At 60.3% G+C, this 57,459-nt stretch carries 52 protein-coding genes (1 of these 52 running past the window's edge); 16 read left to right on the top strand and 36 right to left on the bottom strand.

The window, feature by feature from the left end; translation table 11 throughout:
- Positions 1-2,331: the 3' portion of a ligase-associated DNA damage response DEXH box helicase gene (locus LUU92_RS06765; protein ID WP_257103334.1), read on the top strand. The gene continues 150 nt to the left of window position 1, outside the view; the window shows 2,331 of its 2,481 coding nt (coding positions 151-2,481); the start codon falls outside the window, past its left edge; its stop codon occupies positions 2,329-2,331.
- Positions 2,331-2,981, top strand: coding sequence for a ligase-associated DNA damage response endonuclease PdeM (gene pdeM, locus LUU92_RS06760; protein ID WP_071488818.1), 651 nt, complete (start codon positions 2,331-2,333; stop codon positions 2,979-2,981). The genes LUU92_RS06765 and pdeM overlap by 1 nt, the downstream gene beginning before the upstream one ends.
- Positions 2,982-2,984: 3 nt before the next feature.
- On the opposite strand, the gene LUU92_RS06755 is transcribed toward pdeM, so the two are convergent.
- Together LUU92_RS06755 and dcd are read right to left on the bottom strand one after the other, a co-directional pair.
- On the bottom strand, positions 2,985-3,182 hold the full coding sequence (locus tag LUU92_RS06755; RefSeq protein WP_058425267.1) for a hypothetical protein: 198 nt from the start codon (positions 3,180-3,182) through the stop codon (positions 2,985-2,987).
- Between the two features lie 108 nt (positions 3,183-3,290).
- Complete coding sequence (dcd, locus tag LUU92_RS06750; protein ID WP_071488817.1) at positions 3,291-3,857, bottom strand: dCTP deaminase; 567 nt, start codon at positions 3,855-3,857, stop codon at positions 3,291-3,293.
- 389 nt (positions 3,858-4,246) lie between these two features.
- On the opposite strand from dcd, the gene LUU92_RS06745 reads away from it, so the two are divergent.
- Together LUU92_RS06745 and LUU92_RS06740 are read left to right on the top strand one after the other, a co-directional pair.
- Positions 4,247-4,456 (top strand): cold-shock protein, encoded by a 210-nt coding sequence (locus LUU92_RS06745; RefSeq protein ID WP_002554837.1) that lies wholly within the window; start codon positions 4,247-4,249, stop codon positions 4,454-4,456.
- 186 nt (positions 4,457-4,642) lie between these two features.
- Positions 4,643-5,778, top strand: a protein-coding gene (locus LUU92_RS06740) for an IS3 family transposase (protein ID WP_428842196.1) whose coding sequence is annotated in 2 segments (ribosomal slippage) — positions 4,643-4,889 and positions 4,889-5,778 — 1,137 coding nt in all. Because the reading frame shifts where the segments join, the coding sequence is not laid out codon by codon here.
- Between the two features lie 136 nt (positions 5,779-5,914).
- On the opposite strand, the gene rpoS is transcribed toward LUU92_RS06740, so the two are convergent.
- The 8 genes from rpoS to LUU92_RS06700 all read right to left on the bottom strand — a co-directional run bounded on the left by rpoS (position 5,915) and on the right by LUU92_RS06700 (position 13,035).
- A complete protein-coding gene (rpoS, locus tag LUU92_RS06735) occupies positions 5,915-6,919 on the bottom strand; it encodes an RNA polymerase sigma factor RpoS (protein ID WP_025855149.1) in 1,005 nt (334 codons plus the stop codon).
- Positions 6,920-7,025: 106 nt separating this feature from the next.
- Positions 7,026-7,862 (bottom strand): peptidoglycan DD-metalloendopeptidase family protein, encoded by an 837-nt coding sequence (locus tag LUU92_RS06730; protein WP_071488816.1) that lies wholly within the window; start codon positions 7,860-7,862, stop codon positions 7,026-7,028.
- A 209-nt stretch (positions 7,863-8,071) separates the two neighbouring features.
- Complete coding sequence (locus tag LUU92_RS06725) at positions 8,072-8,707, bottom strand: protein-L-isoaspartate(D-aspartate) O-methyltransferase (protein ID WP_170856035.1); 636 nt, start codon at positions 8,705-8,707, stop codon at positions 8,072-8,074.
- Positions 8,708-8,748: 41 nt separating this feature from the next.
- Positions 8,749-9,498, bottom strand: coding sequence for a 5'/3'-nucleotidase SurE (surE, locus tag LUU92_RS06720; protein ID WP_257103333.1), 750 nt, complete (start codon positions 9,496-9,498; stop codon positions 8,749-8,751).
- On the bottom strand, positions 9,486-10,544 hold the full coding sequence (gene truD, locus LUU92_RS06715) for a tRNA pseudouridine(13) synthase TruD (protein ID WP_092241183.1): 1,059 nt from the start codon (positions 10,542-10,544) through the stop codon (positions 9,486-9,488). Before truD ends, surE begins: the two co-directional genes overlap by 13 nt.
- A complete protein-coding gene (gene ispF, locus LUU92_RS06710) occupies positions 10,541-11,014 on the bottom strand; it encodes a 2-C-methyl-D-erythritol 2,4-cyclodiphosphate synthase (RefSeq protein ID WP_012722614.1) in 474 nt (157 codons plus the stop codon). Before ispF ends, truD begins: the two co-directional genes overlap by 4 nt.
- Positions 11,015-11,068: 54 nt before the next feature.
- Positions 11,069-11,914 (bottom strand): S-formylglutathione hydrolase, encoded by an 846-nt coding sequence (gene fghA / locus LUU92_RS06705; protein ID WP_257103332.1) that lies wholly within the window; start codon positions 11,912-11,914, stop codon positions 11,069-11,071.
- A gap of 8 nt (positions 11,915-11,922) precedes the next feature.
- Positions 11,923-13,035, bottom strand: coding sequence for an S-(hydroxymethyl)glutathione dehydrogenase/class III alcohol dehydrogenase (locus LUU92_RS06700; RefSeq protein ID WP_071488811.1), 1,113 nt, complete (start codon positions 13,033-13,035; stop codon positions 11,923-11,925).
- 110 nt (positions 13,036-13,145) lie between these two features.
- On the opposite strand from LUU92_RS06700, the gene LUU92_RS06695 reads away from it, so the two are divergent.
- Positions 13,146-14,042, top strand: a complete 897-nt coding sequence (locus tag LUU92_RS06695; RefSeq protein WP_071488810.1) for a LysR substrate-binding domain-containing protein — start codon at positions 13,146-13,148, stop codon at positions 14,040-14,042.
- 112 nt (positions 14,043-14,154) lie between these two features.
- On the opposite strand, the gene ispD is transcribed toward LUU92_RS06695, so the two are convergent.
- The 23 genes from ispD to rpsB all read right to left on the bottom strand — a co-directional run bounded on the left by ispD (position 14,155) and on the right by rpsB (position 40,318).
- Complete coding sequence (gene ispD, locus LUU92_RS06690; RefSeq protein ID WP_257103331.1) at positions 14,155-14,862, bottom strand: 2-C-methyl-D-erythritol 4-phosphate cytidylyltransferase; 708 nt, start codon at positions 14,860-14,862, stop codon at positions 14,155-14,157.
- Entirely contained in the window at positions 14,859-15,137 is a 279-nt protein-coding gene (gene ftsB / locus LUU92_RS06685; protein WP_003172294.1) for a cell division protein FtsB, read from the bottom strand. Before ftsB ends, ispD begins: the two co-directional genes overlap by 4 nt.
- Before the next feature lie 184 nt (positions 15,138-15,321).
- A complete protein-coding gene (gene eno, locus LUU92_RS06680) occupies positions 15,322-16,611 on the bottom strand; it encodes a phosphopyruvate hydratase (RefSeq protein ID WP_257103330.1) in 1,290 nt (429 codons plus the stop codon).
- 157 nt (positions 16,612-16,768) lie between these two features.
- Positions 16,769-17,614 (bottom strand): 3-deoxy-8-phosphooctulonate synthase, encoded by an 846-nt coding sequence (gene kdsA, locus LUU92_RS06675; RefSeq protein ID WP_027604465.1) that lies wholly within the window; start codon positions 17,612-17,614, stop codon positions 16,769-16,771.
- 5 nt (positions 17,615-17,619) lie between these two features.
- Entirely contained in the window at positions 17,620-19,251 is a 1,632-nt protein-coding gene (gene pyrG / locus LUU92_RS06670) for a CTP synthase (protein ID WP_071488807.1), read from the bottom strand.
- 273 nt (positions 19,252-19,524) lie between these two features.
- On the bottom strand, positions 19,525-20,844 hold the full coding sequence (gene tilS, locus LUU92_RS06665) for a tRNA lysidine(34) synthetase TilS (protein WP_257103329.1): 1,320 nt from the start codon (positions 20,842-20,844) through the stop codon (positions 19,525-19,527).
- Between the two features lie 161 nt (positions 20,845-21,005).
- Positions 21,006-21,953 carry an acetyl-CoA carboxylase carboxyltransferase subunit alpha gene (locus LUU92_RS06660; RefSeq protein WP_058425278.1) on the bottom strand — a complete coding sequence of 316 codons (948 nt, stop codon included), beginning with the start codon at positions 21,951-21,953 and terminating at the stop codon, positions 21,006-21,008.
- Between the two features lie 129 nt (positions 21,954-22,082).
- A complete protein-coding gene (gene dnaE, locus LUU92_RS06655) occupies positions 22,083-25,604 on the bottom strand; it encodes a DNA polymerase III subunit alpha (protein ID WP_257103328.1) in 3,522 nt (1,173 codons plus the stop codon).
- 72 nt (positions 25,605-25,676) lie between these two features.
- Positions 25,677-26,309, bottom strand: a complete 633-nt coding sequence (gene rnhB, locus LUU92_RS06650) for a ribonuclease HII (RefSeq protein ID WP_071488804.1) — start codon at positions 26,307-26,309, stop codon at positions 25,677-25,679.
- Positions 26,306-27,445 (bottom strand): lipid-A-disaccharide synthase, encoded by a 1,140-nt coding sequence (gene lpxB / locus LUU92_RS06645; RefSeq protein WP_071488803.1) that lies wholly within the window; start codon positions 27,443-27,445, stop codon positions 26,306-26,308. Before lpxB ends, rnhB begins: the two co-directional genes overlap by 4 nt.
- Before the next feature lie 2 nt (positions 27,446-27,447).
- Positions 27,448-28,224 (bottom strand): acyl-ACP--UDP-N-acetylglucosamine O-acyltransferase, encoded by a 777-nt coding sequence (gene lpxA, locus LUU92_RS06640; RefSeq protein ID WP_071488802.1) that lies wholly within the window; start codon positions 28,222-28,224, stop codon positions 27,448-27,450.
- A complete protein-coding gene (fabZ, locus tag LUU92_RS06635; protein ID WP_003172281.1) occupies positions 28,221-28,661 on the bottom strand; it encodes a 3-hydroxyacyl-ACP dehydratase FabZ in 441 nt (146 codons plus the stop codon). Before fabZ ends, lpxA begins: the two co-directional genes overlap by 4 nt.
- A 111-nt stretch (positions 28,662-28,772) precedes the next feature.
- Positions 28,773-29,828 (bottom strand): UDP-3-O-(3-hydroxymyristoyl)glucosamine N-acyltransferase, encoded by a 1,056-nt coding sequence (gene lpxD, locus LUU92_RS06630; RefSeq protein ID WP_071488801.1) that lies wholly within the window; start codon positions 29,826-29,828, stop codon positions 28,773-28,775.
- A 3-nt stretch (positions 29,829-29,831) separates the two neighbouring features.
- On the bottom strand, positions 29,832-30,335 hold the full coding sequence (locus LUU92_RS06625; RefSeq protein WP_003172279.1) for an OmpH/Skp family outer membrane protein: 504 nt from the start codon (positions 30,333-30,335) through the stop codon (positions 29,832-29,834).
- 45 nt (positions 30,336-30,380) lie between these two features.
- Positions 30,381-32,768: an outer membrane protein assembly factor BamA gene (gene bamA, locus LUU92_RS06620; protein ID WP_058425283.1), complete on the bottom strand. Its 2,388-nt coding sequence runs from the start codon at positions 32,766-32,768 to the stop codon at positions 30,381-30,383.
- Between the two features lie 74 nt (positions 32,769-32,842).
- Positions 32,843-34,195, bottom strand: a complete 1,353-nt coding sequence (rseP, locus tag LUU92_RS06615) for a sigma E protease regulator RseP (protein WP_092241168.1) — start codon at positions 34,193-34,195, stop codon at positions 32,843-32,845.
- 53 nt (positions 34,196-34,248) lie between these two features.
- On the bottom strand, positions 34,249-35,439 hold the full coding sequence (gene ispC / locus LUU92_RS06610; protein WP_257103327.1) for a 1-deoxy-D-xylulose-5-phosphate reductoisomerase: 1,191 nt from the start codon (positions 35,437-35,439) through the stop codon (positions 34,249-34,251).
- On the bottom strand, positions 35,436-36,242 hold the full coding sequence (locus tag LUU92_RS06605; protein WP_222541106.1) for a phosphatidate cytidylyltransferase: 807 nt from the start codon (positions 36,240-36,242) through the stop codon (positions 35,436-35,438). The genes ispC and LUU92_RS06605 overlap by 4 nt, the downstream gene beginning before the upstream one ends.
- Positions 36,243-36,998, bottom strand: coding sequence for a polyprenyl diphosphate synthase (uppS, locus tag LUU92_RS06600; RefSeq protein WP_016974405.1), 756 nt, complete (start codon positions 36,996-36,998; stop codon positions 36,243-36,245).
- Between the two features lie 17 nt (positions 36,999-37,015).
- A complete protein-coding gene (frr, locus tag LUU92_RS06595) occupies positions 37,016-37,573 on the bottom strand; it encodes a ribosome recycling factor (protein WP_012722596.1) in 558 nt (185 codons plus the stop codon).
- Entirely contained in the window at positions 37,570-38,313 is a 744-nt protein-coding gene (gene pyrH, locus LUU92_RS06590; RefSeq protein WP_003189161.1) for a UMP kinase, read from the bottom strand. The genes frr and pyrH overlap by 4 nt, the downstream gene beginning before the upstream one ends.
- A 212-nt stretch (positions 38,314-38,525) precedes the next feature.
- Positions 38,526-39,389: a translation elongation factor Ts gene (gene tsf / locus LUU92_RS06585; protein WP_058425287.1), complete on the bottom strand. Its 864-nt coding sequence runs from the start codon at positions 39,387-39,389 to the stop codon at positions 38,526-38,528.
- Positions 39,390-39,580: 191 nt separating this feature from the next.
- Positions 39,581-40,318 (bottom strand): 30S ribosomal protein S2, encoded by a 738-nt coding sequence (gene rpsB / locus LUU92_RS06580; protein ID WP_003189158.1) that lies wholly within the window; start codon positions 40,316-40,318, stop codon positions 39,581-39,583.
- Positions 40,319-40,705: 387 nt separating this feature from the next.
- Between rpsB and map the strand changes: the two genes are divergently transcribed.
- From map to dapC, 3 genes are all read left to right on the top strand, one after another.
- A complete protein-coding gene (gene map, locus LUU92_RS06575) occupies positions 40,706-41,500 on the top strand; it encodes a type I methionyl aminopeptidase (RefSeq protein ID WP_058425288.1) in 795 nt (264 codons plus the stop codon).
- Between the two features lie 65 nt (positions 41,501-41,565).
- Complete coding sequence (locus LUU92_RS06570) at positions 41,566-44,268, top strand: [protein-PII] uridylyltransferase (RefSeq protein WP_071488797.1); 2,703 nt, start codon at positions 41,566-41,568, stop codon at positions 44,266-44,268.
- Positions 44,269-44,431: 163 nt separating this feature from the next.
- Positions 44,432-45,631, top strand: a complete 1,200-nt coding sequence (gene dapC / locus LUU92_RS06565; RefSeq protein ID WP_071488796.1) for a succinyldiaminopimelate transaminase — start codon at positions 44,432-44,434, stop codon at positions 45,629-45,631.
- A gap of 12 nt (positions 45,632-45,643) precedes the next feature.
- Here dapC and LUU92_RS06560 read toward each other — a convergent pair whose 3' ends face one another.
- A complete protein-coding gene (locus tag LUU92_RS06560) occupies positions 45,644-47,287 on the bottom strand; it encodes a Na+/H+ antiporter (RefSeq protein WP_257103326.1) in 1,644 nt (547 codons plus the stop codon).
- A 266-nt stretch (positions 47,288-47,553) separates the two neighbouring features.
- Here LUU92_RS06560 and LUU92_RS06555 point away from each other — a divergent pair, with 266 nt between their 5' ends.
- The 4 genes from LUU92_RS06555 to LUU92_RS06540 all read left to right on the top strand — a co-directional run bounded on the left by LUU92_RS06555 (position 47,554) and on the right by LUU92_RS06540 (position 50,610).
- Positions 47,554-47,862, top strand: a complete 309-nt coding sequence (locus tag LUU92_RS06555; RefSeq protein ID WP_231999482.1) for an arsenate reductase — start codon at positions 47,554-47,556, stop codon at positions 47,860-47,862.
- A 33-nt stretch (positions 47,863-47,895) separates the two neighbouring features.
- Positions 47,896-48,930: a 2,3,4,5-tetrahydropyridine-2,6-dicarboxylate N-succinyltransferase gene (gene dapD, locus LUU92_RS06550; RefSeq protein WP_058425293.1), complete on the top strand. Its 1,035-nt coding sequence runs from the start codon at positions 47,896-47,898 to the stop codon at positions 48,928-48,930.
- A gap of 64 nt (positions 48,931-48,994) precedes the next feature.
- Positions 48,995-50,200, top strand: coding sequence for an aminotransferase class V-fold PLP-dependent enzyme (locus LUU92_RS06545; protein WP_257103325.1), 1,206 nt, complete (start codon positions 48,995-48,997; stop codon positions 50,198-50,200).
- Positions 50,197-50,610: a SufE family protein gene (locus tag LUU92_RS06540; RefSeq protein ID WP_071488793.1), complete on the top strand. Its 414-nt coding sequence runs from the start codon at positions 50,197-50,199 to the stop codon at positions 50,608-50,610. Before LUU92_RS06545 ends, LUU92_RS06540 begins: the two co-directional genes overlap by 4 nt.
- Positions 50,611-50,726: 116 nt before the next feature.
- On the opposite strand, the gene tcdA is transcribed toward LUU92_RS06540, so the two are convergent.
- Entirely contained in the window at positions 50,727-51,542 is an 816-nt protein-coding gene (gene tcdA / locus LUU92_RS06535) for a tRNA cyclic N6-threonylcarbamoyladenosine(37) synthase TcdA (protein ID WP_083351546.1), read from the bottom strand.
- 212 nt (positions 51,543-51,754) lie between these two features.
- On the opposite strand from tcdA, the gene LUU92_RS06530 reads away from it, so the two are divergent.
- From LUU92_RS06530 to LUU92_RS06515, 4 genes are all read left to right on the top strand, one after another.
- The gene (locus tag LUU92_RS06530; protein WP_071488792.1) at positions 51,755-54,346 is read left to right on the top strand and encodes a glycosyltransferase; all 2,592 of its coding nucleotides are present in this window, start codon (positions 51,755-51,757) and stop codon (positions 54,344-54,346) included.
- Between the two features lie 252 nt (positions 54,347-54,598).
- The gene (gene dapE / locus LUU92_RS06525) at positions 54,599-55,750 is read left to right on the top strand and encodes a succinyl-diaminopimelate desuccinylase (protein ID WP_071488791.1); all 1,152 of its coding nucleotides are present in this window, start codon (positions 54,599-54,601) and stop codon (positions 55,748-55,750) included.
- Positions 55,750-56,559, top strand: a complete 810-nt coding sequence (locus tag LUU92_RS06520; RefSeq protein ID WP_071488790.1) for a putative RNA methyltransferase — start codon at positions 55,750-55,752, stop codon at positions 56,557-56,559. The genes dapE and LUU92_RS06520 overlap by 1 nt, the downstream gene beginning before the upstream one ends.
- Before the next feature lie 54 nt (positions 56,560-56,613).
- Positions 56,614-56,991 carry a hypothetical protein gene (locus LUU92_RS06515; RefSeq protein ID WP_058425300.1) on the top strand — a complete coding sequence of 126 codons (378 nt, stop codon included), beginning with the start codon at positions 56,614-56,616 and terminating at the stop codon, positions 56,989-56,991.
- Between the two features lie 178 nt (positions 56,992-57,169).
- Here the strand turns inward: LUU92_RS06515 and LUU92_RS06510 are convergent, their stop codons facing one another.
- Positions 57,170-57,379 carry a cold-shock protein gene (locus LUU92_RS06510; RefSeq protein ID WP_003219353.1) on the bottom strand — a complete coding sequence of 70 codons (210 nt, stop codon included), beginning with the start codon at positions 57,377-57,379 and terminating at the stop codon, positions 57,170-57,172.
- Between the last annotated feature and the right edge of the window lie 80 nt (positions 57,380-57,459).

Genomic DNA, 57,459 nt, shown 5'->3' with positions numbered 1-57,459 from the left:
TGGTTTGCGGCGCTCAATCGCTTTGCCATCACTCGCCCGCCTGTTGTGGGTAAACGTAAACCACCCGCTGAACCGCTGACGGTGCTGTGGATCACGCCCATGCGTGCCCTGGCGGCCGACACCGCCCGCGCCCTCGAAGCACCGCTTGCAGCCTTGCAGATTCCCTGGAGCATCGGCCTGCGCACCGGCGACACCAGCAGCAGCGAGCGCGCTCGCCAGACCCGTCGCCAGCCGACCGCGCTGGTGACCACCCCGGAAAGCCTGACCCTGATGCTGGCCCGCGCCGACAGCCAGGTGAGCCTGGCGCACCTGCGCATGGTGATCGTGGATGAATGGCATGAATTGATCGGCAACAAGCGCGGCGTGCAGTTGCAATTGGCACTGGCGCGGCTGCGGCGCTGGCATCCGGAACTGATGGTGTGGGGCATTTCGGCGACCTTGGGTAACCAATCCCATGCCTTGGAGGTGTTAGTCCCGCAAGGCGACGGGATCAATGTACAGGGGCAAACGGCCAAAGAGTTAAAGGTCGACACCTTGCTGCCGCCGGTCGCCGAGCGCTTTCCCTGGGCCGGGCATATCGGCTTGAAGATGTTGCCCCAGGTAGTGGCCGAGGTCGAAAGCAGCAGCAGTTGCCTGGTGTTTACCAATACCCGGGCCCAGTCGGAAATCTGGTACCAGGCGTTACTGGACGCCCGGCCCGACTGGGCTGGGGTGATTGCCTTGCACCATGGCTCGCTGTCTCGGGAAACCCGCGACTGGGTGGAACGGGCGTTGAAGGATGGCCAGCTCAAGGCCGTGGTGTGCACCTCCAGCCTGGACCTGGGGGTGGACTTCCTGCCGGTGGAACGGGTGCTGCAGATCGGCTCGGCCAAAGGCGTCGCACGCCTGATGCAACGCGCCGGGCGCTCGGGGCACGCGCCGGGGCGGCCCTCGCGGGTGACGCTGGTGCCGACCCACAGCCTGGAACTGGTGGAAGCGGCGGCGGCCCAGGATGCGATTGCCCAGCGGCGTATCGAAGCGCGGGAATCGCCGCACAAACCGTTGGATGTACTCGTACAACATTTGGTGAGCATGGCGCTGGGCGGTGGCTTCACGCCAGATGCGCTGCTGGCGGAAGTGCGCGGGGCCTGGGCGTACCGTGACCTCACGGACGCAGACTGGGCATGGGCCCTGGGGTTTGTGCGCCATGGCGGCCTGTCGCTGACGGCCTATCCGGATTACCGTCGCGTGGAGCCGGACGAACAGGGCGTCTGGCGTGTCCCCGATGCCCGTCTGGCGCGCCGTCACCGCATGAGCGTGGGCACCATCGTCAGTGACGCGAGCATCCATTTGAAATACTGGAGCAAGGGCGGGGGCGGCAAGAACCTGGGCAGTGTCGAAGAAGGTTTTATTGCGCGGCTCAAGCCCGGGGATGGTTTCCTGTTCGCCGGGCGTCTGCTGGAGCTGGTGCGCGTGGAAAACATGACCGCCTACGTGCGCCGCAGCACCGCCAAAAAAGCCGCCGTGCCGCGCTGGAATGGCGGGCGCATGCCACTTTCCAACGAGCTGGCCCTGGCGGTGGTGGAGCGCTTTGATGCGGCGGCGCACGGGTATTTCAAGGGGCCGGAAATGCAAGCGGTGCAACCGTTGTTACAGACGCAGTTGCGTTGGTCGGGCCTGCCCACACGCGAGCATCTGCTGGCCGAAGCGCTGAAATCGCGGGAAGGCTGGCACCTGTTTCTTTATCCGTTCGCCGGGCGCCAGGTGCACCTGGGGCTGGCGTGTCTGTTGGCGTGGCGTGTGAGCCAGGGACAGGCGGTGACGTTTTCGATTGCCGTGAATGACTACGGGCTGGAGTTGCTGAGCGCCACGCCTGTGGATTGGCCGGTGTTGTTGAATGACGCGCTGCTGAGTCCTGAGAACCTGCTGGAAGACGTGGCCGCCAGCCTGAATGCCGGGGAGCTGGCGCTGCGCCGCTTTCGCGAGATCGCACGCATCGCCGGGCTGGTGTTCGCCGGCTACCCCGGTGCGCCGAAAAGTACGCGGCAGGTGCAGGCGTCCAGCGGTCTGTTCTTCGAGGTGTTCAAACAGTACGACCCGCAGAACCTGTTGCTGGCTCAGGCTGGGGAAGAAGTCCTGCGCGATGAGTTGGATATTCGTCGGCTGGAAGTGACGTTGCGTCATCTGTCGGCGTTGAAGCTGGACCTGCACCGGATCGAACGGCCGACTCCCCTGGCCTTTCCGCTGCTGGTCGAGCGGATGCGCGAAAGCATGAGTTCGGAAAAACTCTCGGAGCGTATTGCAAGGATGGTCAAGGACCTGGAAAAAGTCGCGGATAACGGGAAGCGCTGATGGTCTGTTCGATAACGCTCGAGGGTGAGCAATTGTGGTTGCTGGCAGACAAAGCGATCTACTGGCCTGCACGCGGGTGCCTGTTGATTGCCGATGCGCACTTTGGCAAGGCCTCGGCGTACCGCAGCCTGGGGCAGCCGGTGCCGCAAGGAACCACCACTGCCAATCTGGAGCGGCTGGACCGGCTGCTCGCGTCGCATGGGTGCGCGCAGGTGATCTTTCTTGGCGACTTCCTGCATGGTCCCGGCTCTCACGCCAGCGGCACCCTGGGCGCCTTGCGGGCCTGGCGCGAGCGCCATCCCGCGCTGGCCCTGACGCTGGTGCGCGGCAATCACGATAAACGCGCCGGTGACCCACCGCTGGACCTGAGGATTGAAGTGGTTGAGGAACCACTGCTGATGGGCCCCTTTGCCTTGCAGCATGAACCTGCCGCCCACCCCAGCCACCACGTGCTGGCGGGGCATGTACACCCGGTGTACCGCTTGCGCGGCAAGGGCCGGCAAAGCCTAAGGTTGCCCTGCTTTCAGATCGGGACGCGGGTCAGCTTGTTGCCGGCGTTCGGTGCGTTTACCGGTGGCTTTGCGGTGGAACAGGCCGATGACCACCGACTCTATGTGGTCGGTGATCAGGAGGTGTGGCCGGTGCGCTAGGTATCAGGCGACAGGTGCGGGTGGTGGCTCGTCCGGCAGGGTCGGCTCACCGGGTTCGGTGGGTTGTGGGTAGTCCGGCTCGGGTTGGCCGGGGATGCCGCCCCCGTATGCGGGGTCGGCCATCAGGGACCAGGCCAGAACGCCAATCTGGTTGGGTTCAAGCCGGGCAAGTTCTGCGCTGATTCGCGGGTCGAGCTTCATAAGGTACTCCTCAAGCGTGGCCCGGCACGTTTTACACGCGCCGAGGCAGTACACCTAGATAGAGTCACTTTCTGCAGACTAATTCCCTTAGCGTGTAAGACCTTTCGATCAAGCGCGTGGGAGAGTGACTCCGCGCTGGCCCTGGTACTTGCCGGCACGGTCTTTGTAGGACACTTCACAGGCCTCGTCGGACTGCAGGAACAGCATCTGCGCCACACCTTCGTTGGCGTAGATCTTCGCCGGCAAGGTGGTGGTGTTAGAGAACTCGAGGGTTACGTGGCCTTCCCACTCCGGCTCAAGCGGCGTCACGTTGACGATGATGCCACAACGCGCGTAGGTGCTTTTACCCAGGCAAATAGTCAGCACGTCACGCGGGATACGGAAGAACTCCACGGTGCGCGCCAGGGCGAAGGAGTTGGGCGGGATGATGCACACGTCGCTCTTGATGTCGACGAAGCTCTTTTCGTCGAAGTTCTTCGGATCGACGATCGCCGAGTTGATATTGGTGAACACCTTGAACTCATCGGCGCAGCGCACATCGTAGCCGTAGCTGGAAACACCATAGGAAATCACCGGGGCATCGCCTTGGCCACGGATCTGGCGCTCGACGAACGGTTCGATCATGCCGTGCTCTTGCGCCATGCGGCGAATCCACTTGTCCGATTTGATGCTCATGGCGGGTGTCCTGAATAGCGAGGTGGAAAAATTCTGTGGGGCATCTTACCGGGGCCGGCGTTGGGGTTCAAAGGCCACGCGGCTTTTCTTGATGAACGCGCCTGCTGCTATCAGCCGCAGCCAGCGGGGCCGGGACCCGCATTGACGTGCAGGGTGACCGGAAATACCACCGCCAGTCACGAAAATGGAGAAACCTTCGGAAATACCATTGGCACGTTCCGGAAAAAGGGTTAAGGTGGCGCCACTGTGCTGCTTGTGTCACTGAGAATCTCTACACGATATGTTGAATTTCGATCCAACCATCTCCAAGAATTTTTCCTGCTCTTTGCACTCAGTCTCGGCCAGGGCTTTTCCTGAGTCGCAGTTAACTTTGTCCAAGGAGATACACCATGTCTAATCGCCAAACTGGTACCGTTAAGTGGTTCAACGATGAAAAAGGCTTCGGCTTCATCACTCCACAATCCGGTGACGACCTGTTCGTTCACTTCAAAGCTATCCAATCCGACGGCTTCAAAAGCCTGAAAGAAGGCCAACAGGTTTCTTTCATCGCTACCCGCGGTCAGAAAGGCATGCAAGCTGAAGAAGTTCAAGTTATCTAACTTGTACTGACTCAGTCAAAAAGACCCCGCCCTTAAAAGCGGGGTTTTTTTATGCCTGGGATTTGACCCTATGCCCCCTATAAGACTCTGCATAAAACCAATGTGGGAGGGGGCTTGAACTGGCCTAATGATTTTGGACACTTCAATCGGGCGCTATGATAGCGCCCAAATCTGAGGTGTTTGGATATGCGTAAATCTTATTCGAGTGAGTTCAAGCTCAAGGCTGCCAGCATGGTGCTGGATGAAGGTCAGCCGGTTACCGAGGTCTGTGCCAGCCTGGATATTGGTCCTACTGCTCTGCGCCGTTGGGTCGATCAAGTGCAAAAAGAACGCTTGGGCTCGACTCCGGTGGGAGCCAAGGCAATTACCGCTGATCAACGAGAGATCCAGAGACTCAAAGCCCTGCTCAGGGAGAAAGACCTGGACATTGAAATCTTAAAAAAGGCCAGTGCTCTCCTGCTTTTGGACGCCAAAGATCATTCACGCTGATCGATGAGCTGGACGAGCAGTACGGCGTTAAAAGGTGTTGCCGGGCGTTCGGGGTTAACCGCAGCAGCTTCTATGCCTGGCGCCAGCGCCAGGGCAGAGCAAATCCTGAGCGGGAAAAGCTCAAAGCCGCGCTGGTCAGGCACCACAAGGCGTCGAGAGAGTCGGCGGGCGCACGTACCTTGTCCAAGGAGCTGCAAGCCAAAGGACATCGTGTCGGACGTTACATGGCTCGCAATTTGATGCGCGAGGCTGGCATCGCTAGTCGTCAGCGCAGGCGCCATAAGTACAAGTCGCCGGGCGTGGAGGCCTTGGTGGCGCCGCATGTGCTCAAGCGGAAATTTGATGTGACGGCGGTTAATCAGGTGTGGTGTGGCGACGTAACGTACATCAAGGTCGGCAAGCGTTGGATGTACTTCGCCGCCGTTCTGGATCTGTACGCTCGCAGGATCGTAGGCTGGTCGTTCTCGATGATTTCGGATGCCAACCTGACCTGCGAGGCACTACGCATGGCAGTTGAGCTACGCGGCCATCCCGAGGATGTGTTGTTTCACTCTGACCAAGGTTGCCAGTACACCAGCCATAAATTCCGAAACGCGCTTGTGAAGCATGGGTTTAGGCAAAGTATGAGCCGTAAAGGCGAGTGCTGGGACAACGCCCCGATGGAGCGTTTCTTTGGTAGTTTGAAATCCGAGTGGGTTCCTGAAACGGGCTACAAACTGGAGCATGAGGCCCGGGCAGATGTGCAGCGCTATGTCTCGCGCTACAACATCAGCAGGCCTCACAGCTACAACGACTACCGGTCGCCGGTCGCGAAGGAAAGGTTGGCGGCATGAACCTTAATCGGTGTCCAAGATTACTTGACCAGTTCAGCTTGCCCCCGATTGCGGTGTGTCAGTCAATAAAGATTTGACTGAGTCACCGCTATCGGGGGCAAGCCCCCTCCCACATTCAAGCGTTAAAGCTGGGTCGTTACTGAAACAACGACTCACTCGACAAGCCATTCTTCTCCAGGATCTCGCGCAAGCGCTTGAGCCCTTCTACCTGGATCTGCCGTACCCGCTCACGGGTCAGGCCGATCTCCAGGCCTACGTCTTCCAGGGTGCTGCTCTCATGGCCACGCAGGCCGAAGCGGCGAATCACCACCTCGCGCTGTTTGTCCGTGAGCTCCGACAACCACTGGTCAATGCTTTGGGACAGATCATCGTCCTGCAACAGCTCGCAAGGATCCGTAGGACGATCATCGGTCAGGGTGTCCAGCAGGGTTTTATCCGAATCCGGACCCAGCGAGACGTCGACCGAAGACACACGCTCGTTGAGGCCCAGCATGCGCTTCACCTCCCCTACCGGTTTTTCCAGCAGGTTGGCGATTTCTTCGGGCGAAGGTTCATGATCGAGTTTTTGAGTAAGCTCACGCGCTGCCCGCAGGTAGACGTTGAGCTCCTTGACCACATGGATCGGCAACCGGATCGTGCGGGTCTGATTCATGATCGCCCGTTCGATGGTCTGGCGAATCCACCAGGTGGCATAGGTCGAAAAGCGGAAACCCCGCTCAGGGTCGAACTTCTCCACCGCCCGGATCAGGCCCAGGTTGCCTTCCTCGATCAGGTCCAACAGGGACAGCCCGCGATTGACATAGCGTCGGGCGATTTTCACCACCAGGCGCAGGTTGCTTTCAATCATGCGCTTGCGCCCAGCCGGATCGCCCTTTTGCGACAAACGCGCAAAATGGACTTCTTCTTCGGGGGTCAGCAGAGGGGAAAAGCCGATTTCATTGAGATACAGCTGGGTCGCATCGAGCGCCCGTGTGTAGTCGATGTACTTGTGTTGCTTTAACGCGGTGGAGTTCTTGGATTTGGTGCGAACTGAAGGTACAGCAGGTCCCTCATTCGACATCGATTCCGTAGCGATACCGGTCTCCATCAGGAGAACCTCATCGTCGATGTCAAACTCCGGCGCTTCTTTACTGAGAGCCATTGTTATAGTCCTTTGGTGAGTTCGACCTCAAGCTCAAGCGGCGCCTTTATCCTTGGCAACGCTGGAGCCTGTTCCTTCTACGTGAGGGAACAGGCTGTGCAACATATCAACGACGGGGTAGGAATTGCAGTGGATCTACAGGCTTCCCTTGACGGCGAATCTCAAAGTGCAGTTTCACCCGGTCTGTACCAGTTGACCCCATTTCGGCAATTGTCTGTCCGACTTTGACCTGCTGCCCCTCCCGAACCAACAGCCTGCGGTTGTGACCGTAAGCACTGACGTAGGTATCGCTGTGTTTGATGATGACCAGCTCGCCGTAGCCCCGTAAACCACTCCCGGCGTACACCACTGTCCCATCAGACGCAGCTAAAACAGGCTGTCCCAAATCTCCGGCGATATCAATGCCTTTATTCAAACTACCGTTTGAAGAGAATTTTCCAATCAGCACTCCGTTTGAGGGCCATCCCCAACCGGTCGGTGCAGGCCCGGCAGGTGGCAGCGGCGCGGGTGCCGGCTTGCTTGCAGGAGCGGGCGCAGCGGTGCCTGCAGGCCGGGTAATGATGGTGGTTTTGCTGGAGGACGACGGCGAAGATCCGGTGTTTGTCACAACTGTCGTAGGCGCAGAACCGGTGCGGCCGTCGAAACGAATCGTCTGACCGGGATGTATCGTGTAGGGCACGGGAATATTGTTACGGGCTGCGAGCGCCTTGTAGTCCCAGCCATACCGGAAGGCAATCGAGAACAATGTGTCGCCTTTGCGCACCACGTATTGCCCGGTGGTCACCGTCGGCTTTTGCGGGACGGCATTGTTACGGTCAACCACCCGTGCGCCGCTGCTTGGCGAGCTGGAGCAGCCGACCAGCACGGAACTGAAGACGAGGCCAAGCACCAGTCGATGAAAGCTTGTTTTACTCATACGCTGCGCAAGACCTGTGAGACTCACCCGCCGCTCCCTTTGTGGTGGCTGAACATGAATGCCTGTATCAGGCTTGAAATATGACGCAAGTATAACTGGGCATTGGAGTTTTACCGGCACACGACGGAAACGAAACATTCATCGCGTTTAATTCCGACTCCCGATCATGTTGACTCGATGGACCCCGCCGTAAGACACATCCCCGCCAACAGAATTCACTGCCCGCGAACAAATGATCAGGCCAGTGGCCCATTGAGCAACGGCACAAAACGCACGGCCCCCAGCACATGTCGGGAAAAGCCTTCGTCCTCACGGATAATGAGCATCAATTGTTGCACTTCGCCGGATCCCACCGGGATCACCAGGCGTCCGCCTGGGGCAAGTTGATCGAGCAACGCTTGCGGGATATCGGTGGCCACAGCGGTCACGATGATGCCGTTGTACGGCGCCAGCGCCGGCCAGCCTTCCCAGCCGTCACCCCAGCGGAATACCACGTTGCGCAGGTTCAACTCCACCAGACGCTCCTTGGCCCGGTCTTGCAGCACCTTGATGCGCTCGACCGAGAACACCCGCTCCACCAGTTGCGCCAGCACGGCGGTCTGGTAGCCGGAGCCGGTGCCGATTTCCAGCACCTTGTCCAACGGCCCCGCCGCCAGCAGCAGCTCGCTCATGCGCGCCACCATGTACGGTTGGGAGATGGTCTGGTTATGGCCGATGGGCAACGCTGTGTCTTCGTAGGCTCGGTGAGCCAGGGCTTCATCGACAAACAGATGGCGAGGCGTACGCCGGATCACTTCCAGCACTTGGGCGTTGGACAACCCTTCTTCGTACAGGCGCTGGATCAGGCGTTCGCGGGTACGCTGGGACGTCATCCCGATGCCCCGACGCAGCAAGTCGTCTTGTTCACGGCCCATCAGTGCAGCCCCTCCAGCCAGCCATCGAGACCACTGAAGGCATCACTGAAGGTGCGATCAAATTGCAATGGGGTAATCGACACATAGCCTTGCATCACCGCATGAAAGTCCGTGCCTTCACCGCCATCTTCGGCATCACCCGCTGCGGCAATCCAATAGCCTTCCTTGCCACGCGGGTCGACCACCTTCAACGGCGCCGCCGCACGGGCACGATGGCCCAGGCGCGTCAGCTTGATACCGCGAATATGATCAAGGGGCAGGTTGGGAATATTGACGTTGAGCACCGTACGCGGTGGCAGATCCAGAGAGCCATGGGCCTCCACCAGCTTGCGCGCAAAATGCGCAGCGGTTGCCAGGTTATCCAGTTGCCGCGAGGCAAACGAAAAGGCGAACCCAGTACGACCCAGGAAGCGCCCCTCAAGGGCCGCCGCCACGGTCCCGGAATACAGCACATCATCCCCCAGGTTTGCACCCAGGTTGATGCCCGACACCACCAGGTCCGGCGCCTGCTCCAGCAGACTGTTGATTGCCAGGTGGACGCAGTCGGTAGGCGTGCCGTTCACACTGATAAAGCCATTGGCCAGGACTTGCGGGTGCAGCGGACGGTCGAGCGTCAACGAACTGCTGGCGCCACTCTTGTCCTGGTCGGGGGCAACCACCACGCACTCGGCATAATCCTGCAGCGCAGCATAAAGCGCGGCAAGACCGGGTGCGGTGGCACCGTCATCGTTTGATATCAGAATACGCATGGGTTGTCCGTCTGCCCCACCGGCACCAGATCAACAAGCTCGCGCACCAACACAGTGGCGAAGCATCCGGCCGGCAGGACGAATTCCAATTGCAGAATGTCCAGCGAGGGATAATGCCACGTCAAACCGCCAATGGGCAGTCGAAGAATGCGACGTTCCTGGCTCATGCCGGCATTCACCAGCCAATCTCGCAGGTCGGCTTCACCAGCGGCAACCGCCTGTTCCAGCTCGAAGGTTGCACCACTGGCCGGCGAGTCGCCCTCGCCCCACTGCGGCCCGGTCGGGTGCAGGTCCAGGATTGCCAGGCGCGGGTCACTGCATTCCGCTTCGCCAGCCGGAAAAAAACTGCGGCTATCGGTAAACGCCAGCAGGTCGCCGACCTGGGCCCGTTGCCACGAGCCATCGGCCACACGTGCCGCCAGCACTTTGTTGAACAAAAAGCTGCGGGCGGTGGACAACAACCGCGAACGCACATTGCGCTGTTCCGGCAAGGCTTTGCGGGCGGCCCACTCGCGAGCGTCCACGACATTGCCGCCGTTGTGGCCAAAACGCTGCGCACCGAAATAGTTGGGAATGCCGTGTTGGGCAATCTGTTGCAACCGCGCATCGATGGCTGCGGTATCACCGGCCAACTGCGTCAGACGCAAAGTGAACCCATTGGCCGAATGCGCACCGCGCTGCAGCTTGCGCTTGTGGCGAGCGGTCTTGAGAACCTTGAGCGTGTCGTTCTCTGCCGCGCTCATGTCCGGGTCGGCCTTGCCCGGCAGTTGCACGCTGAACCATTGGCGAGTCAACGCCTGGCGATCCTTGAGCCCGGCATAGCTGACGGTGCGTAACGGCACGCCAGCCGCCCTGGCGATACGCCGCGCGGCTTCCTCGGTGTTGAGGCCGCGCTTTTCCACCCACAACCACAGGTGTTCGCCTTCGCCGGTCAGCGGAATGTCCAGCACTTCGTCAACCTGGAAGTCTTCGGCCGTCGCCTTCAGTACCGCGCTGCCCAAGGCCTCGCCATAGGCCCGAGGGCCCAGCAGTTGCAGGTCATTCATGCGCGCAGCAACAAGGCAACGGAGTGCACGGCAATGCCCTCTTCACGGCCGGTGAACCCGAGCTTTTCGGTGGTGGTGGCTTTCACGTTGACTTGATCCAGTTCAATTTGCAGGTCGGCGGCAATCAGCGCGCGCATCGACTCGATATGCGGGGCCATCTTCGGCGCCTGGGCCACGATGGTGTTGTCGACGTTGCCGACTTTCCAGCCCTTGGCATGGATCAGGCCAACCACATGGCGCAGCAAGACGCGGCTGTCCGCGCCCTTGAACGTCGGGTCGGTGTCCGGAAAGTGCTTGCCGATATCACCCAACGCCGCCGCGCCGAGCAAGGCATCGCTCAAGGCATGCAACACGACGTCGCCGTCGGAATGAGCCAGCAAACCATGGTGGTGCGCAATGCGCACGCCGCCCAGGGTGATGAAATCGCCTTCGGCGAAACGGTGCACATCGTAGCCGTGGCCAATACGCATAAAAAAACGCCCCGATTTAATTCAGGGCGTGATTCTACCTACTTTTGCCTCACATTAACCGAGCAAAGCACGGCCATGGTGTCGCAAATGGTCTTCGATGAAGCTGGCGATAAAGAAGTAGCTGTGGTCATAGCCCGGTTGCAGGCGCAGTTCCAGCGGGTGGTTGGCCGCCTTGGCTGCCTGCTGCAGGGCTTCGGGCTTGAGTTGCACGGCGAGGAAGTCGTCGCGGTCGCCCTGGTCAACCAGCAGTGGCAGCTTTTCCGTAGCTTCGCTGATCAGCCCACAGGTGTCCCACTCGCGCCATTTTGAACGCTCTTCGCCCAAGTAGCGGGAGAACGCTTTCTGGCCCCACGGGCAATCCATCGGGTTGTTGATCGGCGAAAACGCCGACACCGACAGGTAGCGCCCGGGGTTGCGCAAGGCACAGACCAGCGCACCGTGGCCACCCATGGAGTGGCCGCTGATGCCACGTTTATCCGAGGCAGGGAAATGCCCTTCGATCAACGCCGGCAATTCTTGCACGACGTAGTCATACATCCGGTAGTGCTTGGCCCAGGGTTCCTGGGTGGCATTCAGATAAAAGCCGGCACCGAGACCGAAATCCCAGGCGTTATCCGGATCGTCCGGCACCCCCGGACCTCGCGGGCTGGTGTCCGGCGCCACGATGATCAACCCCAGCTCGGCAGCCATGCGCTGCGCGCCCGCCTTCTGCATGAAGTTCTCATCGGTGCAAGTGAGACCGGACAGCCAGTACAGCACGGGCAATTTGCCGCCCTGCTCCGCTTGCGGCGGCAGGTAGACAGCGAAGGTCATGTCACAACCAAGCACATCGGAATGATGCTTGTAGCGTTTATGCCAGCCGCCGAAGCTTTTCTGGCACGACAGGTTTTCCAGACTCATGGCCGACCTCAGAAGTGGATGACGGTACGAATGCTCTTGCCTTCATGCATCAGGTCAAACGCTTTGTTGATGTCTTCCAGGCCCATGGTGTGGGTGATGAAGGTGTCCAGCGGGATCTCGCCGGTCTGGGCCATTTCTACGTAGCTTGGCAGTTCGGAGCGACCACGCACGCCACCGAAGGCCGAACCGCGCCAGACGCGACCGGTCACCAACTGGAATGGACGGGTGGCGATTTCCTGGCCGGCACCGGCCACGCCGATGATCACCGACTCGCCCCAGCCTTTGTGGCAGCACTCGAGGGCGGCGCGCATCAGTTGCACGTTGCCGATACATTCGAAGGAGAAGTCCACGCCGCCATCGGTGAGGTCGACGATCACGTCCTGGATCGGGCGATCGTAATCTTTCGGGTTGATGCAGTCGGTGGCGCCCAGTTGCTTGGCGATTTCAAACTTGGCCGGGTTGATATCGATGGCGATGATGCGACCCGCCTTGGCCTTGACCGCACCGATCACTGCCGACAGGCCGATACCGCCGAGGCCGAAGATGGCCACGGTATCGCCTGGCTTGACCTTGGCGGTGTTGATTACCGCGCCGATGCCCGTGGTGACGCCGCACCCGAGCAGGCAGACTTTTTCCAGCGGCGCCTCTTTAGGAATCCTGGCCACGGAGATTTCCGGCAGCACGGTGTACTCGGAGAACGTCGAAGTGCCCATGTAGTGGAAAATCGGTTGGCCTTTGTAGGAGAAACGCGTGGTGCCGTCCGGCATCAGGCCTTTGCCCTGGGTGGAACGGATGGCCTGGCACAGGTTGGTCTTGCCCGACAGGCAGAACTTGCACTTGCCGCATTCCGGGGTGTACAGCGGGATCACATGGTCGCCGACAGCCACCGACGTCACGCCTTCGCCGATCGCTTCAACCACCGCGCCGCCTTCGTGACCGAGGATCGACGGGAAGATACCTTCCGGGTCGGCGCCCGACAGGGTATAGGCGTCGGTATGGCACACGCCGGACGCGACCACGCGCAACAGCACTTCACCCGCCTTGGGCATGGCGACATCCACTTCGACGATCTCAAGGGGCTTCTTGGCTTCGAAGGCTACGGCGGCGCGGGACTTGATCATCCAGGTTTCTCCAGGAGGTTAAAAAACTGAGTGCGTGAGTGTAAAACATGCCTGACTGATGAATAATCCAGGCAAAAGCAAAACTTTATTGCTGTACAGGGATAATCCACGTGCTTGAAAACCGCTGGGAAGGTATCGACGAATTTGTCGCGGTGGCCGAATGCGGCCAATTCACAGCGGCTGCGGAACGGCTGGGGGTGTCGTCTTCCCATATCAGCCGGCAGGTGGCGCGTCTGGAAGAACGCCTGCAAACCCGCTTGCTATATCGCAGTACGCGCAAAGTGACGTTGACCGAAGCAGGCCAGACGTTCCTGCAACACTGCCAACGCCTGCAGGACGGGCGTGAAGAAGCCCTGCGCGCCGTAGGTGACCTCACCAGCGAGCCCAAGGGCATGTTGCGCATGACCTGCGCGGTGGCGTATGGCGAGCGCTTTATCGTGCCGCTGGTCACCCGGTTCATGGGACTGTATCCGCAGTTGCGGGTGGATATCGAGCTGAGCAACCGCCAGTTGGACCTGGTGCACGAAGGCCTCGACCTGGCGATCCGCCTGGGGCGTCTGCAGGATTCGCGCATGGTCGCCAGCCGACTGGCGCCGAGGCGCATGTACCTGTGTGCGTCGCCGTCCTACCTCGCTCGGTATGGTCGGCCACATAGCTTGTCGGAATTGAGCCGGCATAACTGTCTCATCGGCAGCTCGGATATCTGGCAACTGGCCCAGGACGGCCGGGAGTTTTCCCAGCGCGTGCAGGGAAATTGGCGCTGCAACAGCGGGCAAGCGGTGCTGGATGCGGCGCTACAGGGCGTCGGGTTGTGCCAGTTGCCGGACTATTACGTGCTGGAGCATTTGCACAGTGGCGCGCTGGTGTCGCTGCTGGAGGCGCATCAACCGCCGAATACGGCAGTGTGGGCGCTGTATCCACAGCAGAGGCATTTGTCGCCGAAGGTCAGGAAGTTGGTGGATTTCTTGAAGGAGGGGCTGGCTGAAAGGCCGGAGTACAGCAGTTGACTGTTGGTGGTTTGGACGGGCCTCATCGGGGGCAAGCCCCCCTCCCACACTTGGAATGTATTTCAATGTGGGAGGGGGCTTGCCCCCGATGAGGTCGACACGGTATCGCAGATTACCTGCGGTTGACCCACCGCAGCCGTAGCCATTCCAGATCTTCCGGCCGGGTCACCTTGATGTTGTCCGAGCGCCCTTCGATCAGGCGTGGCGACTGGCCGGACCACTCCATGGCCGAAGCTTCATCGGTAATCACCGCATCCGCCACCAGGCTGTCGGCCAAGGCACGATGCAAAGCCCCCAGGCGGAACATCTGCGGCGTATAAGCCTGCCAGATCAGGCTGCGATCGACGGTCTCGACCACACGGCCACGCTTGTCGACGCGCTTGAGGGTATCGCGGGCCGGTACGGCCAACAGGCCGCCGACCGGGTCGTCCGCCAGTTCGGCGAGCAAGCTGTCCAGATCATCACGGCTCAGGTTCGGCCGTGCAGCATCGTGGACCAGCACCCAATCGTCATCACTGGCGCCCAGGGCATTGAGCTGAAGCAGCGCATTGAGCACAGACCCCGAACGCTCGTCGCCGCCGTCCGCACGCACGATGCGTGGGTCGTTGGCACAAGGCAGGTTGGGCCAGTAAGGATCATCGACAGCAAGACTGACCACCAACCCTTTAAGGTCTGGATGGCCAAGAAAACAGCCAAGGCTGTGTTCGAGAATAGTGCGTCCGCCCAGTTGCAGATATTGCTTGGGACGGTCCGCGGCCATACGGGCACCGACGCCCGCGGCAGGAATCACGGCCCAGAAGGCCGGCAAACGGCTACTCATTGGGCCAACTGGTAGAGGGTTTCACCCTCCTTGACCATGCCCAATTCATGACGAGCCCGCTCTTCAACGGTCTCCGTACCTTTTTTCAACTCAAGCACTTCGGCATCGAGGACGCGGTTGCGCTCCAGCAGGCGTTCGTTTTCGGCGTGCTGGTCGGCAATTTGCTGGGTCAGGTCTTTTACCTGCGCAAAGCTGCCATTACCCACCCATAGGCGGTACTGCAGGCCAGCCAGCAACAAGAGCAAGACGAGGAACAACCAATTGGGACTGCGCATCGAATATCGGGTATCCAGTGAAAAAAGACCGCCATGCAAAACTTTTGCAGCAACCGATAGCACGAAGCCTGGAAAAACCAGGCTTGTGCTTGATAGCCATCAGATTAGCGTCGAAATCCACACTGTCGTGAGTTTTCCGACGCAATCCGCCGACTTTTTACCATGTTTCACCATCAACTAGCGATCAGCCGCGAAACTCGCCGCGACCCTTGTACTTGGCCTTGCCAGCCAGTTGCTCTTCGATACGCAGCAATTGGTTGTACTTGGAAACACGGTCGGAACGGCACAGGGAACCGGTCTTGATCTGGCCAGCCGAGGTGCCCACGGCCAGGTCGGCAATGGTCGAATCTTCGGTTTCGCCGGAGCGGTGCGAGATCACGGCGGTGTAGCCCGCAGCCTTGGCCATCTGGATGGCCTCCAGGGTTTCGGTCAGGGTGCCGATCTGGTTGAACTTGATCAGGATCGAGTTGGCGATCTTTTTATCGATGCCTTCTTTCAGGATCTTGGTGTTGGTCACGAACAGGTCGTCGCCCACCAGTTGGATTTTCTCGCCGATCTTGTCGGTGAGGATTTTCCAGCCGTCCCAGTCGGACTCGTCCAGGCCGTCTTCGATCGAGATGATCGGGTAGCGCTGGGTCAGGCCCTTCAGGTATTCGGCGAAACCTTCGGAGTTGAACACTTGGCCTTCGCCGGACAGGTTGTACTTACCGTCCTCGTAGAACTCGCTGGCCGCGCAGTCCAGGGCCAGGGTCACGTCGGTGCCCAGCTTGTAGCCAGCGTTGGCCACGGCTTCGGAGATCACTTTCAGTGCATCTTCGTTGGACGCCAGGTTCGGTGCAAAACCGCCTTCGTCACCCACCGCAGTGCTCAGGCCACGGGCCTTCAGCACAGCCTTGAGGTGATGGAAAATCTCGGTGCCCATGCGCAGGCCTTCGGAGAAAGACTTGGCGCCGACCGGCTGTACCATGAATTCCTGGATGTCGACGTTGTTATCGGCATGCTCGCCACCGTTGATGATGTTCATCATCGGTACCGGCATCGAGTAGACGCCCGGGGTGCCGTTCAGGTTGGCAATGTGCGCGTACAGCGGCAGGTCCTGGTCCTGTGCGGCGGCCTTGGCGGCGGCCAGGGACACGGCGAGGATGGCGTTGGCGCCCAGGCTGCCTTTGTTTTCGGTGCCATCGAGCTTGATCATCGCGTGGTCCAGGGCTTTCTGGTCCAGCGGGTCCTTGCCCAGCAACAGGTCACGGATCGGGCCGTTGATGTTGGCCACGGCTTTCAGTACACCTTTGCCCAGGTAACGGCCCTTGTCGCCATCACGCAGTTCCAGCGCTTCGCGCGAACCGGTAGAAGCACCGGACGGCGCGCAGGCGCTGCCGATGATGCCGTTATCGAGAAGCACGTCGGCTTCGACGGTGGGGTTGCCACGGGAGTCGAGAACTTCACGACCTTTGATGTCGACGATTTTTGCCATTGTTGTAAACACTCCAAAGTTGACGAAAACGACGCAGCTGAAGGGAATCTTTTGACCGACCGCAAGGGTGGAACAACGGGGCAGGCTTGCAGGCGACAAGGCTCAGGCCCATAGGCCTGAGCGTAAAGCGTGGGAAAGTCTACCGGAGAAACGACGCTTACGCGGTCTCTACCGTCGGAAAACTCTTGACCAGTTCGTCCAACTGCTTGAGCTGGGCCAGGAACGGCTCCAGCTTGTCCAGGCGCAGGGCACATGGGCCGTCGCATTTGGCGTTGTCCGGGTCCGGGTGGGCTTCCAGGAACAGGCCAGCCAGGGACTGGCTGATGCCTGCCTTGGCCAGGTCCAGCACCTGGGCACGACGCCCGCCCGCGGAATCGGCGCGACCACCGGGCATTTGCAGCGCGTGGGTCACGTCGAAGAACACCGGGTATTCGAACTGTTTCATGATGCCGAAACCAAGCATGTCCACCACGAGGTTGTTGTAGCCGAAGCTCGAACCCCGCTCGCAGAGGATCAGTTGGTCGTTACCCGCTTCCACGCACTTGTTCAGGATGTGTTTCATTTCCTGGGGTGCGAGGAACTGGGCTTTCTTGATATTGATCACAGCGCCGGTCCTGGCCATCGCGACGACCAGGTCGGTCTGGCGCGACAGGAAGGCCGGCAACTGGATAATGTCGCACACCTCGGCGACCACGGCAGCCTGCTCAGGCTCGTGGACGTCGGTGATGATCGGCACGCCGAAGGCTTGCTTGATGTCCTGGAAGATCCGCATGCCTTCTTCAAGGCCCGGGCCGCGATAGGAGGTCACGGACGAACGGTTGGCCTTGTCGAAGCTGGCCTTGAATACGTAAGGGATACCGAGCTTCTCGGTGACCTTGACGTACTCTTCACAGACCTGCATCGCCATGTCACGGCTTTCCAGCACGTTCATGCCACCGAACAGCACCATGGGCTTGTCGTTGGCAATCTCGATGTCGCCTACGCGAATGATCTTCTGGGCCATCAGGGTTACGCCTTCTTCTGGTGTTGCGTCAGGGCTGCCTTGACGAAACCGCTGAACAACGGGTGACCGTCGCGCGGCGTCGAGGTGAACTCAGGGTGGAACTGGCACGCCACGAACCACGGATGATCCGGCGCCTCGACCACTTCAACCAGCGCGCCGTCACCGGAGCGACCGGAGATCTTCAGGCCGGCCTCTTTGATCTGCGGCAGCAGGTTGTTGTTCACTTCGTAGCGGTGACGGTGACGCTCGACAATCACGTCCTTGCCGTAGCAGTCGTGAACCAGCGAGCCCGGCTCCAGCAGGCAGTCCTGCGCGCCAAGGCGCATGGTGCCGCCCAGGTCGGAGGCTTCGGTGCGGACTTCGACGGCGCCGGTGGCATCTTCCCACTCGGTGATCAGGCCCACGACCGGGTGACCGCTCTTACTGTCGAACTCGGTGGAGTTGGCGTCTTTCCAGCCCAGCACGTTACGGGCGAATTCGATGACAGCCACTTGCATGCCCAGGCAGATCCCCAGGTACGGCACCTTGTTTTCACGAGCGTACTGAACCGCGGTGATCTTGCCTTCCACGCCACGCAGGCCGAAACCGCCTGGCACGAGGATCGCGTCGACACCTTCGAGCAGCGCGGTGCCCTGGTTCTCGATGTCTTCGGAGTCGATGTAGCGCAGGTTGACCTTGGTACGGTTGCTGATACCCGCGTGGCTCATCGCTTCGATCAGCGACTTGTACGCGTCCAGCAGCTCCATGTACTTGCCGACCATGGCGATGGTGACTTCGTGCTCAGGGTTGAGCTTGGCGTCGACCACGGCTTCCCACTCGGACAGGTCCGCGCCGTTGCATTGCAGGCCGAAGCGCTCGACCACAAAATCGTCCAGGCCTTGGGAGTGCAGGATGCCCGGGATCTTGTAGATGGTGTCGGCGTCTTCCAGCGCGATCACCGCACGTTCTTCAACGTTGGTGAATTGCGCGATCTTGCGACGCGAGGAAATGTCGATCGGGTGATCGGAGCGGCACACCAGCACGTCCGGCTGCAGGCCGATGGAACGCAGTTCCTTGACCGAGTGCTGGGTAGGCTTGGTTTTGGTCTCGCCGGCGGTGGCGATGTACGGCACCAGGGTCAGGTGCATCAGCATCGCGCGCTTGGCGCCGACTTCGAAACGCAACTGGCGGATGGCTTCGAGGAACGGTTGGGACTCGATGTCACCCACGGTGCCACCGATCTCGACCATCGCCACGTCGGCATCGCCGGCACCCTTGATGATGCGGCGCTTGATTTCGTCGGTGATGTGCGGGATCACCTGGATGGTTGCACCCAGGTAGTCACCACGGCGCTCCTTGCGCAGCACGTGCTCGTAGACACGGCCGGTGGTGAAGTTGTTGTTCTGGGTCATGGTCGTGCGGATGAACCGCTCGTAGTGGCCCAGGTCCAGGTCGGTTTCGGCGCCGTCGTGGGTGACGAACACTTCACCGTGCTGGAACGGGCTCATGGTGCCCGGGTCAACGTTGATGTAGGGGTCCAGCTTGAGCATGGTGACCTTAAGTCCCCGCGCCTCCAGGATGGCCGCCAATGAAGCGGAGGCAATGCCTTTCCCCAATGAAGAAACAACACCGCCCGTGACGAATATGTAGCGCGTCATGAAAAACCCTAGAAGTCTGCGTTAAAGCGGTCCGAGCCGCCGGGGAAAGCGAAGGAAGGCCGAAGCCCCCGATCACCTGCATTAATCACAGTGCACCTTTCAAAAAAACCGCCGCGTGGTGACAGACCAGCAATGAAACACCGGTACGTTGATCGCTACACATTTTTTGGAATCGCCCAGCAAAGACTGCTTGGTAATCGGCAACTGCTGCGATTCAGTCGAATCCACAGAAGTTGTATCAAGAAGGGAGCGTAGTCTACCGGAAAGGCGCTATCAGCTCAAACCTTGATCGCAGGTCTGTGGCATCCAATGTAATTGCCAGTCATCACTTGCCGCCGGCCACAGTCCCGCAAGGCTGGGTGCACCCAGCAATTGCTGGCCGCGATACAGCAGCGGCAATCTGCCACGGACGAAACCCGGCAGGCCACTTTCGTTAAGCAGGCGCTTCAAATCACGCCGGCCTCGACCGGGTACGTCGAGGATTTCGCCGCCCTGGCGGTAGCGGACCTCCAGCGGGCCTGCGGGCACGCTGCCCGTGAACGTCAACTGACCATTGCCGGGTAACTCTAGTGGGTTTTGTGGATCGGACCAGCTCAGCGATGCGTCGGAAAATTCTGATCCTGCGCGGGGCAGCCACCAGATGCGCTCGCCACCGCGATGCAACTCACCGTCGGCCAGGCGCCATAAAGGTTGTGCGTCACCCCTGGCATCGCGCAGGGAATACCAGCCTGCCCAGTGGTCACTGTCGGGCAGGCGCGTCAGCGGCGTCAGCCAATGACGCAGGGCGTTGCGCTGACGGACGTCGGAAAGCTCACGCAGCGGCGCAAGAGCCAAGGACGGCAAATTCAGCCAGGGAAAAGGGGAAGGTTGATCGGCGGCCTGCAGGTCCATCTGCGCCAGCTCATCGAGCAGGCCCTGGGCTTCACTCAGGTGTTCGGCGGTGCGCGCCAGGCTTGAGAAGGCCTGAGGCCAGCGTTCCGTCAGTGCAGGAAGCACGCGGTGACGCAGGTAATTACGGGAGAAACGCAAATCTGCGTTGGAAGGGTCTTCGATCCATTTGAGCTGATACTGGCGTGCGTAGGCTTCCAACTCGTCCCTGGAGACACGCAACAATGGCCTTACCAGGTAGCCACTTGCCAATCGGCGCTGCACGGGCATCGCTGCCAACCCGCGCACCCCAGCCCCACGCAGCAGGCGGAACAACAGTGTTTCTGCCTGGTCTTCACGATGCTGGCCGGTGAGCATCACCTGCCCCGCCCCGATCACCTCGGTAAATGCCTGGTAGCGCGCGTCACGGGCGGCACGCTCGAGGCTGGCGCCCGGTTGTACCTGCACGCCCATCACGCGCAAAGGCACGCCCAGGCTGTCACAGATCGACTGGCAATGAGCCGGCCACGCGTCGGCGGCAGCCTGCAGGCCATGGTGGACATGGACAGCGCTGAGGGGTGGCAGGGTTTCGGTTTTCGCCAGGTTGGCCAGGAGGTGCAGCAGGACGGTGGAATCAAGGCCACCGGAGAGTGCGATGTGCCAGGCCGGGGCGTTGCGCCAAGGCGCTAGGATTTGCACGAGTTTGGCGGGCAGAGCCGGTTTCATGACAAGTTACCGCCTCTGGTCTGGAATACGCTCACCAAGCATACACAACGCAAATGTGGGAGGGGGCTTGCCCCCGATAGCGGTGGGCCAGTCCTGGATACATTGACTGACACTCAGCAATCGGGGCAAGCCCCCTCCCACATTTGGGTATTGCGTGGGTCTTAGAGACCGTAGCTCATCAGGCGCTCGTAACGACGAGCCAGCAGCGCTTCGTTATCCAGCTTCTTGAGCATCGCCAGTTGCGAACCCAGTTCAGCACGGATGGTCGCAGCAGCAGCAGCCGGGTCACGGTGAGCGCCGCCCAATGGCTCGGCGATCACTTTGTCCACGATCCCAAGGCCTTTGAGGCGATCGGCGGTGATGCCCATGGCTTCGGCAGCGTCCGGTGCCTTTTCGGCGGTTTTCCATAGGATCGAGGCGCAACCTTCCGGCGAGATCACCGCGTAGGTCGAGTATTGCAGCATGTTCAACTGGTCGCAGACGCCGATGGCCAGTGCACCGCCGGAACCGCCTTCACCAATCACGGTGGCAATGATCGGGGTTTTCAGGCGGGCCATGACGCGCAGGTTCCAGGCGATAGCCTCGCTCTGGTTACGCTCTTCGGCGTCGATCCCCGGATAAGCGCCCGGGGTGTCGATGAAGGTCAGGATCGGCATCTTGAAGCGCTCGGCCATTTCCATCAGGCGGCACGCCTTGCGGTAGCCCTCTGGACGCGGCATGCCAAAGTTGCGACGGACCTTCTCGCGCACTTCACGGCCTTTCTGGTGACCGATCACCATCACCGGCTGGTCGTCCAGGCGAGCGATACCGCCGACGATGGCCGCGTCGTCGGAGAAGTGGCGGTCGCCATGCAGCTCGTCGAACTCGGTGAAGATGTGCTGAATGTAGTCCAGGGTGTACGGGCGGCGCGGGTGGCGAGCCAGGCGCGCAATCTGCCAGCTGGTCAGCTTGCCGAAGATGTCTTCGGTGAGCGTTTTGCTCTTGTCTTGCAGGCGGGAGATCTCATCGCCGATATTCAGCGAATTGTCATTGCCGACCAGGCGCAGCTCTTCGATCTTGGCTTGCAGGTCAGCGATCGGCTGTTCGAAATCAAGAAAATTCGGGTTCATAAGCGTCCGTCTTGGGTCGACGGCCAGGGCATGCCTGGCCAGCCGGTTGTCTATTCGCGCCCTACCTTAAGGGAGAGGCGCGTTTAGGTCGAGATTAAATGTTTAGCCGAGGTCAGACATATCTGACCATCAACGGTATTGGAGGAAGACGTTGTCTCGCCCGAACTGGTCACGCAAAGCTTGAATCAAGCCATCAGCGGGATCGATTCGCCAGGTCTCGCCAAACTGCAACATGGCCTTGGCGTCATTGCCGGTGTACTCCATGGTCACCGGGCACGCGCCACGGTGGCGTTTGAGCAGGTCGCCCAACCAGCGTAGCTGATCGCCCTTGAGCGCTTCGGTTTTCACCTTCAAGCGCAGGCTCTCGGCCAGATTGGTGCGCGCATCTTCCATGCTCATCACCCGCTTGATCCGCAGGCGCAGGCCGCCGGAGAAGTCATCGTTGCTGACCTCCCCTTCGACGACCACCATGGCGTCGGTCTGCAACAACGACTGGGCGGAGTGGAACGCGTCGGCAAACAGCGACGCTTCGATGCGGCCCGAGCGGTCATCGAGGGTGATAAACCCCATCTTGTCGCCCTTCTTGTTCTTCATCACCCGCAGGGCAATGATCATGCCGGCGACGGTCTGGGTGTCCCGCGCCGGTTTCAGGTCGATGATGCGCTGACGGGCGAAGCGACGGATTTCACCTTCGTATTCGTCAATCGGATGGCCGGTCAGGTACAAGCCCAGGGTATCTTTCTCACCCTTGAGGCGTTCCTTGAGGGTCAGTTCCTTGGCCTTGCGATGGTTACCGTAGACATCCGCATCGTCTTCGACGAACAACCCGCCAAACAGGTCGGCATGGCCGCTGTCATGGGTACGTGCAGTCTGTTCGGCCGCCTTGATCGCTTCTTCCATGGCGGCGAGCAGCACGGCACGGTTACAGTCGATATTGGCCTGGTAGGCCTTCGGCTCGTCATGGAAATACGGGCCGAGACGGTCGAGCGCGCCGCTGCGGATCAGGCCATCGAGGGTTCGTTTGTTGATGCGCTTGAGGTCCACCCGTGCGCAGAAGTCGAACAGGTCCTTGAACGGACCGTCCTGGCGCGCTTCGGTAATGGCTTCCACCGGGCCTTCACCGACGCCTTTGATCGCGCCCAGGCCATAGATGATGCGGCCTTCGTCGTTTACCGTGAACTTGAACTCCGAGGCGTTCACATCCGGCGCATCAAGGCGCAGCTTCATGGTGCGCACTTCCTCGATCAAGGTCACGACCTTGTCGGTGTTGTGCATATCCGCCGAAAGTACCGCAGCCATGAACGGCGCCGGGTAGTGGGCTTTCAGCCAGGCAGTCTGGTACGACACCAGGCCGTAGGCGGCGGAGTGGGATTTGTTGAAGCCGTAACCGGCGAATTTCTCCACCAGGTCGAAGATGTTACCCGCGAGGTCGGCGTCGATATTGTTGGTCGCGCAACCTTCAATGAAACCACCGCGCTGCTTGGCCATTTCCTCGGGTTTTTTCTTACCCATGGCTCGACGCAGCATGTCCGCGCCACCCAGGGTGTAACCGGCCATCACCTGGGCAATCTGCATCACCTGTTCCTGATACAGGATGATGCCGTAGGTCGGTGCCAATACCGGCTTGAGGCCTTCGTACTGGTAGTCCGAGTGCGGGTAGGCCAGCTCGGCGCGCCCGTGTTTACGGTTGATAAAGTCGTCCACCATGCCCGATTGCAGCGGGCCCGGACGGAACAGGGCCACCAGTGCGATCAAGTCTTCCAGGCAGTCGGGCTTGAGCTTTTTGATCAGCTCTTTCATGCCACGCGATTCAAGCTGGAACACCGCCGTGGTTTCGGCTTTTTGCAGCAGGGTGTAGGTCGGCTTGTCGTCCAGCGGGATGAAAGCGATGTCCAGCGGTTCTTCGCCCACCTTGGCGCGGTCGCGGTTGATGGTCTTGAGCGCCCAGTCGATGATGGTCAGGGTCCGCAGGCCGAGGAAGTCGAACTTCACCAGGCCGGCCGCCTCCACGTCATCCTTGTCGAACTGGGTGACCAGGCCGTCGCCTTCTTCATCGCAATAGATCGGCGAAAAGTCAGTCAACTTTGTCGGCGCGATGACCACGCCACCCGCGTGCTTACCGACGTTACGCACCACGCCTTCAAGCTTGCGGGCCATCTCCCAGATCTCGGCCGCTTCTTCATCGACCTTGATGAAGTCGCGCAGGATTTCTTCCTGCTCGTAGGCCTTTTCCAGGGTCATGCCGACTTCGAACGGGATCATCTTCGACAGGCGATCCGCCAGGCCGTACGACTTGCCCTGCACCCGGGCCACGTCACGGATTACCGCTTTGGCCGCCATGGAACCGAAGGTGATGATCTGGCTTACCGCGTTGCGGCCGTATTTCTCGGCCACATACTCGATCACGCGGTCACGGCCATCCATGCAGAAGTCGACGTCGAAGTCGGGCATGGAAACCCGTTCCGGGTTCAGGAAACGTTCGAACAGCAGGTCATATTCCAACGGATCGAGGTCGGTGATCTTTTGCACATAGGCCACCAGCGAACCGGCACCTGACCCCCGGCCCGGACCAACCGGCACGCCGTTGTTCTTGGCCCACTGGATAAAGTCCATCACGATCAGGAAGTAACCGGGGAATCCCATCTGGATGATGATATCCAGCTCGAAATTCAGCCGGTCCACATAAACCTGGCGCTTGGCCTCGTAATCTTCGGTGGTGTCCCTGGGCAGCAGAACGGCCAGCCGCTCTTCCAGCCCGTCGAACGAGACTTTGCGGAAGTACTCGTCGATGGTCATGCCATCCGGAATCGGGAAGTTGGGCAGGAAGTGCTTGCCCAGCTTGACCTCGATATTGCAGCGCTTGGCAATCTCGACGGAGTTTTCCAGGGCCTCGGGCAGGTCGCTGAACAGCTCGGCCATTTCCTCAGCGCTTTTGAGGTACTGCTCTTCGCTGTAGTTCTTCGAACGACGCGGGTCATCCAGGGCCCGGCCTTCACCGATGCACACGCGGGTTTCGTGGGCTTCGAAGTCTTCCTTCTTGATGAAGCGCACGTCGTTGGTCGCCACCAGTGGCGCGCCCAGCTTGTCGGCCAGGGCCACGGCAGCGTGCAGGTGCTCTTCATCGTTGGGGCGGTTGGTCCGCTGGACTTCCAGGTAAAAACGGTCTGGGAAGACCTGCATCCATTCCCTGGCCAGCACTTCGGCTTCTTGGGGGTTGCCGCCCAGCAGCGCGATACCGATTTCGCCCTCTTTGGCGGCCGACAGCATGATCAGGCCTTCGCTGGCCTCGGCGACCCATTCGCGCTCGATGATGATCGAGCCATTGCGCTGGCCGTCAATGAAACCACGGGAAATCAGTTCAGTGAGGTTGCGGTAACCCACGCCGTTCATCGCCAGCAGGCTGATGCGGCTCAGGGGGTTATCCGGGTCTTTGTTGGACAGCCACAGGTCGGCGCCGCAGATCGGCTTGATGCCGGCGCCCATGGCGTTCTTGTAGAACTTGACCAGGGAACACATGTTGTTCTGATCGGTGACCGCCACCGCAGGCATGTTCATGCCCACCAGGGTTTTGACCAGCGGTTTGATCCGTACCAGGCCGTCGACCAGGGAGTATTCAGTGTGCAGGCGTAGGTGAACGAATGAAGCCGGCATAGTGATCTCTTATACGTGGAAACAACAAGGCCCGGATTGTACCGGGCCTTGGCAAAAACATCAGCCTCGCGACTACACCTCGCTGAGACTCTCCCGCGCCTCGCAAGCCTGGCGCACCGGGGCGAACGAGCGGCGATGGATCGGTGTCGGGCCAAGACGTGCAAGGGCTTCCAGATGAACGGGCGTCGGGTAGCCTTTATGACCGCCGATGCCATAGCCGGGATAGATCAGTTCGAAAGCCGCCATTTCACGATCACGACTGACCTTTGCCAGGATGGAGGCCGCCGCGATCGCCGGCACCTTGCTATCGCCCTTCACCACCGCTTCCGATGGCATGGCCAGTCTGGGGCAGCGGTTGCCATCGATCATCGCCAGTTTGGGCGTAATGTGCAGGCCCTCCACTGCACGCTGCATGGCGAGCATGGTGGCGTGGAGGATGTTCAGTTCGTCGATTTCCTCAACTTCGGCCCGGGCGATGTGCCAGCTCAGGGCTTTCTCGCAAATCTCGTCGTAGAGCTTTTCACGGCGCGCTTCGGTGAGTTTTTTCGAGTCGTTGAGGCCGAGGATCGGACGGTTCGGATCAAGAATCACCGCAGCCGTGACGACCGCACCGCACAAAGGTCCGCGCCCGACCTCGTCCACACCGGCTACCAGTTCGTGGGCTTGGGCAACCAGGCTGAAATCCAGGCCCATTTGCGTACTCATAACGCCTCCTGCTTCTGGCCGATCAGAGTCAACACGGCGTCTGCCGCCTGGTTCGAGGCGTCACGGCGCAGTATGCGATGGATGTCGTCGAAACCACGGGTCTGTTCTTCGCCACCCTCGATCAAGGGGAGCAAGGTTTGCGCGAGCGCCTCAGGCGTTGCATCGTCCTGCAACAACTCCGGCACCAACAAGCGCTGGGCCAGCAGGTTGGGCAGGGAGATGTAAGGACTTTTGACCATGCGCTTGAGAATCCAGAACGTCAGCGGCGCCAGGCGGTAGGCCACGACCATCGGACGCTTGTACAGCAAGGCCTCCAGCGTGGCCGTCCCCGAAGCGATCAACACCGCATCGCAGGCCGCCAGGGCCAGGTGCGATTGACCATCGAGCAGGGTCAACGGCAGGTTGCGCCCTTCCAGCAATGTCTCGATCTGCGCACGCCGTTGCGGGCTGGCGCAGGGCAACACGAAACGTACGCCCGGCTTCAAGACCTGCAGACGCTCTGCGGCGTCGAAAAATACCGAGGCCAGGCGGCCGACTTCGCCGCCACGGCTGCCCGGCATCAGCGCAACCAATGGGCCGTCGGGCAAGCCCAACTCGGCACGCGCGGCCGCGCGATCCGCCTGCAAGGGAATAGTGTCGGCCAGGGTGTGCCCGACAAACCGCACCGGCACGCCCTTTTCTTCATAGAACCGCGCTTCGAACGGCAGCAAGGTCAGCATCAGGTCGCAGCCTTCGCGGATCTTGAGCACGCGCTTCTGCCGCCATGCCCAGACGGACGGGCTGACATAGTGCACTGTCTTGATGCCGGCCTGGCGCAACTTGAGTTCGATATTGAGGGTGAAGTCCGGCGCGTCGATTCCGATAAAGACGTCCGGCTTTTCTTCGATCAGGGTCTGGATCAGCAGCTTGCGGCGGGCCAGCAGCTCGCGCAGGCGGCCCAGCACCTCGACCAGCCCCATGACAGACAAACGCTCCATGGGGAAGTAGGACGTAAGCCCCTCAGCCTGCATCAGCGGGCCGCCGACGCCGATGAACTCTACCGCTGGATGCTGGGCCTTGAGGGCCCGCATAAGACCTGCGCCCAGAATGTCGCCGGAAGCTTCCCCGGCCACCAGCGCGATACGCAGATTAGCCATGATCAGCGGGTGATGCCGCGAGTCGACGCCTGGATCGAGTCACGGAACACCGCGACTTCCGGGAACAACGCTGCCGGCTCGGTCAGTTGGGTCAACGCCTGGTCCACCGTGAGCCCCTGGCGGTAAACCACCTTGTAGGCGCGGCGCAGGGCGTGGATGGCTTCTTCGCTGAAACCTCGACGACGCATGCCTTCGAAGTTCATGCTACGGGCTTCGGCGGGGTTACCGAATACCGTGACGAATGCCGGAACATCCTTGCCAATGGCGGTACCCATGCCGGAAAAGCTGTGAGCACCGATATGGCAGTACTGATGCACCAGGGTGAAACCGGACAGGATTGCCCAATCGTCAACATGCACATGGCCGGCCAACGCGGTGTTGTTGACCAGGATGCAATGGTTGCCGATCACGCTGTCGTGGCCGATATGGGCGTAGGCCATGACCAGGTTGTGGTCACCCAGCGTGGTCTCGGCCCGATCCTGCACGGTGCCACGGTGAATGGTCACGCCTTCACGGATGATGTTGTGATCACCGATTACCAGGCGGGTCTCTTCACCCTTGTACTTCATGTCCGGGGTGTCTTCGCCTACCGAGGAGAACTGGTAGATGCGATTGTACTTGCCAATGCGGGTCGGACCTTTGAGGATCACGTGCGGCCCGATGACAGTCCCCTCGCCGATTTCCACACCTGCGCCGATGATCGACCAGGGGCCGACCTCAACGTCGGCGGCCAGAACGGCCGACGGATCGATGATTGCGCGAGGGTCAATCAAACTCATAGTTTGCGTTCCGCACAGATGATCTCGGCAGAGCACACCGGCTTGCCATCCACCGAGGCCTGGCATTCGAACTTCCAGATCTGGCGCTTGCAGCTGATGAACTTGGCTTCCAGGATCAACTGGTCACCCGGGGTAACCGGATTGCGGAAACGCAACTTGTCGGAGCCCACGAAATAGTAAAGCGTGCCATCGGCAGGCTTGAGGTCGAGCATTTTGAAACCAAGGATACCGGCAGCCTGGGCCATCGCCTCGATGATCAACACACCCGGCATGATCGGATGCGCAGGAAAGTGACCATTGAAGAACGGTTCGTTGATGCTGACATTCTTGTAGGCACGAATGCGCTTTTCCTCGACATTGAGGTCCACTACGCGATCCACCAACAGGAACGGGTAACGGTGAGGCAGGTATTCGCGAATCTCGTTGATGTCCATCATTTCGGGGGGAAGCCTGTAATAAAGATTGGGGGCGGGCGAACTAAAAGCACGCCCCGCTAGCAAATCAAGGAGGCAGTCTAGCGGCTGTGCACACTTGATATGGAAATGGTATCAGCCTTCTGATGAAGCATTACCGCCAGGGGTCACGTCCCCAACACGCTTTTCCAGCTGTTTGAGACGTCGAGCCATGTCGTCGAGCTGCCTCAACCGTGCTGCACTCTTGCGCCATTCAGCCGCAGGCTGCATGGCGGTACCGGAAGAATAAGCACCCGGTTCGGTAATCGAGTGGGTGACCATGGTCATGCCGGTGATGAAGACGTTGTCGCAAATATCGATGTGCCCCACCAGCCCGACGCCACCGGCCAGCATGCAATGCTTGCCGATCCGGGTGCTGCCGGAGATACCCACGCATGCTGCCATGGCGGTGTGATCGCCAATCTGCACGTTGTGGGCGATCTGGATCTGGTTGTCGAGCTTTACGCCGTTGCCGATCACGGTATCGGCCAGGGCCCCGCGATCAACAGCTGTGTTCACGCCAATTTCCACGTCATCGCCGATCAGTACGCCGCCGACCTGGGCAATCTTGTTCCAGATGCCCTTGGAATTGGCAAAGCCAAAGCCTTCACCACCGATCACGGCACCTGACTGGATGACCACACGCTCACCGATACGCACGTCGTGGTACAGGGTTACGCGGGGTGCCAGCCAACCGCCTGCGCCGATTTCGCAGCGCGCACCGATAAAACAATGGGCGCCAATGGTCACGCCCGCCGCAATGCGTGCACCGCTCTCGATCACCGCAAAAGCACCGACGCTGGCAGCAGGGTCAACCTGGGCATCATCGGCGATCACCGCAGACGGGTGAATACCGCTGGCGGCCTTGGGTTTCGGATCGAACAGGTGCGACACCCGCGCATACGCCAGGTAAGGGTCGCCTACCACCAGCGCATCCCCGGCAAACCCTTCGGCATCAGCCGCCTTCAGCAACACGGCTGCGGCTTGGCTGTCGACCAGGTATTTACGGTATTGGGGGTTTGCGAGGAAGCTCAACTGAGCTGGGCCAGCCTCCTGCAAGGTGGCTAGCCCAGTGATTTCCTTCTCCGGGGAGCCACGCAAGGTGGCTCCCAGGAACTCGGCCAACTCGCCGAGCTTGATAGTCGCGGTCATGGCTTACTTCAGCTGGTTCATGCGCTCGATCACCTGACGGGTGATGTCGTATTGAGGCTTGACGTCGATCACAGCGCCACGCTCGAACACCAGATCAAAGGCACCTTTCTTGATGACTTCTTCCACAGCGCTGTCGAGTTTCGGCTTCAGCTGTTTCAGCATTTCACGGTCAGCAACAGCCTTGGCTTCGTTCAGCTCCTTGGACTGGAACTGGTAGTCACGGGCCTTTTGCTTGAATTCAAGCTCCAGACGCTCGCGCTCGCCTTGCTGCATCTTGTCACCACCGGCTACCAGACGATCCTGGATGCCCTTGGCGCTGCTTTCCAGGGTCTTGAGCTTGGTCAGTTGCGGACCGAATTTTTTCTCGGCATCCACGGCGTATTTCTTGGCCGCATCGGATTCCAGCAGGGCCATCTGATAGTTCAGGACGGCGATTTTCATTTCGGCGAAGGCCGGGGTGGTTACCAGCACGGTTGCCAGCAGGACCAATTGAGTCAACTTGCGCACGATGTACTCCTACAGAATCCGTTGTCGTTATCTTGGGTCAGACGCTTAGAACGTCTGGCCGAGGGAGAATTGGAAAATCTGGGTTTCAGCGTTATCCGGTTTCTTGATCGGCATGGCCAGAGCAAAGCTCAATGGGCCAAGCGCAGTCACCCAGGTCACACCCACGCCCACGGAGCTTGCCAGATTACTCAGGCTCACGTCGTTACACTGGGTGTTGGACTTCACGCCGCTCGGGTTACGGATCTGCTCGCACTTGGAGTCGAACACGTTACCCACATCCCAGAATACCGAAGTACGCAGGGAGCGCTGATCTTTCACGAACGGCAGCGGGAACAGGATTTCCGCACCACCCTGGATCAGGACGTTACCACCGAAAGGCAGTGGGTCGTTGTCGGAGTCTGCTACGGTGCCTTGGTTACCGGTTACACCAACACCACGGCTCGGCGTACCACGCGGGCCCAGGGTGCTGTCTTTGAAACCACGTACGGAGTTGAAGCCACCCGCATAGTAGTTCTCGTAGAACGGTAGACCATTGGTGGAGCCATAACCATCGCCATAACCCAGCTCAGTGTGCAGGCGCATGGTGTAGTTGTCGCTCAACGGCTGGAACAGCTGGCCGCGGTAGTCGAGCTTGAAGAACGACAGGTCGCTGCCCGGCGTGGTGGTTTCCAGGGTCAGGCTCTGGGAATGACCACGGGTCGCCAGTACACCTTTGTTCAGGGTCGACTCGGACCAGCCGGCGGACGCCTTGAAGTTCAGGAACTTGTCACCTTCACGACGGGTGAAGTCGAAGATTTCGTCCACGGTGTACACACCGGTCTTGATTTCATCCTGCTGCGCAGTCAAGCCGAACGTCAGGCGCGAGGTCTCGCTGATCGGGTAACCAACGTTCACGCCAGCACCAAGACTATCGATTGCATAGCTGGCTACATCAACGTCGAGATCTTTGTAGTCAGTGGTGCGATAGAAGGCGTTGTAGCCCAGGCTCACACCGTCAGCAGTCCAGTAGGGGTCGGTATAACCGAAGTTATATCGGCTCTGGTATTCGCTTCGGGTCAGGCCGATGGAAACTCGGTTACCGGTACCCAGGAAGTTGTTCTGAGTGATCGAACCACCGAGGATCAGGCCGGCGCTCTGTGCGAAGCCAACACTGGCGGTGATGGAGCCCGATGCCTGTTCTTCTACGGCGTAGTTCACGTCAACCTGGTCATCCACACCCGGTACGGCCGGGGTTTCGACGTTGACTTCCTTGAAGAAGCCCAGACGCTCAAGACGGGTCTTGGACTGGTCGATCAGGTAAGTCGACGCCCAGCCACCTTCCATCTGACGCATTTCACGACGCAGCACTTCGTCCGCAGACTTGGTGTTGCCACGGAAATTGATACGGTTTACGTAGGCGCGCTTGCCTGGATCGACCACGAAGGTGATGTCCACGGTGTGGTCATCATCATGGGGCGTCGGCACGCCGTTGACGTTGGCGAAGGTGTAGCCTTCGTTGCCCAGGCGACGGGTGATCAGTTCGGACGTGGTGGTCATCAGCTTGCGCGAGAACACTTGGTCTTTCTGCACCAGCAACAGCGCCTTGACCTGGTCTTCAGGCACCTTCAGGTCGCCGCTCAGCTTGACGTCGCGAACCTTGTACTTCTCGCCTTCGTTGACGTTGACGGTGATGTAGACGTGCTTCTTGTCCGGGGTGATGGACACCTGGGTCGAAGCGATGTCCATATTGATGTAGCCACGGTCCAGGTAGTAGGAGCGCAGGCGCTCCAGGTCACCAGACAGTTTTTCGCGGGCATACTTGTCATCGTTCTTGAAGAACGACAGCCAGTTGGTGGTCTTGAGTTCGAACAGGTCGATCAGGTCGTCATCAGAGAACTTGGTATTGCCAACCACGTTGATGTGCTGGATCGCCGCCACAGTGCCTTCGTTGATGTTGACCTTGAGGCCGACACGGTTACGCGGCTGCGGCACCACTTCCGTTTCCACGGTCGCGGAGTAGCGGCCCTGCGCAACGTACTGGCGTTGCAGCTCGTTACGCACACCTTCGAGGGTGGCGCGCTGGAAGATCTCGCCTTCGGCCAGGCCGGATTGCTTCAGACCCTTCATCAGGTCTTCAGTCGAGATCGCCTTGTTGCCTTCGATCTCGATACTGGCGACGGAAGGTCGCTCGACCACGGTGATGACCAGGACGTTGCCTTCGCGACCCAGTTGGATGTCTTGAAAGAAACCGGTTTTGAACAGCGCACGAGTGGATTCCACCAGGCGACGGTCATCAGCCTGTTCCCCAACGTTCAACGGCAAGGCACCAAAGACGCTACCCGCGGAAACCCGCTGGAGGCCGTTGACGCGAATATCGGAGATGGTGAAGGACTCGGCGTGAACTTCGGCGATCATCAATACGGTGAGAACCGCAGTTAGCAGCAGACGTTTCATGAAGTCCTTTCTTATTCCAACTGGCAATAAACAAACTGCCGCAAAATGCGGCAGATTCGCAATTCAGCGAAGCGTTACAGTCGACCCAGATCGTTGACCAGGGCTAACAACATCACCCCGACCACCAAACTGATACCGATCTGTATCCCCCAACCCTGCACCCGATCCGACAAGGGGCGACCACGCACCCACTCGACCAGATAAAACAACAGATGCCCCCCATCCAATACTGGAATGGGCAGCAAATTCAGAACCCCCAGGCTAATACTCAGATAAGCCAGGAAATTCAGGAAATCCGCGACACCCGACTGGGCAGAAGCGCCCGCCACTTTAGCAATGGTTATCGGTCCACTCAAGTTTTTTACCGAGAGCTCGCCGAACAACATTTTCTTGAGGGATTCCAGGGTCAGCACACTCATGGTCCAGGTACGTTTCGCACCCTCGCCAATTGCCGCCAACGGCCCGAAACTCACCTCACGCACCATCGATGGCGGCCAATCGACACCTTTGACTCCAGCACCCAGGTAACCCCCGGCCGCCTTGGCTTCCCCGCGAACCGACAAGGTCACAGGGACGTCGATTTGAGCACCGTCGCGCTCAACTTTCAGCACAATTTTGGTATCAGGACGTACACGAACCAGATCGACCACCTGCTGCCAGTCACCCAGTGGCTGACCATCGAGGGCCAACAGGCGATCGCCGGTTTTCAGGCCAGCAGCCTGGGCCGGACCTTTCGGATCCAGCTCGGCAAGCACCGGCGGCAAAGCCGGACGCCATGGACGTATGCCCAGGGATTTGATCGGATCAGGCTCATCTGCGCCCTTGAGCCAGTGGTCGAGAGCCAGTTCACGCGGGCTTTCGGTGGTGGAGCCCTGCTCGCGCACCACTACATTCACAGTCCCGCTTTCGCCCAGGCGACGCACCAACTGCAAATTGACTGCGCCCCAACCCGTGGTGGGTTCGCCATCAATAGAAACAATTTCCTGCCCAGCGACCAGCCCGGCCTTGGCGGCGATGCTGTCCGATTCAACCGCACCGATCACCGGACGCACCTGTTGGCTGCCCAGCATGGCCAACACCCAGAAGAACACCATCGCCAACAGGAAGTTGGCGATCGGACCCGCAGCAACAATGGCGATACGCTGACGAACGGTCTTGCGATTGAAGGATTGATCCAACTGATCTGCAGGCACTTCGCCTTCGCGCTCATCGAGCATCTTGACGTAGCCACCCAATGGGATGGCCGCAATCACAAACTCGGTGCCACGACGGTCATGCCAGCGCAGCAGCGGCATGCCGAAGCCGACGGAAAAGCGCAATACCTTGACGCCGCAACGACGCGCCACCCAGAAGTGGCCGAATTCGTGGAAGGTGACCAGCACGCCCAGAGCAACCAGGGTGCCGACAATCATGTAAAGCGCACTCATCTAATTTCTCCGCATTCCAATCCAGTGCCTGAAGGCTCGAACCCGCCCACAGGCTAACGCGCGTTGCGGCTCAACCATTGCCCTGCCAGGGCTCGAGCCTTGGTATCGGCTTCGAATACCGCCGCCAGGTCATTCACCGCCACGACAGGCTCGAGCGCCAGGACGTCCTCGATGATACTCGCGATCTGCGGAAAGCGGATGCGCCGTTCGAGAAACGCCGCCACAGCCACTTCGTTGGCCGCATTCAGCATTGCTGGCGCGCTGTTCCCCACCTCGGCCGCTTGCCGGGCCAGGCGCAGGCAAGGAAAGCGCTGCTCGTCCGGCGCTTCAAAGTCCAGGCGGGCCACTGCAAACAGATCCAGCGGGGCGACACCGGAATCAATCCGCTCCGGCCAGGCCAAGGCATTGGCAATCGGCGTGCGCATATCGGGGTTACCCAACTGCGCAAGTACCGAACCGTCGACGTAATCGACCAGGGAATGAATAACACTTTGCGGATGAATCACCACTTCGACCTGATCCGGCCGCGCATCGAACAGCCAGCACGCCTCGATCAGTTCCAGCCCCTTGTTCATCATGCTCGCCGAATCCACCGAGATCTTACGCCCCATGGACCAGTTCGGATGAGCACACGCCTGGTCGGGCGAAACATGCTCAAGCTCGGTCAGCGGAGTTTGCCGGAACGGACCACCGGAGGCGGTCAGCAGAATCCGACGCACGCCAACCTGACCCAAACCACGCGCATAGTCGCCAGGCATGCATTGGAAGATCGCGTTGTGCTCGCTGTCGAGCGGCAGCAGCACGGCGCCGCTTTTACGCACTGCTTGCATGAAGAGCGCGCCAGACATGACCAGCGCTTCTTTGTTGGCCAGCAGGATCTTCTTGCCCGCATCTACAGCGGCGAGGGTTGGACGCAGGCCGGCGGCACCGACGATAGCGGCGACTACCGTATCTACCTCAGCGTCAGCAGAGACCTGGCACAACCCCTCCTCGCCCAGCAGCACTCGAGTCGCCAACCCGGCCGCCCGCAGATCATCCTGCAAGCCACGCGCCGCTCCTGCCTCAGGGACTACCACGAAGCGCGGTGCGTGGCGCACACACAAAGCCAACAGCTCGCTCAGACGACTGAACCCAGTCAGGGCAAAGACCTGATAGCGATCAGGATGACGCGCAATCACATCCAGGGTGCTCAGCCCCACCGAGCCGGTTGCACCCAGCACGGTCACTTGTTGAAGGCGGCTCACGAAGCAGTCATCCATAGCAGCACAGCGAAGATCGGAATAGCCGCCGTCAGGCTGTCGATACGGTCCAATACACCACCGTGCCCGGGCAGCAGGTTACTGCTGTCCTTGATGCCAGCCTGACGCTTGAACATGCTTTCGGTGAGGTCACCCACCACAGAAACAAACACGACAATGGCTGTGGCCAGCAGCGCCAGGAAGATTTCCTTCACCGTCCAGCCACGCACGACACCGACCACCAGCGCAATCACCAGTGTCAACGCCAAACCACCATAGACGCCCTCCCAGCTCTTGCCCGGGCTGACCGCCGGCGCCAACTTGCGCTTGCCGAAGGCCCGACCGGAGAAGTAGGCACCGATATCAGCCCCCCATACCAGCACCATGACTGCCAGGATCAACCAGTTACCCATTGGATAACGCTTGATCTCCACCAGCCCTTGCCAAGCCGGCAAGAGGATCAGCAAACCAATCACCAGCTTGCAGGCAACACTGGACCATTGGCCGCTGGTGCGCGGATAGGTCAGCACCAGGAACGTCGCCAGCGCCCACCACAGCACCGCCGCCCCCAACACCCAGGGCGCGAGATCCGGCAGGATGTACAAGAGGAACGCCAACGCGGCCACGACGGCGGCATACACCACGCGCGGCAACTGCGCGCTGAACCCGGCCAGGCGCGCCCATTCCCAGGCGCCCAGGGTGACGACCAGGCCAATGAACAGCGCAAAGCCGGAACCCTCGAGCAGGAAAAACCCGCACAAGGCGATCGGCAACAGGATCAGTGCAGTGATGATTCGTTGTTTAAGCATTTAAACCCGGGCTCCAGCTTCGATCTGCTCGCTCGTTTTACCGAAGCGACGCTGACGGGAAGCGAAATCGGCCAGTGCATTACGCATGGCATCGTGTTTGAAGTCCGGCCAGAACAGGTCGGAGAAGTACAGCTCGGTATAGGCCAGCTGCCACAGCAGGAAATTACTGATGCGGTGCTCACCACCGGTCCGGATGCACAGGTCCGGCAACGGCAGATCACCGGTCACCAGGCAGGTTTGCAACAGTTCGGGCGTGATGTCGTCGGGCCGCAGGTGCCCGGCCTGCACTTCGCGAGCCAGCCGCTGCGCTGCCTGGGCGATATCCCACTGGCCGCCGTAGTTGGCTGCAATCTGTAGCACAAAACGGTTGGCACCAGCGGTGATTGCCTCAGCCTCGCGCATGGCAGCCTGAAGTTCCGGGTGGAAGCGCGAGCGGTCGCCAATGATGCGCAGGCTGATGTTGTTGTCGTTAAGGCGCTTGGCCTCACGACGCAAGGCCTTGAAGAACAGATCCATCAAGGCACTGACTTCTTCGGCGGGCCGCTGCCAGTTCTCACTGGAGAACGCAAACAGGGTCAACACTTCGACCTTGGCCTCGGCACACACCTCGATCACAGCCCTTACCGCATCGACACCGGCTTTATGCCCGGCGACACCCGGCATAAAGCGCTTCTTCGCCCAGCGATTATTCCCATCCATGATGATCGCGACATGGCGCGGCACCACGGAGGGTACAGTCTGCTTGGTCTTTTCCATGAAGGCGTCCTGACCCCTTATACGGCCATCAGGTCCTTTTCTTTTTCTTCCGTGGCCTTGGTGATCTGGGCCTCGGCATCCTTGGTCAACTTGTCGATATCGGCGGTGGCACGACGCTCTTCGTCTTCGCTGATTTCCTTGTCCTTGACCAACTTCTTCAGGTCACCCAAGGCATCACGACGGATATTACGTACGGCAACACGCGCGTCTTCTGCAGCGCTGCGAGCCTGCTTGGTGAAGCCCTTACGGGTCTCTTCAGTCAGGGCCGGCATGGAGATCAGCAGCAACTCACCCAGGTTGGTCGGGTTGAGGTTCAAACCGGCGCTCTGGATGGCCTTGTCGACAGCACCCAGCATGTTGCGCTCAAACGCTACGACTTGCAGGGTGCGCGAGTCTTTAACGGTAATGTTGGCGACGCTGCTGATAGGGGTATCGGAGCCGTAGTAAGGCACCATCACGCTGCCCAGGATGCTTGGGTGTGCCTTGCCGGTACGAATCTGGCCGAATGCATGGCTCAGAGACTCCAGGGATTTCTGCATACGCGCTTGGGCGTCTTTCTTGATTTCGTTGATCATTGTTGGCCTTCCTCGATCAGAGTCCCTTCTGCGCCGCCGTGTACGATATTCAGCAGGGCGCCGGGCTTGTTCATATTAAATACGCGCAGTGGCATCTTGTGGTCGCGGCACAGACAGATAGCCGTCAGATCCATTACGCCCAGCTTGCGATCCAGCACTTCATCGTAGGTCAGATGATCGAACTTCTCGGCATGCGGGTCTTTGAATGGATCTGCGGTGTACACGCCGTCTACCTTGGTCGCCTTGAGCACCACGTCCGCATCGATCTCGATGGCGCGCAGGCAGGCTGCCGAATCGGTGGTAAAGAACGGGTTACCCGTGCCGGCGGCGAAGATCACCACTTCCTTGGAATTCAGGTGGCGCATGGCTTTGCGGCGGTCATAGTGATCGGTTACGCCGACCATGGAAATAGCCGACATCACGATAGCCGAGATATTGGCGCGCTCCAAGGCGTCACGCATGGCCAGGGCATTCATCACAGTGGCCAGCATGCCCATATGGTCGCCGGTAACCCGGTCCATGCCAGCAGCACTCAGGGCCGCGCCACGGAACAGGTTGCCACCACCGATCACCAGGCCGACCTGTACGCCGATACCGACCAGTTGGCCGACTTCCAGCGCCATGCGGTCGAGCACCTTGGGATCGATCCCGAACTCTTCCGAGCCCATCAGGGCCTCGCCGCTAAGCTTGAGTAGAATGCGTTTATAGCGAGCCTGATAACCACTGCCCTGCTGAGCCATTGCGAATCTCTCCTGCGGCGTATTTTTTAAAAATTCTTGGCGAGCCGTTTTACGGCTTGCGTTCACTCTAGCTGGACGCTGTAACAGCGCCATCGGAACACGGCTTTGTAAGCCAGTTCCGGAGGGATGCCAATTAAAATCGGCCCTCCCATTTGAAAAGAGGCTGCGCGCGTGAGCGGGCAGCCTCTTTCGGGCGACAGTTGAAAGCTGTCTTATTGCTTGGCGGCAGCCAGCTGGGCAGCAACTTCTTCAGCGAAGTTGTCGACCGGCTTCTCGATGCCTTCGCCTACTTTGTAGTAAGTGAAGGAAACGATTTCAGCACCGGCTTTCTTGGCCAGTTCGCCAACCTTGATTTCAGGGTTCTTGACGAACGCCTGCTCAACCAGGCTCGCTTCAGCCAGGAACTTGCTGATACGGCCTTTGATCATGTTTTCCACGATGTTTTCTGGCTTGCCGGCGATCTTGTCGGCGTTCAGGCTCAGGAACACCGCTTTTTCACGCTCGATCGCTTCGGCAGACACTTCCGAAGGCAGCAGGAACTCAGGGTTGCTGGCAGCAACGTGCATAGCAATGTCTTTGGCCAGCTCAACGTCGCCGCCTTTCAGAACAACAGCTACACCGATTTTGTTGCCGTGCAGGTAACCACCGACGACATCACCTTCAACGCGAGTCAGGCGACGGATGTTGACGTTTTCGCCAACTTTGCCGACCAGTACCAGGCGATCCGCTTCTTGAGCTTCGATCAGAGGCTCAACGGTGGTCAGCTTCTCATCGAATGCCTTCTTGACGCTGGCAGCAACGAATGCCTTGAAGTCGTCTTGCAGGGCCAGGAAGTCGGTCTGCGAGTTCACTTCCAGCAGAACGGCGGCTTTACCGTCTTCAACCAGGGCGATAGCGCCTTCAGCAGCGACGTTGCCGGCTTTCTTGGCGGCCTTGATGGCGCCGGAAGCGCGCATGTCGTCGATGGCTTTTTCGATGTCGCCGCCAGCCTTGGTCAAGGCCTTTTTGCAATCCATCATGCCTTCGCCGGTACGCTCACGCAGTTCTTTAACCAACGCTGCAGTAATCTCTGCCATTTCAAAATCCTCTTGGATAGGTTTTCAACCATTCCACCCGATCAGACGGGCGATCAATTCTTCCCGAATCTCCCTTGTAGGCCGCTGCACGTTACAGATGATGTAGCCGCGCTGCCGACAAATGGTTTTCGAGGTGGCAAAAAGGGGGCCAAGCCCCCTTTTTGCTTACTGAGTCAACGCCAGGGCGCTAATTACTCAGCGGCAGCTACCGGAGCTTCTTCAACGAACTGCTCGGTACCGCCAGCAACGTGGTTGCGACCACGGATGACAGCGTCAGCCATCGAACCCATGTACAACTGGATGGCGCGGATTGCGTCATCGTTGCCTGGGATGATGTAGTCAACGCCTTCCGGGCTGCTGTTGGTATCGACTACGCCGATAACAGGGATGCCCAGCTTGTTGGCTTCGGTGATCGCGATGCGCTCGTGATCAACGTCGATAACGAACAGTGCGTCAGGCAGACCGCCCATGTCCTTGATACCACCCAGGGAACGATCGAGCTTTTCCAGGTCACGGGAACGCATCAGCGCTTCTTTCTTGGTCAGCTTGGCGAAAGTACCGTCTTCGGCTTGCACTTCAAGGTCACGCAGACGCTTGATGGAAGCACGGATGGTTTTGAAGTTGGTCAGCATGCCGCCCAACCAGCGGTGATCGACGTACGGCGAACCGCAACGTGCTGCTTCTTCAGCAACGATCTTGCCAGCGGAACGCTTGGTGCCGACGAACAGAATCTTGTTTTTGCCCTGAGCCAGGCGCTCTACGAAAGTCAGCGCTTCGTTGAACATTGGCAGGGTTTTTTCAAGGTTGATGATGTGGATCTTGTTACGCGCGCCGAAAATGTACTTACCCATTTTCGGGTTCCAGTAACGGGTCTGGTGACCGAAGTGCACACCGGCCTTCAGCATATCGCGCATGTTGACTTGGGACATGATAGTTCCTTAATAAGTCGGGTTTGGCCTCCACGTATCCCAATGACCAACCAGCGGCATCAAGGCCTCCGGCACCCAGGTCATCGTGTCGACACGTGTGTGGATTTAAGCTTTGCGGGGTATCCCCGGAAAGCGGCGCATTTTATACCACAGCATCGGCAAAAACGGAACACGCAATCACATTTGCCGTTGGGCGCGTTCGTGTAACCCCTTGAATAGAGGTGACATAGCCCTACCTTATAGACAGAAGCGATCATCAGAGACTCATGATTTGACGCCATGGTCTGTTAGAATCGCGTTTTCTGTGGCTTGTGCGAATTTTGCAACCTTTTGTCGCACGCCCGTAAACCGTATTGATTTCAGCGCGTCGCGCTAGAGAGAGCCTGTATGACCGTTAGTTTGAAAACCGCCGAAGACATCGCTGGCATGCGCATCGCCGGCAAACTGGCTGCCGACGTGCTGGAAATGATTGCCGAACACGTCAAGCCCGGCGTCACCACCGAGACCCTCAACCAGATCTGCCACGACTATATCGTCAACGTGCAGGGCGCCATCCCTGCGCCGCTGAACTACAAAGGCTTTCCCAAGTCGATCTGCACCTCGGTCAACCACGTGGTCTGCCACGGAATTCCGGGTGACAAGCCGCTGAAGGACGGCGACACCCTGAACATCGACGTCACCGTGATCAAGGACCGCTACTTCGGCGACACCAGCCGCATGTTCCACGTCGGCAACGTGCCGGTCTGGGCCGAGCGCCTGTCCCAGGTCACCCAGGAATGCATGTACAAGGCCATCGAGATCGTCAAGCCTGGCTGCCGCCTGGGCGACATCGGCGAAGTGATCCAGAAGCATGCGGAAAAGAACGGTTTCTCGGTGGTACGCGAGTTCTGCGGCCACGGTATCGGCACGGTCTTCCACGAAGAGCCACAGATCCTGCACTACGGCCGCGCCGGCACCGGCATGGAGCTGAAGGCAGGCATGACCTTCACCATCGAGCCGATGATCAACCAGGGCAAGGCCGACACCAAGGTGCTGGGCGACGGCTGGACTGCCATCACCAAGGACCGCAAGCTTTCGGCCCAGTGGGAACACACTTTGCTGGTCACCGAGACCGGCTACGAGATTTTCACGCTGCGCGCCGATGACACGATCCCGCGTACGTCGGGTACAACGTCGGCATAAACGTTGCTCAGGTTTTCCCCCACTGTGTTGTGACTGACTGAATAGATAGAAAGGAAAGCCGATCAATGCCCCAGGTGGATCCCGAACTCTTCGACCGTGGCCAGTTCCAGGCCGAACTGGCCCTGAAGGCGAGCCCCATCGCCGCGTTCAAGAAGGCGATCCGCCAGGCCCGTGAGGTGCTCGACGAGCGCTTTCGCAGGGGCCGGGACATCCGCCGGCTGATTGAGGACCGAGCCTGGTTCGTCGATAACATCCTGCAAAAAGCCTGGGAACAGTTCAGTTGGAGCGAAGACGCCGACATCGCCCTGGTGGCGGTCGGCGGCTACGGTCGCGGTGAGCTGCACCCTTACTCCGACATCGACCTGCTGATCCTGCTGGACAGCGCCGACCATGAGATCTTTCGCGATTCCATCGAGCGCTTTCTCACATTGTTGTGGGACATCGGCCTGGAAGTCGGCCAAAGCGTACGCTCGGTGGACGAATGCGCCGAAGAAGCCCGCGCCGACCTCACCGTCATCACCAACCTCATGGAAAGCCGTACCATCGCCGGCCCCGAGCGCCTGCGCCAGCGCATGCTTGAAGTCACCAGCACCGCGCACATGTGGCCGAGCAAGGACTTCTTCCTGGCCAAGCGCGCCGAGCAAAAGGCCCGGCACCACAAGTACAACGACACCGAATACAACCTGGAACCCAACGTCAAAGGCTCGCCGGGCGGACTGAGGGATATCCAGACGATCCTGTGGGTTGCGCGTCGCCAGTACGGCACCCTGAACCTGCGCGCCCTGGCCGGCGAAGGCTTCCTGGTGGAAAGCGAAAACGCCCTGCTGGCCTCCTCCCAGGAATTCCTCTGGAAAGTGCGCTACGCCTTGCACATGCTGGCCGGGCGTTCCGAAGACCGCCTGCTCTTCGACCACCAGCGCTCCATCGCCACCCTGCTGGGCTTTGAAGGCGAAGACGCGAAGACCAGCATCGAAAGCTTCATGCAGCAGTACTACCGGGTGGTCATGAGCATTGCACAGCTCAGCGACCTGATCATCCAGCATTTCGAAGAAGTGATCCTGGCCCCCGAAGACGAGGCGCCGCCGCAACCGATCAATGCGCGTTTCCAACTGCACGATGGCTATATCGAGGCGCGCAACGACAACGTGTTCCGCCGCACACCGTTTGCCATGCTGGAAATCTTCGTGCTGATGGCCCAGCAGCCGGAAATCAAAGGCGTGCGCGCCGATACCATTCGCCTGCTGCGGGAAAACCGGCACCTGATCGACGAGGATTTCCGCAACGATATCCGCAACACCAGCCTGTTCATCGAGCTGTTCAAGTGCAAGATCGGCATCCACCGCAACCTGCGGCGCATGAACCGTTACGGCATCCTCGGGCGCTACCTGCCGGAGTTCGGTTTTATCGTCGGGCAGATGCAACACGATCTGTTCCACATCTATACCGTGGACGCCCACACCCTGAACCTGATCAAGCACCTGCGTAAGCTGCAGTACACCCAGGTGTCGGAGAAATTCCCGCTGGCCAGCAAATTGATGGCCAAGCTACCCAAGCCCGAGCTGATCTACCTGGCCGGCCTGTACCACGACATCGGCAAGGGCCGGCATGGCGATCACTCCGAGGTCGGTGCGGTTGATGCCGAAGCCTTCTGCCAGCGCCACCAGTTGCCGCTATGGGACAGCCGCCTGATCGTCTGGCTGGTGCAGAACCACCTGGTGATGTCGACCACCGCCCAGCGCAAGGACTTGTCCGACCCGCAGGTGATACACGACTTCGCGCAGATCGTCGGCGATGAAACCCGCCTCGACTACCTGTATGTGCTGACCGTCTCGGATATCAACGCGACCAACCCGACGCTGTGGAACTCGTGGCGCGCCAGTCTGCTGCGCCAACTGTACACCGAGACCAAGCGCGCCCTGCGCCGTGGCCTGGAAAACCCGGTGGACCGCGAAGAGCAGATCCGCCGCACCCAAAGCGCCGCCCTGGATATCCTGGTGCGCGGCGGCAACGACCCGGACGATGTGGAACAACTGTGGTCGCAACTGGGCGACGATTACTTCCTGCGCCACACCGCCGGTGATGTCGCCTGGCACACCGACGCGATCCTGCAGCAACCGGCCGACGGCGGCCCACTGGTGCTGATCAAGGAAACCACCCAGCGCGAATTCGAAGGCGGCACGCAGATTTTCATCTACGCGCCGGACCAGCACGACTTCTTCGCTGTGACCGTAGCGGCCATGGACCAGTTGAACCTGAACATCCATGACGCACGGGTAATCACCTCCAGCAGCCAGTTCACCCTCGACACCTATATCGTGCTCGACACCGATGGCGACTCGATCGGCGACAATCCAGCGCGCGTGAAGAAGATCCGCGAAGGCCTGACCGAGGCCCTGCGCAACCCTGACGACTACCCGACCATCATCCAGCGTCGAGTGCCGCGCCAACTCAAACACTTTGCGTTTGCGCCCCAGGTGACCATTTCCAACGACGCCCAGCGCCCGGTGACGGTGCTCGAACTGAGCGCCCCGGACCGCCCAGGCCTGCTGGCCCGTATCGGTGGGATTTTCCTGGAGTTCGACCTGTCGTTGCAGAACGCCAAGATTGCGACCCTCGGCGAACGCGTGGAAGACGTGTTCTTTATCACCGATGCCGACAACCAGCCGTTGTCCGACCCGGAGCTGTGCCTGCGGTTGCAGGAAGCGATCGTCCAGCAATTGAGCGTGACCCAGGAACCCGGCGTCGAGCTGACACGCCTGACTCTCTAAAAAACAAACAGGGCCCGTGTGCGAGGGGGCTTGCCCCCGATAGCGGTGGATCAGATAAAAATGCTTTGGCTGGCACACTGCAATCGGGGGCAAGCCCCCTCCCACATTTAGATGGCTTCGCCCAGCAGACCGCATGCTTTAAACCGAATTGAACGAGATGCCCATGAACAACGCCCTGAACCAACTGCAACCCTACCCGTTCGAGAAACTGCGCGCCCTGCTCGGCAGCGTCACGCCAAACCCGGACAAGCGCCCGATTGCGCTGTCCATCGGCGAGCCGAAGCACAAGTCTCCAACGTTCGTGGCCGAAGCGTTGAGCAACAACCTCGACCAGATGGCCGTGTACCCGACCACCCTGGGTATCCCGGCGCTGCGCGAAGCCATCGGTGCCTGGTGCGAACGTCGCTTCAACGTGCCCAAGGGCTGGCTCGACCCGGCGCGCAATATCTTGCCGGTCAACGGCACACGTGAAGCGCTGTTCGCCTTCACCCAGACCGTGGTCAACCGTGGCGACGATGCACTGGTGGTGAGCCCGAACCCGTTCTACCAGATCTACGAAGGCGCCGCGTTCCTGGCCGGGGCCAAGCCACACTACCTGCCGTGCCTGGACGCCAATGGCTTCAACCCGGACTTCGACGCCGTGACGCCGGACATCTGGAAACGCTGCCAGATCCTGTTCCTGTGCTCGCCCGGCAACCCGACCGGCGCGCTGATCCCGGTCGACACCCTGAAAAAACTCATCGCCCTGGCCGACGAATACGACTTCGTCATCGCCGCCGACGAGTGCTACAGCGAACTGTACTTCGACGAACAAACCCCGCCGCCCGGCCTGCTGAGCGCCTGCGTCGAACTGGGTCGCCAGGATTTCAAGCGCTGCGTGGTGTTCCACAGCCTGTCCAAGCGCTCCAACCTGCCGGGCCTGCGTTCCGGGTTCGTTGCCGGCGATGCCGACATCCTCAAGGCGTTCCTGCTGTACCGCACCTATCACGGCTGCGCGATGCCGGTGCAAACCCAGCTGGCGAGCATTGCCGCCTGGCAGGATGAAGCCCACGTGCACGCCAACCGTGACCTGTATCGCGAGAAATTCGACGCGGTGCTGGCGATTCTCAAGCCGGTGCTGGATGTGCAGAGCCCGGATGGCGGCTTCTATCTGTGGCCGAATGTGAACGGCGACGATGCCGCATTCTGCCGCGATCTGTTCGTGGAAGAACATGTGACCGTGGTGCCGGGTTCGTACCTGTCCCGTGAAGTGGACGGCGCCAACCCCGGCGCTGGGCGAGTGCGTATGGCGTTGGTCGCGCCGTTGGCCGAGTGTGTGGAAGCGGCTGAGCGCATTCGCGATTTTATTCAGCGTCGCCGCTAACGGGCTTGAGGGTCATTTCACCTGACCCAGATTCGCCTCACTCATATCCAGATCCGCCAACACCTCCCTCAGCACGTCATCACCAATCTGGTGATGACGGCTCAGGCTATACAGCTCCAACCGCTGTGCCCGCAGGGCCTTGAGGCGCAATTTGCGCTCGAGCAGGTCCATCTGCCGTGCCAACGCCTGGGCTTCGGCCGAGTCGTTGAACACCTCCAATTGATGGCGATATTCCGACATCAGCCGTGCCTTGAGTTCGGTGGCGAGCGCAGCCTGGGCGGCGTCCTGGGTTTCGGGCTCAACGGGCTCTTCCGTTTCCAGCGCATGGATCGCAGCGACGGCCGTTTTTTTCCAAGCCTCGCGGACCTCTTTATGGCGTTTCTCGTCCGGGCTCTTTTCAATGCCGCGTAACAACAACGGCAAGGCGATACAGGCGGCGATCAGCGACAGGAGGATCACGCCTGCCGCGATGAAGATCAGCAGGTCGCGCTCGGGAAAGTCCTGGCCCGGCGCCAGCAGCAACGGCACCGACATCACACCGGCCAACGTCACCGCACCGCGCACACCACCCACGGTCAACAACCAGCAAGAACGGGCGGTTGGCACCAGCGTCAGCTCGCTTTTCCCACGAATCCGGCGTAACAGGCCGGACAGCCGCCAGATGCTCTGCACCCAGATAAAACGCAGCACGACCAACACCAGGAAGATCGCAATCACATCCAGGCAGCGATAAAACAGGGTCGGCCACAGTGTCGGCTCATGGCTGACCACGGCCTTGATGATGTCCGGCAGTTGCAGGCCCAGCAGCAGGAAGATCAGGCCATTGAAGGTAAACTCCAGCAGCGACCAGACGCTGCGGTTGAGCAAGCGCGTGCTGGTCTGGCGCGGTAGCAGATCAAGCCAGCTTTGCATCATGCCTGCCGCGACCGCCGACAAGATGCCCGAGGCTCCCAGGCGCTCGGCCAGCACATACGCAGCAAAGGGCAGCAACAACATGAACACCACGTGGGTTGCCGGGTCATCCCAGCCACGGGCGATCATCCAGGCGCGCAGTCGGCCGACCAGCCAGCTCAGGGCCACGCCAACGGCCAGGCCACCGACGGCGACCAACACGAAGGTCAGGCTGGCATCCGCCAGGGAAAACACCCCGGTCAACGCCGCCGCCAGGGCAAACTTGAACGTTACCAGGCCCGATGCGTCGTTCATCAAGGCCTCGCCCTGCAACATGTGCATCAGTGGCGTAGGTAAACGATTCTGGGAAATGGCCGACACCGCCACGGCATCCGTCGGCGACAAAACCGCCGCCAGGGCGAAGGCCACCGGCAACGGGATCGTAGGCAATATCCAGTGAATGAAATAACCAGCACCAACCACCGTGAACAACACCAGCCCCACCGCAAGCGTCAGGATCGGCCCACGCAACCGCCACAACTCACGCTTGGGCATACGCCAGCCATCCGAAAACAGCAACGGCGGCAGGAACAGAAACAGAAACAGCTCCGGGTCCAGCGCCACATGCAGGCCCAGCGTCGGCCAGGCCAGCAGGGCTCCGGCAGCAATCTGTACCAGGGGCAACGGCAGAGGAATGACACGCCCAACCAGACGCGAAACGCTGACCAGCATCAGCAGGATAAGAACGGTGTAGGCGGTTTGCATAACGCGGTTTCCCGGACAATCGACTTGCAACGACACACATGAGGCAACAACTGGCCGCCTAAGTGCCATATTACCCAGCTATGTTAACCGCCTATGCTGCCTGCCGGCCTTTGCACATAAGTCGCACGCCGCATGACGAGGGGCACCCGCCCGCTGGTCGTGGCATAATCCGTGACCTTTAATTTTCACTTGGTCCAAAAGGGGGCAATTCCTTGACCGCTTCAAGCAAAACGTTGCACCTTTTCGGCATCAAAGCCTGCGACACCATGAAAAAAGCGCGCACCTGGCTCGATGAGCACGGCGTGGGCTATGAGTTCCACGACTACAAAACGGCCGGTATCGACCGCGAACACTTGACCCAATGGTGCAACGAGCACGGTTGGCAGGTGGTGTTGAACCGTGCGGGCACCACCTTTCGCAAACTCGAAGACGAACGCAAAGCCGATCTCGATCAGTCGAAAGCCATTGAATTGATGCTCGCACAACCCTCGATGATCAAGCGCCCGGTGCTCGATCTCGGTGACAGAACCCTGATTGGCTTCAAGCCAGATAGTTATTCGGCGGCCCTCAAGTAGGCCAGCCCTTTCCATTTTTGTAGAGGTAACAGCATGTCCAATTCCCTGTTCAGCCTGGGCTTCGGCGTCGGCACTCAGAACCGCCAAGGTGCTTGGCTGGAAGTGTTTTACGCACAGCCGCTGCTCAATCCATCGGCTGAAATCGTCGCGGCTATCGCGCCGATCCTCGGTTACACCGAAGGCAACCAGGCCATCACCTTCACCATCAGCCAAGCGCTGCAACTGGCCGATGCCCTCAAGAATGTCGACGCCACCCAAGCCGCGCTGCTCAACCGCCTGGCCGAAAGCCACACCCCGCTGGTCGCCACCCTGCTGGCCGAAGACGCCGCACTGACCTCCACGCCTGAGGCCTACCTCAAGCTGCACCTGCTGTCCCATCGCCTGGTCAAGCCCCACGGCCTGAGCCTGGCCGGTGTGTTCCCGCAGCTGCCGAACGTGGCCTGGACCAGCCAGGGCGCGATCGACATCAACGAACTGGCCGAACGCCAGCTGGAAGCCCGCCTGCGTGGCGAGCTGCTGGAAGTATTCTCGGTGGACAAGTTCCCGAAAATGACCGACTACGTGGTGCCGAGCGGCGTGCGTATCGCTGATGCCGCACGTCTGCGCCTGGGCGCCTACGTGGGCGAAGGCACCACCGTGATGCACGAAGGGTTCATCAACTTCAACGCCGGCACCGAAGGCCCGGGCATGATCGAAGGCCGTGTATCGGCAGGCGTGTTCGTCGGCAAGGGTTCGGACCTGGGTGGCGGTTGCTCCACCATGGGCACCTTGTCCGGCGGCGGCAACATCGTGATCAAGGTCGGCGAAGGCTGCCTGATCGGCGCCAACGCCGGTATCGGTATCCCGTTGGGCGACCGCAACACCGTGGAGTCGGGCCTGTACGTCACCGCCGGCACCAAGGTCGCGCTGCTGGATGAGAAAAACCAACTGGTGAAAGTGGTCAAGGCCCGTGAGCTGGCCGGCCAGCCGGACCTGTTGTTCCGCCGCAACTCCGAGACCGGTGCCGTGGAGTGCAAAACCCACAAATCGGCCATCGAACTGAACGAAGCGCTGCACGCTCACAACTAAGCAGCCACTCGATGCCACTAGCGGGCCCCGACCCTGGGGCTCGCTTATACGAGTCTTGAACACCATGCTAGTGCCCTCCCCCTGGCGCGCCGATTTCCCGGCCATCGCCACCCTGCAACGGCAAGACCAGACGTACCTGGACAACGCCGCCACTACACAAAAGCCCCAGGCCCTGCTGGATGCCATCAGCCATTACTACGCCAATGGCGCAGCCAATGTGCACCGTGCCCAGCACTTGCCCGGCGCCCATGCGACCCAGGCGTTCGAAGACAGCCGCAGCAAGGTCGCGCAGTGGTTGAATGCAGGCGGCAGTGGGCAGATCGTGTTCACCCACGGCGCGACTTCTGCGCTGAACCTCTTGGCCTACGGCCTTGAGCACTTATTCAATGCGGGCGATGAGATTGTGGTCAGTGCCCTGGAACACCACGCCAACCTGCTGCCCTGGCAGCAACTGGCCAAACGCCGCGCTGCCACGCTGGTGGTGTTGCCGTTGAACGATGACGGCGTGATCGACCTGACAGCCGCCGCCGAATTGATCGGCCCGCGTACACGCCTGCTGGCGGTAAGCCAGCTATCCAACGTGCTGGGCGCCTGGCAACCCTTACAGACGCTGATCACAACGGCCAAGGCCCACGGCGCACTGACCGTGGTCGATGGCGCCCAAGGCATCGTCCACGGCCGCCACGACGTGCAGGCCCTGGGCTGCGACTTCTATGTGTTTTCCAGCCACAAGTTGTACGGGCCGGACGGCGTCGGCGTGCTGTTTGGCCGCAACGAAGCCCTGCACCACCTGCACCACTGGCAGTTTGGCGGCGAAATGGTGCAACAGGCCGACTACCACAGCGCCAGTTTCCGCCCGGCGCCGCTGGGTTTCGAAGCGGGCACACCGCCGATTGCCGGCGTGATCGGCCTGGGCGCCAGCCTGGATTACCTGAGTTCGCTGGATCAACCGGCAGTGATCGCCCATGAAGCGGCGTTGCACGAGTATCTGCTGCGCGGTTTGAAAGCGCGCAATGGCGTGCGCGTGCTGGGCTCGCCGCAAGTGGCGTTGGTCAGCTTTGTGGTCGAAGGCGTGCATAACGCCGACCTCGCGCATCTGTTGACCGAACAAGGCATCGCTGTGCGCGCCGGGCACCATTGCGCCATGCCGTTGCTCAAGACAATGCACTTGTCGGGGGCGATCCGTGTATCGCTGGCGCTGTATAACGATTCCGACGATCTGGAACGCTTTTTTGAAGCACTGGATCAGGCGCTGGATATGCTGCGATGAGCCTGCCGGTGGAGGCAGTCGCTGCACTGGAGGCCTTCCAGGCGGTAGGCAGCTGGGAACAGCGCGCGCGCATGCTGATGCAATGGGGCGAGCGTTTGCCCGCCCTGCCTGCCGAAGATAAAGTCGACGCCAATCTCGTGCAGGGCTGCGAAAGCCTGGTGTGGCTGGTCGGGCAATTGCACGATGGTCATTGGCAGTTCGCCGCCAGCAGCGAGGCGCGGATGATTCGCGGGTTGGTGGCGTTGTTGCTGGCGCGGGTCAATGGACTCTCTGCCGCCGAGCTGCAAGCCGTCGACTTGCCCGACTGGTTCAACCAACTGGGGCTTTCCCGCCAATTGTCGCCGTCGCGCAGCAATGGCCTGAATGCGGTCTTGCAGCGCATGCGAGCATTGAGCCTTATACAAAACTAAATGTGGGAGCTGGCTTGCCTGCGATTACAGGGTGTCAGTCGTCGAAGAGGTTGACTGATCCACCGCTATCGCAGGCAAGCCAGCTCCCACATTTTGAATGGTGCAAGTATCCAGTATTAAGTGGGCTTGACCCGCTCGGAAGGCCTGCGCACCCCGGCCACAATCTTGTCCACCGCCTTGGTCGCCGCCACCATGCCGAACGTGGCAGTCACCATCATCACCGCACCAAACCCACCCGCGCAGTCCAGCTTCACGCCATCCCCGACAAAACTCTTCTGCAAACAAATGCTGCCATCCGGCTTGGGATAACGCAGTTGCTCGGTGGAAAACACGCACGGCACGCTGTAATGACGGGTCACGGTACGTGAAAAACCATAGTCGCGACGCAAGGTAGAACGCACTTTCGAAGCCAGTGGATCATTGAAGGTACGGTTCAAGTCGCAGACCTGGATCAACGTCGGGTCGATCTGCCCGCCGGCGCCGCCGGTGGTGATGATCTGGATCTTGCGGCGCTTGCACCAGGCGATCAGCGCAGCTTTGGCGTTGACCGCGTCAATGCAGTCGATCACGCAATCGATGTTGGGGGTGATGTATTCGGCCATGGTGTCGCGGGTCACGAAGTCGGCCACCGCATGCACCGTGCAGTGCGGGTTGATGCCGCGCAGGCGCTCGGCCATCACCTCGACCTTGGGTTTGCCCACGGTGCTGTCCAGGGCGTGCAACTGGCGGTTGCTGTTGCTGACACAGACGTCATCCAGGTCAAACAGCGAAATCTCGCCCACCCCGCAACGGGCCATGGCTTCCGCCGCCCAGGAGCCTACGCCGCCGACGCCGACGATCGCCACATGGGCCGCTTTCAAGCGCTCCAGGCCTTCAATGCCATACAAGCGGGCGACGCCTGCAAACCGCGGATCTTCTGTACTCATGACCATTACCCCAAAAACCGGCGCGCATTATAGGGCTACGCAGCGACAAGTTCGAAGCTTCAAGCTACAAGTTAAGAACTAAGATGGCCTTTCGCTGACTAATGTCCGGTTTTTCTCTGCTTGCTGTACGGTCAGGGAAGGGCCGGTGTAGGATGCGCGCCGTTCGGCGCAGGCCGACACCTCTTTTCGTTCCACACCTTTTGGAACCCGAAATAGCCATGGCATCGCGTAAATTTGGACTCAACCTGGTGATCGTGCTGGCAATCGCCGCGCTGTTCACCGGCTTCTGGGCGCTGATCAACCGCCCCGTCACCACCCCCAACTGGCCTGAACAGATCTCCGGTTTTTCCTACTCGCCGTTCCAGCAAGGCCAGTTCCCACAGAAAGACCAGTACCCGACCGACGACCAGATGCGTCAAGACCTTGCGATCATGAGCAAGCTGACGGACAACATCCGCACCTACTCGGTCGACGGCACCCTGGGGGACATCCCCAAGCTGGCGGAAGAGTTCGGCCTGCGCGTGACGCTGGGGATCTGGATCAGCCCGGACCTGGAGCGCAACGAACGAGAAATCCAGCGTGCCATCGAAATCGCCAACACCTCGCGCAGTGTGGTGCGGGTAGTGGTGGGTAACGAAGCCCTGTTCCGGGAAGAAATCACCCCTGAGGCACTGATTGTGCTGCTGGACCGGGTGCGCGCCGCCGTGAAAGTACCGGTGACGACCTCCGAGCAGTGGCACATCTGGGAAAAGAACCCGCAACTGGCCAAGCACGTCGACCTGATCGCCGCGCACATCCTGCCGTTCTGGGAATACATCCCGATGGACAAGGCCGGCCAGTATGTACTCGACCGTGCCCGTGACCTGAAGAAACTGTTCCCGAAAAAACCGCTGCTGCTGTCGGAAGTCGGCTGGCCGAGCAACGGCCGCATGCGCGGGGGTAATGAAACCTCCCCGGCCGACCAGGCGATTTACCTGCGTACGCTGGTAAACAAGCTGAACCGCCAGGGCTACAACTACTTTGTGATCGAGGCCTTCGATCAGCCGTGGAAAGTCAGCGACGAAGGCTCGGCGGGCGCCTACTGGGGCGTGTACAACGCCGCACGCCAGCAGAAATTCAACTTTGAAGGCCCCGTGGTCGCGATCCCGCAATGGCGCGTGCTGGCCATCGGTTCGGTGGTGCTCGCGCTGTTGTCGCTGACCCTGCTGATGATCGACGGCTCGGCCCTGCGCCAGCGTGGCCGCACCTTCCTGACCTTTATCGCGTTCCTGTGCGGTTCGGTGCTGGTGTGGATCGGCTACGACTACAGCCAGCAATACAGCACCTGGTTCAGCGTGACCGTGGGCATTCTCCTGGCCCTCGGTGCCCTGGGCGTGTTTATCGTGTTGCTGACCGAAGCCCATGAGTTGGCGGAAGCGGTCTGGACCCACAAGCGCCGGCGTGAATTCCTGCCAGTAGTGGGGGATTCGGACTACCGTCCAAAAGTGTCGATCCACGTGCCCTGCTACAACGAGCCGCCGGAGATGGTCAAACAGACCCTCGACGCGTTGGCCGCGCTCGATTACCCGGACTACGAAGTCCTGATCATCGACAACAACACTAAGGACCCGGCCGTGTGGGAGCCGGTGCGCGACTACTGCGAAACCCTGGGCCCGCGCTTCAAGTTCTTCCATGTCGCGCCCCTGGCCGGTTTCAAAGGTGGCGCACTGAACTACCTGATCCCGCACACCGCCAAGGATGCCGAGGTGATCGCGGTGATCGACTCCGATTACTGCGTATCGCCGAACTGGCTCAAGCACATGGTGCCGCACTTCGCCGACCCGAAAATCGCCGTAGTGCAGTCGCCGCAGGATTACCGCGACCAGAACGAAAGCACCTTCAAGAAGCTCTGCTACGCGGAATACAAAGGCTTCTTCCATATCGGCATGGTCACCCGCAACGACCGCGATGCGATCATCCAGCACGGCACCATGACCATGACCCGTCGCTCGGTGCTCGAAGAACTGGGCTGGGCCGACTGGTGCATCTGCGAAGACGCCGAACTGGGCCTGCGTGTGTTCGAGAAAGGCCTGTCGGCGGCGTATTACCACGACAGCTACGGCAAGGGCCTGATGCCGGATACCTTTATCGACTTCAAGAAACAGCGTTTCCGCTGGGCCTACGGGGCAATCCAGATCATCAAGCGCCACACCGCGAGCCTGTTGCGCGGCAAGGACACCGAACTGACCCGTGGCCAGCGTTACCACTTCCTGGCGGGCTGGCTGCCGTGGGTGGCGGACGGCATGAACATCTTCTTCACCGTGGGTGCGCTGCTGTGGTCGGCGGCGATGATCATCGTGCCGACGCGGGTCGATCCGCCGCTGCTGATTTTCGCGATCCCGCCGTTGGCGCTGTTCGTGTTCAAGGTGGGCAAGATCATCTTCCTGTACCGTCGTGCGGTAGGCGTGAACTTGAAGGACGCATTCTGCGCGGCGCTGGCCGGTCTGGCGTTGTCCCACACCATCGCCAAGGCGGTGCTGTATGGCTTCTTCACCACCAGTATTCCGTTCTTCCGTACACCGAAAAACGCCGATAACCACGGCTTCTGGGTGGCGATTTCCGAAGCCCGCGAAGAGATGTTCATCATGCTGCTGTTGTGGGGCGCGGCGCTGGGGATCTACCTGGTGCAGGGCCTGCCGAGCAATGACATCCGCTTCTGGGTGGTGATGTTGCTGGTGCAGTCGCTGCCGTATGTGGCGGCGCTGGTCATGGCGTTCCTGTCTTCGCTGCCGAAACCGGCGGCGGCAGCGCAACCCGCACCGGCTGCGTAAAAACTTGCGCAATGCACTAAACGGCGGCCTCTGGCCGCCGTTTTGCTATAAGATAACGGCCGTTTTATGAGTCTTGGCCCAGGCCAATGCTTTGTGTGGGAGGGGCGGTGCGACGATTCGACTTGCCCCCGATGGCGGTGAGCCAGTCAACAGATGCAGTGACTGACACTCAGCCATCGGGGGCAAGCCCCCTCCCACACTGAATCTGCGCCCCTTACGTCCTGCGCCCATCACATGCTTCCGGAGTTTCCCATGACGGCCCATGCCGACCTTTCGCCGACCCTTCAACTTGCCATCGACCTGATCCGTCGCCCCTCGGTGACGCCGATCGACGCCGATTGCCAGAAGCTGATGATGCAGCGCCTGGGCGACGCCGGTTTTGCGCTTGAGCCGATGCGCATCGAAGACGTGGACAACTTCTGGGCCACCCACGGCAAGCACGATGGCCCGGTGCTGTGCTTTGCCGGCCACACCGACGTGGTACCGACCGGCCCGGTGCAGGCGTGGCAGAACGACCCGTTCGACGCACTGATCGATGAAAACGGCATGCTCTGCGGGCGTGGCGCAGCGGACATGAAAGGCAGCCTGGCGGCCATGCTGGTGGCGGCGGAGCGTTTTGTCGCCGACTACCCCGACCACAAGGGTTCGGTGGCTTTCCTGATCACCAGCGATGAAGAAGGCCCGGCGCACCACGGCACCAAGGCCGTGATCGAACGCCTGGCTGCACGCAAGGAACGCCTGGACTGGTGCATCGTCGGCGAGCCGTCGAGCACCACGCTGGTGGGCGACGTGGTCAAGAACGGCCGTCGCGGCTCCCTCGGCGCCACCCTGACCGTGCGCGGCGTGCAAGGTCACGTAGCCTACCCGCACCTGGCGAAGAACCCGATCCACCTGGCCGCGCCGGCCCTGGCCGAACTGGCCGCCGAGCACTGGGATGACGGCAACACCTTCTTCCCGCCGACCAGCTTCCAGATCTCCAACCTCAATTCCGGCACCGGCGCGACCAACGTGATCCCCGGTGACCTGACGGCGGTGTTCAACTTCCGTTTCTCCACCGAGTCCACCGTCGAAGGCCTGCAGCAACGGGTTGCGGAGATTCTCGACAAGCACGGCCTGGACTGGCACGTGGAGTGGGCGCTGTCGGGCCTGCCGTTCCTCACCGAACCGGGCGCCTTGCTGGATGCGGTGTCGGCGAGCATCAAGGCGATCACCGGGCGTGAGACCCAGGCGTCCACCAGCGGTGGCACCTCCGATGGGCGTTTCATCGCCACCCTCGGCACCCAAGTGGTCGAGTTGGGTCCGGTCAACGCGACGATCCACCAGGTCAACGAGCGCATCCTGGCCAGCGACCTCGATGTGCTGACCGAAATCTACTATCAGACCCTGATCAAGTTGCTCGCCTGATGCTCGCCTGCCCCATTTGCAGCGCGCCGCTCAACACGGTGGACAATGGCGTGGCGTGCCCGGCCGGGCATCGTTTTGACCGTGCGCGCCAGGGTTACCTGAACCTGTTGCCGGTGCAGCACAAGAACAGCCGCGACCCGGGCGACAACCTGGCCATGGTCGAAGCGCGCCGCGATTTCCTCAACGCCGGGCACTACGCCCCGGTGGCCAGGCGCCTGGCCGAACTGGCCGCCGAACGCGCGCCGCAGCGCTGGGTCGATATCGGCTGTGGCGAGGGTTACTACACCGCGCAAATCGCCGACGCCCTGCCTCACGCCGATGGCTACGCACTGGATATTTCCAAGGAAGCGGTCAAGCGTGCATGCAAGCGCAACCCTGCGCTGACCTGGTTGATCGCCAGCATGGCCCGCGTGCCGTTGGCGTCAGGCAGCTGCCAGTTTCTCGCCAGCGTGTTCAGCCCATTGGACTGGGAAGAGGCCAAGCGCCTGCTCAGCCCCGGCGGCGGTCTGATGAAGGTCGGTCCGACCAGCGGCCACCTGATGGAATTGCGCGAGCGCTTGTACGACGAAGTGCGTGAATACACCGACGACAAGCACCTGGCCCTGGTGCCGGACGGCATGAGCCTGGCACACAGCGAAACATTGGAATTCACGCTGAACCTGGCCGAGCCCCGGGACCGCGCCAACCTGCTGGCCATGACGCCTCACGGCTGGCGTGCCAGTGCCGAGCGCCGTGCGCAAGTGATCGAGGCGGCCGAGCCGCTGGTGGTCACCGTGTCGATGCGCTACGACTATTTCGTGCTTCAATAAACACCTTTCCAATACCCGCGAATGGATTTTCGAATCCCGCAACGAGGAACATCCATGCGCCAACCCGATATCGAGATTTACCTGAAGGACGCCGACGTCGACCACAAGGCCATTGCCGCCTGGCTGGGCGCCGCCCTGGGCCCTTGCACCGACTGGGTCCAGAAAGGCCAGACCTACAAATGCAAGGCCGGCAACGTGCCGGTCACCTGGCTGCCCAAAGCCGTCGGCAAATGGAACAGCCTGTACCTGGAAAGTGACCAGACGCCGTGGGACGACGACATTGCCTGCGCCCGTGCTGCGTTTGCTGCACTGAACGTGGAAGTGCGTTGTGCACCGGGGACCTGGGTCGAGGAAGAAGGCGAAGAAAGCGCCGATACCTGGATTCGGATCAGCGTGGACGGTGAAGAGCAGATCACCTGGAAAACCGCCTGATCCTGAAAGCATGAGGGAAGGGCTTGTGTGGTGAGCGGGCTTGCCCCGCGCTGGGCTGCGAAGCGGCCCTAAAACCCTACGCCGCGGAGTGCCTGACACAACGCGGCGTTCTTATTGGGGCCGCTTCGCAGCCCAACGCGGGGCAAGCCCGCTCACCACAACAGGGGTTCAGCGCGCGTTAAAGCCCCACCACATCCTCCGCCTGCAACCCCTTCTCGCCAGTCACCACGGCGTATTCCACCTGCTGGCCCTCGGCCAGGGAACGGTGGCCTTCGCCGCGAATGGCACGGTAATGCACAAACACATCCTTGCCGTCTTCGCGTTGAATGAAGCCATAGCCCTTTGCATCGTTGAACCATTTCACATTGCCGGTTTCACGCGTTGCCATTCTGTTTTTGCTCCCACAGTTTTTTATTGTTGGGTCAGTCGCATTGAACTGCCGAGTATAAGACAGGCTCAAAAACGATC

Origin of the sequence: Pseudomonas extremorientalis, from assembly GCF_024584605.1 — a bacterium.
Classification (GTDB): domain Bacteria; phylum Pseudomonadota; class Gammaproteobacteria; order Pseudomonadales; family Pseudomonadaceae; genus Aquipseudomonas; species Aquipseudomonas extremorientalis.
Note: the sequence above shows the minus strand (reverse complement) of the source record. Positions and strands in the feature narration are given on the sequence as shown.

Bases quoted from the DNA above. Each gene is read 5' to 3' on its own strand.
- pdeM (WP_071488818.1), top strand. From the start codon at position 2,331: ATGGTCTGTTCGATAACGCTCGAGGGTGAGCAATTGTGGTTGCTGGCA.
- LUU92_RS06755 (WP_058425267.1), bottom strand. From the start codon at position 3,182: ATGAAGCTCGACCCGCGAATCAGCGCAGAACTTGCCCGGCTTGAACCC.
- dcd (WP_071488817.1), bottom strand. From the start codon at position 3,857: ATGAGCATCAAATCGGACAAGTGGATTCGCCGCATGGCGCAAGAGCAC.
- LUU92_RS06745 (WP_002554837.1), top strand. From the start codon at position 4,247: ATGTCTAATCGCCAAACTGGTACCGTTAAGTGGTTCAACGATGAAAAA.
- rpoS (WP_025855149.1), bottom strand. From the start codon at position 6,919: ATGGCTCTCAGTAAAGAAGCGCCGGAGTTTGACATCGACGATGAGGTT.
- LUU92_RS06725 (WP_170856035.1), bottom strand. From the start codon at position 8,707: ATGACGTCCCAGCGTACCCGCGAACGCCTGATCCAGCGCCTGTACGAA.
- surE (WP_257103333.1), bottom strand. From the start codon at position 9,498: ATGCGTATTCTGATATCAAACGATGACGGTGCCACCGCACCCGGTCTT.
- truD (WP_092241183.1), bottom strand. From the start codon at position 10,544: ATGAATGACCTGCAACTGCTGGGCCCTCGGGCCTATGGCGAGGCCTTG.
- ispF (WP_012722614.1), bottom strand. From the start codon at position 11,014: ATGCGTATTGGCCACGGCTACGATGTGCACCGTTTCGCCGAAGGCGAT.
- fghA (WP_257103332.1), bottom strand. From the start codon at position 11,914: ATGAGTCTGGAAAACCTGTCGTGCCAGAAAAGCTTCGGCGGCTGGCAT.
- LUU92_RS06700 (WP_071488811.1), bottom strand. From the start codon at position 13,035: ATGATCAAGTCCCGCGCCGCCGTAGCCTTCGAAGCCAAGAAGCCCCTT.
- ispD (WP_257103331.1), bottom strand. From the start codon at position 14,862: ATGAGTAGCCGTTTGCCGGCCTTCTGGGCCGTGATTCCTGCCGCGGGC.
- ftsB (WP_003172294.1), bottom strand. From the start codon at position 15,137: ATGCGCAGTCCCAATTGGTTGTTCCTCGTCTTGCTCTTGTTGCTGGCT.
- eno (WP_257103330.1), bottom strand. From the start codon at position 16,611: ATGGCAAAAATCGTCGACATCAAAGGTCGTGAAGTTCTCGACTCCCGT.
- kdsA (WP_027604465.1), bottom strand. From the start codon at position 17,614: ATGGCCCAGAAGATCATTCGCGTAGGCGACATCGAGATTGCCAACGAC.
- pyrG (WP_071488807.1), bottom strand. From the start codon at position 19,251: ATGACGCGCTACATATTCGTCACGGGCGGTGTTGTTTCTTCATTGGGG.
- tilS (WP_257103329.1), bottom strand. From the start codon at position 20,844: ATGAAACCGGCTCTGCCCGCCAAACTCGTGCAAATCCTAGCGCCTTGG.
- LUU92_RS06660 (WP_058425278.1), bottom strand. From the start codon at position 21,953: ATGAACCCGAATTTTCTTGATTTCGAACAGCCGATCGCTGACCTGCAA.
- dnaE (WP_257103328.1), bottom strand. From the start codon at position 25,604: ATGCCGGCTTCATTCGTTCACCTACGCCTGCACACTGAATACTCCCTG.
- rnhB (WP_071488804.1), bottom strand. From the start codon at position 26,309: ATGAGTACGCAAATGGGCCTGGATTTCAGCCTGGTTGCCCAAGCCCAC.
- lpxB (WP_071488803.1), bottom strand. From the start codon at position 27,445: ATGGCTAATCTGCGTATCGCGCTGGTGGCCGGGGAAGCTTCCGGCGAC.
- lpxA (WP_071488802.1), bottom strand. From the start codon at position 28,224: ATGAGTTTGATTGACCCTCGCGCAATCATCGATCCGTCGGCCGTTCTG.
- fabZ (WP_003172281.1), bottom strand. From the start codon at position 28,661: ATGATGGACATCAACGAGATTCGCGAATACCTGCCTCACCGTTACCCG.
- lpxD (WP_071488801.1), bottom strand. From the start codon at position 29,828: ATGACCGCGACTATCAAGCTCGGCGAGTTGGCCGAGTTCCTGGGAGCC.
- bamA (WP_058425283.1), bottom strand. From the start codon at position 32,768: ATGAAACGTCTGCTGCTAACTGCGGTTCTCACCGTATTGATGATCGCC.
- rseP (WP_092241168.1), bottom strand. From the start codon at position 34,195: ATGAGTGCGCTTTACATGATTGTCGGCACCCTGGTTGCTCTGGGCGTG.
- LUU92_RS06605 (WP_222541106.1), bottom strand. From the start codon at position 36,242: ATGCTTAAACAACGAATCATCACTGCACTGATCCTGTTGCCGATCGCC.
- uppS (WP_016974405.1), bottom strand. From the start codon at position 36,998: ATGGAAAAGACCAAGCAGACTGTACCCTCCGTGGTGCCGCGCCATGTC.
- frr (WP_012722596.1), bottom strand. From the start codon at position 37,573: ATGATCAACGAAATCAAGAAAGACGCCCAAGCGCGTATGCAGAAATCC.
- pyrH (WP_003189161.1), bottom strand. From the start codon at position 38,313: ATGGCTCAGCAGGGCAGTGGTTATCAGGCTCGCTATAAACGCATTCTA.
- tsf (WP_058425287.1), bottom strand. From the start codon at position 39,389: ATGGCAGAGATTACTGCAGCGTTGGTTAAAGAACTGCGTGAGCGTACC.
- rpsB (WP_003189158.1), bottom strand. From the start codon at position 40,318: ATGTCCCAAGTCAACATGCGCGATATGCTGAAGGCCGGTGTGCACTTC.
- map (WP_058425288.1), top strand. From the start codon at position 40,706: ATGACCGTTAGTTTGAAAACCGCCGAAGACATCGCTGGCATGCGCATC.
- LUU92_RS06570 (WP_071488797.1), top strand. From the start codon at position 41,566: ATGCCCCAGGTGGATCCCGAACTCTTCGACCGTGGCCAGTTCCAGGCC.
- dapC (WP_071488796.1), top strand. From the start codon at position 44,432: ATGAACAACGCCCTGAACCAACTGCAACCCTACCCGTTCGAGAAACTG.
- LUU92_RS06560 (WP_257103326.1), bottom strand. From the start codon at position 47,287: ATGCAAACCGCCTACACCGTTCTTATCCTGCTGATGCTGGTCAGCGTT.
- LUU92_RS06555 (WP_231999482.1), top strand. From the start codon at position 47,554: ATGAAAAAAGCGCGCACCTGGCTCGATGAGCACGGCGTGGGCTATGAG.
- dapD (WP_058425293.1), top strand. From the start codon at position 47,896: ATGTCCAATTCCCTGTTCAGCCTGGGCTTCGGCGTCGGCACTCAGAAC.
- LUU92_RS06545 (WP_257103325.1), top strand. From the start codon at position 48,995: ATGCTAGTGCCCTCCCCCTGGCGCGCCGATTTCCCGGCCATCGCCACC.
- LUU92_RS06540 (WP_071488793.1), top strand. From the start codon at position 50,197: ATGAGCCTGCCGGTGGAGGCAGTCGCTGCACTGGAGGCCTTCCAGGCG.
- tcdA (WP_083351546.1), bottom strand. From the start codon at position 51,542: ATGGTCATGAGTACAGAAGATCCGCGGTTTGCAGGCGTCGCCCGCTTG.
- LUU92_RS06530 (WP_071488792.1), top strand. From the start codon at position 51,755: ATGGCATCGCGTAAATTTGGACTCAACCTGGTGATCGTGCTGGCAATC.
- dapE (WP_071488791.1), top strand. From the start codon at position 54,599: ATGACGGCCCATGCCGACCTTTCGCCGACCCTTCAACTTGCCATCGAC.
- LUU92_RS06520 (WP_071488790.1), top strand. From the start codon at position 55,750: ATGCTCGCCTGCCCCATTTGCAGCGCGCCGCTCAACACGGTGGACAAT.
- LUU92_RS06515 (WP_058425300.1), top strand. From the start codon at position 56,614: ATGCGCCAACCCGATATCGAGATTTACCTGAAGGACGCCGACGTCGAC.
- LUU92_RS06510 (WP_003219353.1), bottom strand. From the start codon at position 57,379: ATGGCAACGCGTGAAACCGGCAATGTGAAATGGTTCAACGATGCAAAG.